Raw genomic sequence first — 57,671 nt, 5'->3', positions numbered from 1 at the left:
TTGTCCACCAGGTCAACGGGGTGGGCAGCGCCCACTGCCAGGGTGTGGTCACCCAGGCGATCGCCGGGGTCGACGGAGTGCTCTCGGTCGAGACCGAGATCGGCACCGGCCTGGTCACCGTCACCACCGGTGGCGTGGTCGAGGACGACCGGATCGCCAAGGCGCTCGACGAGGCCGGTTACGAGTACGCCGGCCGCGTGTGACATCAACAGCCTTCAGGACCGGTGTGGTTGGCGCCCCTGACGGCCGCGCGGGCTCGGCCGAACCGCCCCGGCCGGTGTGCCGCGCGGCCGGACGGGAGGCGGAGTCCGGCCGCGCGGCGGTGGGCTCGACGTGACCGGGTCGACGTGACCGGGTCGACGTGACCGGGTCGAGGCGGCCGCGTCGGGGCCGCTCAGCCGGCCACCGCGGCCGCCTGCTTGGCGCGTGCGGCCCTGATGGCGGCGCGCCGGTCCGTGAAGGCCGTCGCCTTGGTGTCCAACCGGCCGGTGAAGGCGGCGAGTTCCTCGCGGGCGGCCTCGCCCTCGGGGCCGAACCCCTCGCGTTCGAAGACCCGCAGGGTGCGCAGGATCGGCATCAGCACACTGTCGTGGTGGAGCCGCAGGTCGTAGATGCCCGCGAGGGCGATCTGCGCGGACTTCCGGCCGAAGTCCTTGATGGTGGAGCCGGGCATCTCGAAGCCGGTGACGACATCGGCGACGGCGCGCATCGTGGTGTCGGGGGCCAGTTCGAACGCGGCGTCGACGAGAGAGCGGTAGAAGACCATGTGCAGGTTCTCGTCGGCGGCGATCCGGGCCAGCAGCGTGTCGCACACCGGATCGGTGCTGACCCGGCCCGTGTTGCGGTGCGAGATCCGGGTGGCCAGTTCCTGGAACGCCGCGTAGGTGATGGCGTGGAGCGCGCTGAAGCCGTCGGGCCGGTCGTACCCGGCCGACATGTGGACCATCCTGGCCCGTTCGAGGGCGCGCGGGTCGACCGCCCTGGTGGCGAGGAGGTAGTCGCGCAGCGCGATGCCGTGGCGGGCCTCCTCGGCGGTCCAGCGGTTGACCCAGGTGCCCCAGGCGCCGTCCTTGCCGAACTGCGCGATGGCGAAGTGGTAGCCGGGCAGGTTGTCCTCGGTCAGCAGGTTGACGATGAGGGAGGTACGGGCCACCTCGGGGAGCGTCGCCTCCTCCTCGGTCCAGGCCTCGCCCCCCATCGGGCCCTCGAAGTCGCGCGCCCGGCTCCACGGCACGTACTCGTGCGGGAACCACTCCTTGGCCACCGCGAGATGCCGGTGGAGGTTGGCCTCCACCACGGGCTGGAGCTCGTACAGCAGTGCCGATTCGGCGCGCTCGGCGGATCGGTCGGACAGGCGTGGAGGCACAGGTCTCGCTACCCTTCATGTTCTTTCACTTGCGTGTCGGATCTGTCTGTTTCCGCGTCCCCCGCTCGCCGTCCCTGTGCGGGGCGGGGGACGCCGGAAGGCTGTTCAGGCGGCGCGGCCGCGGATGCCCACCGCCGCCACGGCGGCGACCGCGGAGCCCGCCGCGCAGGCCAGGAAGACCTGGAGGTAGCCGGTGTCCGCCAGCACGCTGTGCCGGGCCAGGATCGCGGCGAGCGCGGCGATGCCGAACGCCCCGCCGACCTGACGGGCCGTCATCAGCAGCCCCGTACCGGAGGCGAAGCGGTCCTCCGGCAGGGAGGCCGCCGCCGCGTTGGAGATTCCGGTGAGCGCCATGCCGATGCCCGCGCCCGCGACGATGCCGATCGGCAGCCACAGCGAGAGGTAGTGGCGCTCGCTGTCGAGCAGGAAGAACATCGCCGCGCAGGATCCGGCGAACAGTACGGCGCCGGCCAGCGCGGCCGCCCACTGCCTGGCCGGCCCGACGCGTCGCCCGACGACCACGGCGCCCGCCGCCGCGCTGAAGGCGCCGGGCGAGACCGCGAGTCCGGCCTTCAGCTCCGAGTAGCCCCAGACGGCGTTGAGGAACAGCAGGGTGCTGAGCAGATACGCGTACATCGCGGCGCCGAAGAACAGCACGGTCACATTGGTCGCCGCGAAGGGCCGGCTGCGCCAGAGCTGCCACTCGACCGCGGGCGAGGGGTGCCGCAGGGAGAGCAGCAGGGCCACGGCGCTCAGCACGGCGCCACCGATCAGCAGACCGAGTACCGACCCGCTGCCCCAGCCCCAGTCGCTGCCCTGGGTCACACCGAAGACGACGCCGCCCAGACCGAGGCCGAGGCACACCGTACCCACCGGGTCGGGCAGGGTGCGTCCGCTCGGAGGGTCGGTGGCCAGGCCGAGGGCACCGACCAGGACGATGGCGAGCCCGATGGGCAGGTTGATCAGGAACACACTGCGCCAGCCCCACACGTCGACGAGCAGTCCACCGAGGCTGGGACCCACGGCCGCGGCCATGCTGCCGATCGCGCCCCACACGCCCACCGCGACGGCCCGCCGTGCGGGCGGGGTGTGTGTCAGCACCAGCCCGAGGGCCGACGGTGTCATCCCGGCGGCGGCGACGCCCTGCAGGGCACGGGCGGCGATCAGTGTGTTCAGGTTGGGCGCGAGTCCGCTCACCACGGAGGCGAGGACGAACAGGGAGGTGGACCAGAGGAACAGCCGCCGCTGCCCGATGACGTCCGCGATCCGGCCGGCCACCGCGAGCAGCGCGGCGAAGACCACGGCGTACCCGGTGATGACCCAGGTCAGGTTGGGCAACGACGCGTCCGGGAAGCTCTCCTGCAGATCCGCGAAGGCGATGTTGACGATCGTGGTGTCGAGGATCGAGAGGAAGGCGGCACCGGACGCGGCCACCAGGGCGAGCCGTGCGGCCTTGCCCGCCGTGTCGCCGGGCGGAGCGCCCGCCGCCTCGTCGACGGGCGACGGGGATGGGGTGGCCGTCATCCGTGGATTCCTTCCGTGTGGGGACCGCGGCGGCCGGTGAGGTGCGCCGCGCTGGATGGACGAACGATCGTGCATGTTTATGCCCGCCCCATGAAACACCGCGCGCCTGGTGAGCGCAAGGGGCGCAAGGGAGGTATTCCGGACGGGTTTCGGTGGACTCGGAGATGTTATATAAACGACCGTGCGTTTAGTTTTATTCATCCGATCGCGAGGAGCCCGTTGACCGTGGAAGCCATTCCTGACGCCGGCGCCCCGGCGTACGAGGCCGTCGAGCCGACCGGTGCTGAGATCCAGCAGTTCTGGTGGCTGCACGACGCGCGCTGGTACCAGGGCGTGCTGAACCGCTTCGGGCAGGAGGCGGCGAACGAGATCAACGCCGAGGCCGTCCGGTTCGTGGGCCGCCGGGTCGCCTCCTGGTACAGCCGGTCGCGCCCTTCGAAGGAGGAACCGTCGGCCGCCGAACTGGCCGCGCAGGTGGCAGACCTGCTGGCGCTGATGGGGTCGAACGGCCGCTCGGAGGTCGCCCAGCAGGTGCTGGACGACGACGAGTGGGAGACCGTCGTCGGCAAGAGCTTCCCGCTGCTCATGCTGCGGGCCGCCGGGACGTTGGAGGGGTACGAGTGCCCCTGCCTCGAACTGCGGGCCGGATGGTTCGAGGGGCTGCGGGTCCCGGTGCGCGACAGCTGTGTCGAGTGCCAGCGCACCACGGGCTCCGTCTGCCGGTTCAAGGCGCGGATCCTGCGGGACGGTGAGGACGGCGGTGCCGTGAGCGAGGACGCGAAGGCCCGCGCGGACTGACCGGCGGGCCGGACGCCAACGGCGCGCCCCGGACACACTGGGTTGGGCGCGCCGGAAACACCGTACGGACGGGCCGGGGGCAACAGGCGTGCCCCGGACACACTGGGCGGGCCGGATGCGACAGGCGCGCCCCGACACTGGGCGGGCGCGCCGGAAACACCGTGCGCGCCGGGCTCGACGGGCGCGCGCCGGACACACCGGGCGCGCGGGCCGAACACACACCGCGTGCGCCGGAAACACGGGGCGCGCGGGCCGGACACACACCGCGGGCGCTGGAAACACCGGGCGTGCGGGCCGGATCCGACACCCGCCCGCTGAAACACCGGACGCGCGCCGGGACGCACCGCGGGGCGGGGCCCGGAGAGATCACCGACCGGTCATCTCTCCGGGCCCCGCCCCTGGTGCCCGGACGGCGTGTGTTCCCGGCCGTCCGGGGGGTCCGTCAGATACCGCCGCCCTTCAGGACCCGCTCCACCAGCATGGGCGCCGCGCCCGTGTAGCGGGCCGGGTCGAGGAGTTCGGCCAGCTCTCCGGGCGAGAAGTGACCGGCCAGTTCCGGTGTCTCGGCCACGACATCGGCCAACGGCCGGTGGGTGGCGGCGGCCCGCGCCGAGACCCGGCTCATCAGCTCCTTCGCCGCGGCCTTGCCGAGCGCCGGCGCCAGCACGGCCGCCAACCGCTCGGAGGCGATCATCCCCCCGGTGAGGGTGATATTGGTCCCCATCCGTTCCGGGAACACCTCCAGCCCCTCGACCAGTTCACGCGCCGAGTGCGCGGCGCCGCCCGTCAGCCGCAGACACTCCCGCAGCGGCTGCCACTCCGCGTGCCACGCTCCCGCCGACCGTTCGTCCTCCGAGAGCAACGCCCCCATCAGCACGCTCGCGTACGCGGGGAGCTGCAGGGCCGCCGACCTGATCAGCGTCGCCAGCGCCGGATTGCGCTTGTGCGGCATCGCCGAGGACACACCGCGGCCGGTGGCGGCGGGCTCGGCCACCTCCGCCGTCTCCGTACGGGAGAGCAACTGCACATCCACCGCGATCTTGCCCAGCACGCCTGTGGTCAGGGCGAGTTCGGAGGCCAGGGCAGCGACCGGCGCCCGGGTGCTGTGCCAGGGCGCCACCGGTTCCGCGAGCCCCACCTCCGCCGCGAACCGCCGCATCAGACGCGCCGCGTACCGCTGCGGATCGGCGCCCTCGCCCTCGCCCGCGTCCCGTTGCGCGTATTCGAGGTACCCCGCCAACGTCCCCGCCGCCCCGCCCAGTTGCGCGGGCAGCCCACCGTCGAGCAGCCCGCGCAGCCGGGCCGCGCAGCCGTCCACCGACAGCAGCCAGCCGGCCGCCTTCAGCCCGAAGGTGGTGGGTACGGCGTGCAGCCCCAGGGTGCGCCCGGCCATGAGCGTGTCCCGGTGCCGGTCGGTGAGCAGCCGCAGCGCCGCCGCGAGCGCGTCGAGGTCCCCGACCAGGATCTCCAGCGTCCGCCTGGCCACCAGCATCAGCGCGGTGTCCAGGATGTCCTGGCTGGTCGAGCCCCGGTGGACGTAGTCGGCGGCGGCCGGATCGTCGGCGGCGACCACGGCCGTGAACGCCTGGACCATCCCCACCACCGGATTGGCCGCACCCCGTCCGGCGCGCGCGACCGCCACCAGGTCCAGCCGCTCCGCCACCGCCGCCGCGGTGATCGTACGGGCGGCCGAGGCGGGCACCACGCCCAGCTCCGCCTGGGCCCTGACCAGCGCGGCCTCGGCGTCCAGCAGCGCCTGGAGACAGGCACTGTCGGAGGTCGCCGCCTCGGCCGGGGTGCCGGCCCGTACCGGGCTGAGGATCCCGGAGTCGAGGTCCGCCGCGGGGACCGGAGGTGAACTCATCGGTGAACTCCTCATCTCAGGGCCGCCTTCACCGTCGTGGCACCCACGGCCGGACTCTCCGCGAGGGCCAGCACCGCCCGCGCGAGCGCGTCGGAGTCCTGCAGCGTCACGGAGTCGACCCCGGGCCGGATCCCCGCGGCGGTCGCCCAGTGCACCGACTCGGTCGGCACACCGAAGACGAAGCGGCGCGGATGCGGCGTCCCCGACGCGTCCAGGAGGTGGAACGGCGACGCGGAGACGGCCATCCCGCCGGTCCGGTACGCGTAGCCGTCCGGGTCGGTGATGTCGTACGTGCGGCACTGCCCGTCGGCGAGCAGCTGGAGCAGCAGCGGATCCGCCGTCGCCGACACGTCGACCTCGGGCAGCCGTGCCTCGATCAGGGTCGTGGCACTCAGCCGGGACCCCGGCACGGCGGGGGACCGTACGGTGAACACCTGGGCGTTCTCGTCGGTGGCCACCTCGACCTCCGGGCCGAGCACCCGGAGCACCCCCGCCTCGATCAGGGCCACCGCCTCCTCGATCCGCCGGGCCGGCGGACCGATCGACAGGAACGCGTTGAGCGGGGTGTACCAGCCGTCGAGATCGTCCCTGCGGGACCGGCCGGTCAGCCCGCCGTGGTCGATCACCAGCCGTATCTCGTTGCGCAGATCGCGCAGCACATCGAGCGCGGCCTTCAGCGGCCCGTCCACATTGCCGGCCCTGGCCGCCGCCAGGTCCTCCCGCAGATGACCCAGCAGCCAGGACGTGAACTCCTCCGGCGAGGCGAAACTCCGTCCCAGGTACGGCCGGGCGACGCGCTCCCAGTCCCAGCGGTCCCGCGGCGCCACCCCGGCCAGGTCGAGGACGCGGCCCTCCTCGGCCCGGTCCCGGGCGCCGAGATACACGTCCCGCAGCGCCCGCGCCCCGGTGGTGTCACCGGTCGAGGCCAGCAGGGTGGTGTAGTAGACCGTCTCGACCTCCTTCGCGATCAGCGGCCACAGATCGGCCCGGAAATCGAGCCCGCCGCTCCGGGCCCGCTGCCGCAGTTCCTCCACCACCTCCGGGGTCAGCACCGCCGGCGTATGGCGGCCGTGCGCCCCCTTCTGGTTCTCGCCGCGCGAGTGGAAGGGCAGACCGCGGCGGGAACAGGCGACCATCACCGGCTCGCGCCCCGACGGCCGGTAGGCGAGCCCGCCGGGCCCCCGGACGAACTCCCCGCCCCGGCCCAGGGTGAACAGGGCCATGTAGTCGAAGAAGTTGAGACCGAGACCGAGCAGCGCCACCGTCTCCCCGGGACGCACCTCGGACAGGTCCACGTCCGCCGGGTTCGCGGGAGCCACGTAACGTAACTCGTTCCGCTTGGCGAAGTCCCCCCGGGCGAACTGCTCGGCCGAACCCCGTACCGGCACATGCCCCTGGGCCAGCACCACCGCGTGCAGCCCGCCGAGGACCGTGCCGTTCTCCAGCCGTACGCTCTGGGTGCCGCCCGGCACCTCGTCGCGCAGCGCGACCGCGCGGGACTTGTGCACCACGGTGCTGACCCGGCCACGCGCCGACGTGAGCACCCGCCGGAAGACCCACTCCAGATAGTGGCCGTTGAGGGAGCGGGACGGATACGAGTCGGGTCCGAGCGAACCCGCCTCGGCCAGCACCGCCTCGTCGTACGGACCGGCCTCGCCGAGGTCGTACGGCCCCTGCCCGGTGAGGGCGCGCGCCCACTCGTACAGGCTGGGACCCGGGGCCAGCGGGCCCCGCATCCGTACGCTCTCGTCGGTGAACATCGTGACCTGGGAGGCAACGGTGTTCATCAGCAGATGCGGTGACTGACCGGTCCGCCAGACGCGGCCGGCGCCCGGTGGGTACGGATCGACCACATGCACGGTGACGGAACCGCGGTGTCCCTCGGTGTTGGCACAGAGCCGTTCGAGGACCGAGAGGCCCCGTGGCCCCATGCCGACGAGACAGACGTCGAGCCGATCCGCGTCCATGGTCGCTCTCCTCTCAGGTATCCGGGCGTGTCCCCGCACTCCTCGCACGAGCGCCGCGGTCAGGCGCGCGGAGCCCGAGCGCCGGCGCTCCGCGTCCTGACCGCTGACATCGCGCAGGGCGTCCCGGACCGCGTCGAGATCCCGGGCCACCTCCTCCAGCACCTCCTCGACCGCGGGGGCGTTGGAGGCGAGGATCTCCGACCACAACGCCACGTCACCGGCGGCGATCCGGGTCATGTCGCGTACTCCCTGGCCCGCCAGCCGCAGCTGCGACTCGTCACCCTCCACCAGCCGGGCCGCGAGCAGACTCGACACCAGATGGGGGGTGTGCGAAGTCAGCGCGACGGCCCGGTCGTGGTCGGCGTGTGCCATCGTGAGCGGACTGGCCCCGCACAACTCGGCCAGCCGGGTGGCGTGTTCCAGAGCCTCGGGACGTGAATGGCGTGAGGGGGCCAGCACCCAGGGGCGGTTGTGGAAGAGATCCGCGCGCGCGGCGTGCGGTCCCGACTGCTCCCGGCCCGCCATCGGATGCCCGCCCACATAACGGGTGAGATCACATCGGAGTTCGGTCGCGGCCTGCTGGGGAATCGACTTCACACTGGCCACATCGGTGAAGTAGGTGGCAAGCTGACCCTGTTGCTGCTCCCTGAGCACAGCGGCCGTGCTCAGGGGCGGTACCGCGATCACCGCCAGGTCCACGGGGGTGCGCGGAGCGCCGGCGATGCCCGCGCCCAGCGACTCCGCGGCCCGTGCGGCCTCCGGATCCCGGTCCAGCAGATAGGTGGTCACGCCCTGGCCCCGCAGGGCCAGGGCGACGGAGGTCCCGATCAGGCCGGTGCCGACCACCGCGACCGTACGCATCAGCTGCTGCGCCACAGCACGGGGCAGTACCGCGGGTCGGCGTAGTCGGGCCGGCCCTGCGCGTCCCGGCGCACCAGCACGTCGTGGTTGTAGTGGACCTCGCTGCCGTCGGACCGGGTGAAGGGGCGGTAGCGGTTCTCGCCGTCCTGGAGGTGGAAGGAGATCGCGCGGCGCGGCCTGTCACTGCGGTTGGCACCACTGCCGTGGTAGGTCAGGCAGTGGTGGAAGCTGACATGGCCCTTGGGTATGTCCATCGCCACCTTGCGCACCTCGACACCGTTGAAGGCGGCGTTCTCCGTGAGCATGTCGTCCAGCTGATCGCGGTCCCGCTCGGCGAAGTGCAGCGAGGTCTGGTCGTTGGCGGAGGTCTCCTTCCAGCGGTGACTGCCGTCCACCATGGTGATGGTGCCCATCTCCTCACCGCAGTCGTGGAAGGGGATGAACGCGGTCAGCATCCGCTCCGAGGTGGAGTTGGCCCAGTAGTGCCGGTCGAAGTGCCAGGGCACGATGTTCGACGTCTCTTCCGGCCGCGGCGGCTTGAAGATCAGTGTGGACTGGAAGACCCGGATCTCCCGGGCGCCCGCCAGCAGCGCGGCCGTGGCGCCCAGCAGCGGCTTGCCGAGGATCCGGCCGATGGTGTCGTCCTCGTAATGGATGTAGTCGTTGTGCCGCTGTACGGGGCCGTCCTCGGGCTTCCAGGAGGCGAGCTTGGGCGGGCTCACCGGCAGCGTGCGGTCGCGGTGGCCGGCGTAGTAGCGCTCGCTGGCCGCCTCCAGGGTGTCGATCTCCTCGTCGGTGAAGATCTTCTTCGACAGGTACCAGCCGTGTTCCTGGTACGCGATGATGTCGTCGTCGGTGGGGAGCAGCTCACGCTCCGCGTCGGTCAGTGTGAACAGCGGGGAATCCTCGGAAGACACTGTCATCCTTTGCTCGTTCGTCGTGGTGCCGTCGTTCGTCCGGGGCCGGGCGCCGCGCGCCGGCACGGGTGTCGGAACGGGTGCCGGGCCGCCCGCGCGGCCGGCCCCGCGCATCCGCTCACGCGGTGACGCGCTCGCGGGCCTTGGCCTCGTAGAGGGCCTTGATGTTGCCGCTGCCGAAGGTGCGGGCGCCGTGCCGGTCGATGACCTCCCAGAAGAAGGTCCGGCGGATGTGCATGGACTGGGTGAAGATCTGGAAGACCTCGCCCCAGTGGTCCCGGTCCACCAGCACGTTCGTCTCGCGGAGCGCACCCAGGTCGAGCTCCGGGCGGCCGAGGCGCCCCTCCAGCTCGGTGTAGTAGGTGTCGGGGGTCTGCAGGAACGCCACCCCGCGCTGCTCCAGTGTCTTGACGGTGCCGACGATGTCATCGGTGAGCAGCGCGAGATGCTGCACACCGGCACCGCCGTGCCGGGCCAGGAATTCGTCGATCTGGCCGGGCTTGCGGCCGACGACCGGCTCGATCAGCGTGAAGGTGATCTTCCCGCTGGGGCTCTGCACCACCTTGGAGTCCATCGCCTGCTCGCCGACCTCGATGAACTCCTCGAAGATCTGCGAGAAACCGAAGACCTTCTGGTAGTACTCCACCGTCGGCGCCAGTTCCCCGGCGGGCAGACAGATCGCGGCGTGGTCGAGCACCGCCAGCAGCGGCGGCTCCTGCGCGGCGGGGCCGGACGGCACCATCTCCATCAGACCCGGCAGGAACTCCTCGGGGTCACCGGTCCGCTCGACGAAACGGTGTGTCACATCCCCGAAACCCGCCACGCTCGCGGTGACCACACGGGTCCCGCACCGCTCCAGCACCCTCGGCTCCTCGGCCACGGCCGCGCCCTGGGCGACGGCGGTCTCGAACGCGCCCCTGGTGTCCGCCACCGAGAAGGCGATCGTCGCCACGCCGTCGCCGTGCCGCGCGGTGTATACGGCCGCCGGGTCCTCGGGGTCGAGCGCGGAGGTCAGCAGGACCCGTACGTCCCCCTGCACGAGCAGCAGCGAACGCCGCCCCGGCAGTCCTGTTTCGGGACCCGCCTGGCCCTGGACGCGGAATCCGAAGGCGAAGCAGAGAAAGTGTGCCCATTGCTGGGCGTCGCCCACAAAGAATTCGACGTGGTCAATTCCGTCAATGTCCACGGACGTTCCTCACCTTTTCTTTTCTTTTGGTTTCTCTCGGACTCTCGTTCTGTTCACTTCGGTCAGGTCCGCTTTTTCCGGGTGGAGGCGGTGCCGAGCAGCACGCTGACGTTGTGACCGCCGAAAGCGAAGGAATTGCTCAGCGCGGCTTCGACCCGCTGCTTCCTGGCACCGCCCCGTACGTGGTCCAGCTCGCACTGGGGGTCCACCTCGTCCAGGTTGTGCGTGGGCGGCAGGGTGCCCCGGGCGATGGCCAGCGCGGACACGGCCGCCTCCACCGCGCCCGAACCGCCGAGCAGATGCCCGGTCATGGACTTGGTGCCGCTGACCGCGGGCGACCGTCCGCCGAAGACGGACCTGATGGCCCTGGCCTCCGCGATGTCGCCCAGCTTGGTCGCCGTCCCGTGCGCGTTGACATAGCCGACGTCGTCCGGCACGAGCCCGCCGGAGGCCAGCGCGTTCCGCATGCTGCCCGCCGCGCCCTCCCCGTCGGGCCGCGGCGTGGTGGGCCGGTGGGCGTCCGTCGTGACCCCCCACCCGAGCAGATCGGCGTATCCGGCCGCGCCGCGTCCGTCCGCGTGCGCGGCCCGCTCCACCACCAGGACACCGGCGCCCTCCGAGAGGACGAATCCGTTGCGGGCCCGGTCGAAGGGCCGACTGGCGCGCTCGGGGTCCTCCCAGCCGCGCGCCAGCGCCTTGGCGTGCGCGAAGGCCAGCGCGGACGTCGGGTTGAGCGGCGCCTCGGCGCCACCGCAGACCACGACGTCGGCCTCGCCGTACCGGATCAGCCGGGCCGCCTCCACCACCGCGTGGGCACCGGCGGAGCAGGCCGTGGCGATGGCCGCGCTCCAGCCCCTGATCCCGTACTTGATGGCGATCCGGGCCGCCGCCATGTTCGGCAGCATCCCGGGCAGCAGATAGGGGCTGATCGCGGTCGCGCCCCGCTCGGCGCGCGCCGCGGTCTGCGCCTCGTACGTGGTCAGTCCGCCGGCCCCGCTGGAGACCACGACCGCGACCCGGTGCGGGTCCACGTCCCGGCCCACGACGATGCCCGAGTCGGCGAGCGCGTCGTCGGCGGCGGCCAGCGCCATCAGGACGTAACGGTCCACCAGCCGCCCCTCGCTGGGCGGCAGTACCTCGGCGGCGGTGATGTCGGGGGCGAGCCCCGCCACGTCGACGGTCCCGTCCAGCAGGTGGCCGGCGGGCGGACGGCGCAGCCCCGACTTGGTGTGGCAGAGCGCGTCGAAGGTGTCGGACGCGCCCCGGCCGAGCGAGGTGAACGTACCGAGACCGGTGATGACGGCGCCGGCGCCCGGGGCGACGGATGTGCTCATGCCGCGCTCACCGCCTCCGCGCGCAGGTCCGTGCCGGACCCGACGGGCAGTTCGCCCTTGAGGTAGCGCTCCCGCAGCAGCACCTTGCGGACCTTGCCGGTGGGGCCGAGCGGGATGAGGTCGGGATCGACCACCACGACCCGCGCGACGGTCCGCGCGACATGCTCCTCCAGCGCCGCCAGCACCTCCTTGGCCCGGTCCTCCTCGGGAACCTTCCTGGCCTCGCCGGCCGCGGGGACCAGCAGGACCGAGGTGGTGACCTCGTCGCCGTCGCGGACCGCGACGACGGTGCATTCGAGGACCCCGGGACAGCGCGCGAGGATCCGCTCCTCCGACGCGGCGGTGAACAGCTTCTCGCCGCCGGGGAGTTCGACCGCGTCCACCGCGCGGTCCACATGGAAGTAGTAGCCCGCCTCGTCGCGGTACACCAGGTCGCCGGTGAGGAAGTATCCGTCCCTGCGGGTCCGGTAGGTGGTCACCGAGTCGTTCCAGTAACCCAGCGCGAGCGTCGGCGCGTTGACCCCGAGCTGACCGACCTGTCCCGGGCCGAGGTGCTCTCCCTCGTCGCTGATGACCGTCACGTCCGAGAAGGCGTGCGGCTTGCCGATGCAGCGGCCGTACCGGTTGGTCTCCGGGGTGTGGGTGATGAAGAACTGCGAGTGGCCCATCTCGGTGGAGCCGAGGCCGTCGATGAAGAACGAGCCCGGCCGCCGCACGATGCCCTGCGCGGTGGCGGTGCTCCGGTTGCCCACCGCGACCAGCCGCCGTACGTGCGCCTCGTGCGCGCAGTCCCCGGTGTTCCACCAGGCGCGCACGGAGTCGAGGTCGCGCGCCGCCAGGTCCTCGCCGGCCAGCTCCGACCAGGTCGCGGCGAAGCCGAGCACGGCCTCGGGCCGCCAGCTCTCGATGGCGTCGAGGACGACCGTGCCGTCCTGCCGGGACACCAGCGCCAGCTGGACGCGGTTGCACAGCGCCAGGTTGACGGCGATGACCGTCGCGGCGTGGGCGGCCGGCAGCGCGCCGAGCATCCGGTTCAGGCCCTGCCCCTTGGGCAGCGAGAGCCGGTGGCGGACGGAGGCGAAGAGGCTGTGGTGGGAGTGGGCGACCGCCTTGGGCAGCCCGGTGGTCCCGGACGAGTGGGTGATGACGACCGGTTCCGTGCCGTGGTGGCGGTACGGGGCCGGCGCGTCGGCCGGCTTCCCCGCGCCCAGTCCGGACACGTCGCCCAGCAGCGGTGTGTCCGTCTCGTGCCCCGCCAGCTCGGCGGCGTGGGCCGCGTCGGTGAGTACGCCCACGGCGCGGAGCCGCTGGATGTACTTGGCGGCGGTCACCCCGGGGACCCGCCCGTTGACCAGGGCGGGGATGGCGCCGATGTGGGCGAGCGCCAGATAGCTGAGCACCTGGTCGGCGGCGGCGGAGACATAGACCGCGACCGGGTCACGGGGCCTGATGCCCCAGGCGTGCAGGGTGGCCGCCCGTGCCGCCACCCGTTCCCCCAGCTCGGCCAGGGTGAAGGCTTCCCAGGCGGGGTGCCCGTCCACCTCGGTGTCGAAGGTCAGTGCCGGCGCGTCCAGGCCGATGCCCTTGGCGACGAGTGTGGTCAGCGCGTTGCCGACCCCGAGCGCCGGGTCGGCCGCGAGTTCCGCGCGGTCGTTCTTGGCATTCATGCCGTGTCTCCCCTCTGCGTTTCCTGCTCCCCAGCGGCTGGGGACTTTCTCGGTCGACCCGTGGTGCCGGACCGCGGCCCCCGGCCGGTGTCCCGGTGCCGCACAGCACACGGGGCACCGGCCGGGCGCGGCCCGGTGTTCACTCGGCGGCGGCGGAGACGGTCCTGGCGGCGGCCACCCGGTCCACGATCTCCTTGACCAGGCCGGCGACGGTGAGCAGCGCCACGGTCTCCATCTCGTCCTCGTCGAACTTGACGCCGTAGGCGTCCTCCACCTGGATCGCGATCTCGGCCACGGACAGCGACTCCAGATCCAGTCCGGCCGGGCCCAGCGGGGTGTCGCCGGTCACGTCCGTGACGTCGTAGTTCATGTTTTCGAGGGCGGTGACGATGAACTGGTGGACCTCTGCGGTCATTTGATTGACTTCCCTTCATGGATGGACGCCCGGGGCCGGCCCCGGACACGGTGACGGTGCTGTGGTGCACGACGGACGGCGACGAGCGCGGCAGGGCACGCGCCCTGCTGGTGCGGCAGGTTGCCGCGGTGCTCGAAGTGGATCCGTCCGCGATCTGGATGGAGCACGAACCCGGCGGCCGGCCGGTCATGGCCGGGGCGGCCGAGGGCGTGCGGGTGAGCATGAGTCACACCCGGGGCGCGCTGGCGGTGGCGTTCTCCGCCGGCGGTCATGTGGGCGTGGATGTGGAGGCGCTGCGGGTGCTGCCCGGTCAGGCGCTGGCCCGGCGGTGGCTCGACAAGGCCGAGGCCGCGTGGGTGGCCGCGCTGCCGGAGAGCGAACGGTCCGTGGGTTTCCTGTGGTTGTGGACCCAGAAGGAAGCGGTCGGCAAGGCGCTGGGGCTGGGGCTCAGGGCCGGCGGGATGAGCCGCCGGATGCCTTCGCCGGGCCGATGGCCGCTGATCGCGGGGGCCTCGCCCGTACCGCTGGAGCTACCGGACGATCCGGGGACAGCCGCGGACGCGGCGCTGGTCGTCGGTGGGAGTCATGTCGTCGGCGTGGCCGTCCGCGGCGCGGGCGGGCCCGCGCCGCGCGTCGAGGTCCGCCGGGTGACGACGTCCCGTACATCGGGTTGATCCGTAGCCGGGCGGGGTCTTCCTGAGCCGGTTCCCGCCGTCCGCCCGGGCGCTCATACCTCGGCTCCCGCTCTGGCCGCCGCGCGCAGGGCCGCCACGTGGCGCAGCGGCTTTCCGGTGGCGGTCCTGGGGAGTTCGGACAGGACGTGCAGGGTACGCGGCCGCTTGTACGGGGCGAGCCGCGCCGCGAGGGCCTGGGAGAGGCTGCCGGCCGAGACGGAACTCCGCACGATGACGAAGGCCTCGATGCCCGCCTCGTGGACGACGACGGCGTCGGCCACGTCGGGCAACGCGCAGAGGGCGGCCTCGACCTCGGTGAGATCGACCTTGAGCCCACCGATGGAGATCTGCGAGTCCAGCCGGCCGTTCACGGTCAACAGGCCCGTGTCCGGGTCGAGATGCCCCGCGTCGTTGGTGCGCAGCCAGCCGTCCACGTAGCGGGTCGGGTCGACCTCTCCCACGTACGGGGAGGCCGCGAGGCCGAGCAGGATCTGGTTGTCCTGGACGCGCACGGGGAGCCCCGGGACCGGGGTGAGGCCGGGCAGGGTGCCGCCGGTGATGTCGGTGGCGATCACTCCGGCCTCGGTCATGCCGTACATCGCCCCGAGTCCGGCGCCGTACCCCGTGGTGAACCGCTCCCTGACCGTCTCCTTGAGGATCTCCCCACCGGTCACCATCCGTACCAGCTGGGGTAGTTGGGGCGGCGACTGCACGGCGGCCAGTACGGACGCCTGGGAGGGCACACCCAGCAGGGTGGTCGGCTCGGGATCGAGCGCGACGGCCCGGAAGATGGAGTCGGCGGTGTGCCGGGTCGGCAGGACGATCCGGACGCCGGCGGCGAGGCCGTAGAGGAGGCCGCCCACCAGCCCGAGCACATGCACGATCGAGGCCAGCAGGACGATCCGCTCGCCCCGGCGGGGGAAACCGTCGAGCCGGCTGTACCGCTCCACCTCCGCCAGCAGGTCACCGACCGTGCGGCCGATCACCTTGGAGGGGCCGGTGGAGCCAGAGCTGAGCTGGAGCAGCGCGTGCGGGGTGCGGGCCGGCCGGCCGCCGCGCAGCGGTGTGACGCGCGTGGATATCTCGAAAAAACCGCGCAGGGTGCCCGGGACGTCACCGACCGGCTCCACCACCAGCTGTGGGCCGAGTCTCGCGATGGCCCGGCCCACCTCGTGGGTTGTCAGCCGGTAGTCGAGCAGGGCGACCTGGGCCCCGATCCGCCATCCGGCCAGCATCGCGGTGACGCAGTCGAGCGAGGGCGGCAGGCGCAGTGCCAGCGCCCCGCCCTTGGCCAGCCCCGCGGCGGCGAACCGCGTGTGCTGTTCGGCCACCAGTCGGCGTAACTGCCCCCGGCTCACGGGGCCGCCCAGATGGAGCACGATGTCTCCGTCCGAACCGCCGAGTAATATCTCGTCCACCCACGCGCCGTCCTCGCACACCGGGTGGCGCGGTTCCGTATCCCTCACGGATATCTCACCTATTCCAATTCCACGGCGATATCGCTCCGCCGCTACCGGTTCCCCTGCCGACAATCCAAAGTGTCTATCGTTACTGCCGGGTAGGCAAGTAAAGAAATTCTATTCGGTCTGGCGTGTCGTCGATTTGGAGGCGTCACAAATTTTGACGTGCGGGGAATGAATTCGGGCATGCGGAAAAACTCACCCCTAATAATCGGGTGAGAATAAAATCAACGGCACGCTTCGGTGTGAAAGGCCGTTCCGGGAATAACCTTTCCTATCGCCGTACGACGCCTGACCGGTTCAGCTCCTGGATTCCGGAAGCCCCCATCAGCGCCATCGTCTCGTCGAGTTCGCCGGTCAGCAGGCGCAGCACCGAGGCGGCGCCGTCCTCGCCGGAATGGGTCAGCCCCCACAGGACGGGCCGGCCGACGAATACGGCGCTGGCCCCCAGACAGAGAGCCTTGACGATGTCGGTGCCACTGCGGACGGCGCCGTCGAGGACGACGGGACATCGCCCGCCGACGGTGTCGACGATGTCCGGCAGGACGTCCACGGCGTCCACGGCGGAATCGAGTTGCCGGCCGCCGTGGTTGGAGACGATGATTCCGTCCACGCCGTGGCGCACGGCGAGATCCGCGTCCTCGGCGCTGAGGACGCCCTTCAGTATCAGCGGGAGCGAGGTCAGCTCCCGCAGCCGGCCGAGATCGGCCCAGGTGACCGACGCGTCGAACTGCTCCCGCGCGTGGCGGGCGACGGCGGATTCGCCGGCGTTCCCGCCGTGCGAGGCGGCCATGACCTCCGGGTCCACATTGACGGCGCGGATGCCGTCCGGGACCGAGAACCCGTTGCGGACGTCCCGGGGCCTGCGCGCGATGCTCGGCGCGTCCACCGTCAGGACCAGTGCCCGGTATCCGGCGGCCTCGGCCCTCTTGGCCAGCCGCTCGACGATGTCCCAGCGCTTCAGCCAGTACAGCTGGAGCCAGAGCGGCCCGCTCGCCGCGTCGGCGATGTCCTCCAGCGACCGGCTCGCGAACATGCTCACGGTGAGCAGGGTGCCGGTCTCGCCGGCCGCCCGCGCGGTCGCCACCTCGCCCTCGGGGTGTGCGAGCCGGTGGTAGGCCATCGGCGCGATGCCCAGCGGGGCGGCCAGCCGGGCGCCGAGCAGCGTGGTGCCCGGGTCGCGCTCGGAGACGTCCACCAGGCAGCGCGGCCGCAGCCGCAGCCGGTCCAGGGCCGTCCGGCCACTGGTCAGCATTGATTCGGTGCCGCTTCCGCCGGCCAGGAAGTCCCAGACCTCACGGGGTAATCGGCGTTCGGCTTCATCTTCGTACCCGCGCAGCGTCAGCTGTGGCGGTGTGTGTTGACTCCCCCTACCCATGGCGGCCACTCTACACAAGTAACCGCACGGGCGTACAGTAATAGGACGGTCGTTCACTTTGTATGATGGGAGCGGCCGGCGGACCACCGGCCGACGACGGGAGAAGGTGGCGACATGGCGGTGTCCAGGACGGACGGACGCATCGAGCGCGGCAACCAGACACGGCGGCTCATTCTGGGCCATGCCGTGGCGATCGCCTCGGTCGAAGGTCTCGACGGCCTGTCCCTGGGACGGCTCGCGGAGGAACTGAGCCTCAGCAAAAGCGGGGTCTTCGCTCTCTTCGGCTCCAAGGAGGAGCTCCAGCTCGCCACCGTCAGAGCGGCGGTCAAGATCTACATCGAGCGCGTGGTGCAGCCCGCGCGCGAGGTGCCGAGCGGCCTCGGCCGGGTCCGGCACATGTGCGAGCTGTGGCTCGCCTACTCCGAACAGCGGGTCTTCCCCGGCGGATGCTTCTTCTACTCGGTCTCCGCCGAGTACGACGCCCGCCGCGGACTGGTGCACGACACCGTCGCCCAGGCCCAGACCAACTGGGTCTCCTTCGTCGAGCAGTCCATCGAGGAGGCGCGCCAGGCCGGGGAGATCACGGAGGACACCGACGTCCCCCAGCTCGCCTTCGAGCTGATCGCCTTCCTGGAAGCGGCCAACGGCTCCTCGGTGCTCCACGACGACCCCGCCTCCTACACCAGGGCGGACCGCGCCATCATCGAGCGGCTCCGCTCCGTCGCCACCGACCCGTCGAAGCTGGTGGACGCCTCCGTATAGACACGCGTGTCTCCGACCGGACCACGCGGTTCACCGACCGGCCGGGCCGACCGGCCGGAGAGGGAGAGCATGGCACTCGACCCGCAATTACAGGCCCTGTACGACCGGAAGGCCGCCGAGGGCGGCCGTCCGCTCTACACCATGTCCCTCCAGGAGGCGCGCGAGGCCGACCTCGCCGCGGTCCTCGACGGAGCGGGCACACCGGAACCCGTCGAGGAGGTCACCGACACGACCTTCCCGGGACCCGAAGGACCGCTGCCCGTCCGGGTCTTCCGGCCCGCCGGCGAAGGGCCGCTGCCCGTCCTCGTCTACTACTTCGGCGGCGGCTGGACGCTGGGCACCATCGACACCTGCGACGCCATCTGCCGGAGCCTCGCCAACGCCGCGGGGTGCCTCACCCTCGCCGTCGGCTACCGCCTCGCACCCGAGAACCCGTTCCCCGCCGCCGTCGAGGACTGCTACGCGGGCCTGCGCTGGGCGGCCGAGCAGGCCGGCGCGCGCTTCGGCGCCGACACCTCCCGCATCTGCGTCGGCGGCGACAGCGCGGGCGGCAACCTCGCCGCGGCCGTCACCCTGATGGCACGCGACCGGAACGGCCCGGAGCTGGCCGGACAACTCCTCGTCTACCCCAACACCGACCATCTCGCCGACACCGAGTCGCGCCGCACCCACACCGACCCGCTGCTCTTCAACGACAAGTCCGTGCGGTGGTACTGGGACAACTACCTGGCCCACCAGGCCGACGGCAGCGACCCGCTCGCCTCCCCGCTGCGCGCCGAGAGCCACAAGGGGCTGCCGCCCGCGCTGGTCATCACCGCCGAGTACGACCCGCTGCGCGACGAGGGCGAAATGTACGCGGAGCGCCTGCGGGAGAGCGGCGTCCCGGTGGAACTGACCCGCTACCCGGGGGTCATCCACGGCTTCTTCGCGATGGCCGGAACGCTCGACGCGGGCCGCCGGGCGGTCGGACAGGCCGCCGCCCATCTCCGTACGGTCTTCGCCGGGGGCGGCCCCGCGGGAACGAAGGGCTGACACGATGTCGCACACCACCGGCACCACCGAGGCCGGAACCACCCTCAGTGCCACGGCCCCCACCGGCCCTGCCGCCGGTGGGCACGCGCTGGAACTCGGGGATCTGCACGGCTCGCTCGGGGACCCGCTGCTCGACTCGATGAACTTCCTCAACGAGGTCGTCACGCGCTTCCCCGACGCGATCTCCTTCGCCCCCGGCAGGCCCGCCCAGGGCGGGTTCGAACCCGAGGACCTGGTCCGCCATCTGCGCGCCTACACCACGTATCTGGAGCGCGACCGGGGCCTGAGCGCCGAGCGGATCCGCACCCAGCTCTTCCAGTACGGCAGGACCAACGGCCTCATCCACGACCTCGTCGCACAGACCCTGGCCAACGACGAGGACATCCACGTCCCCGCGGAATCCGTGGTGCTGACCACCGGCTGCCAGGAGGCGATGCTGCTCACGCTGCGCGCCCTGTTCGCCGCGCCCGAGGACACCCTGCTGGTCAGCTCCCCCTGCTACGTCGGGGTGACCGGTGCCGCCCGGCTGCTCGACCTGCGGGTGCGGCCCGTCCCGGAAGGCGCGGCGGGCCCCGACCCGGAGGCCGTGCTCGCCGCGGTCAAGGAGACCCGGGCCGAGGGCGGACGGCCGCGCGCCCTCTATGTCGTACCGGACTTCGCCAACCCGTCCGGTGCCAGCATGGACCTGCCCGAGCGCCGCCGGCTGCTGGAGATCGCGGAGCAGGAGGATCTGCTCATCCTGGAGGACAACCCGTACGGGTTCTTCGTGCGCACCGGCGGCGCGCGGCCCACCCTGAAGTCGATGGACCGCGAGCGCCGGGTGCTCTACCTGGGTTCCTTCGCCAAGACCGCGCTACCGGGCGCCCGGGTCGGGTACGTGGTCGCGGACCAGGAGGTCGTCGGCCCCGGCGGCCGGCGCACCCTCCTCGCGGACGAACTGTCGAAGATCAAGAGCATGACGACGGTCAACACCTCGTCCATCAGCCAGGCCGTCATCGGCGGGATGCTCGTGGAGTCCGGCTGCCGGCTCCGCCAGGCCAACGAGCAGGCGATCGCCTTCTACCGCAAGAACCTGGACACCCTCCTCGACGCGCTGGACCGGCACTTCCCGAGCGCGGCCCGGGAGGCGGCGGACATCAGCTGGAACATGCCGGACGGCGGCTTCTTCCTCGTCGTGCGGGTGCCCTTCGACGCCGACGCCGCCGCCCTGGAGCAGTCGGCGCGCGACTTCGGTGTCCTGTGGACGCCGATGCGCGACTTCCACCTCGACGGCGGGGGCACCGGCCAGATCCGGCTCTCGTGCAGCGCGCTGGACCCGGCCGGCATCGAGGAGGGCGTGCGCAGACTGGCCGCCTTCGTCGCCTTCATCGGCCGACGCGGCCCGGCCCGCTGAGAGGGCCGGGCAGCCGGGGAGCGTGTCACCGGTGACATGCTCCCCGGCCACCGGATCACGCGGGTCCGGGCCCGTTCACAGCGCCGCGGGGGACGGTGTCGCGCTGCCCCGGCCGAAGTCGGGGGAGGTGTACGTCATCGCCGTCCGGAAGGGGCGCATCAGCAGGGGCGTCGGCGCGTACCGCATCAGGGTGTTGCGCAGCGCGATCGCCAGCGGGCGCTCCTCCTGCTCGTTCCTGCTGAGGGAGTACGAGTTGTCGACCAGCCACCTGGTGCGGTCGCGCCGCGCCGCCTCGTAGGCCCGCAGCCCGCTCACCGGGTCGGCCGCGGCCGCGCAGCTGTGCGCCAGGACCACGGCGTCCTCGATCGCCGTGCTGCCGCCCTGGGCGAGGGCGGTCAGCATGGGGTGGGCGGCGTCCCCCAGCAGGGTCACCGGACCCTCGCCCCAGCGCTCCAGGAACGGCCGGTCCTGCGCGGGGACGGCGTGGACCGCCTCCTCGGGCGTGGCCCGGATCACCTCGGTGACCACATCGGCCCAGCCGCCGAAGGTACGGGCGATGTCCTCCGTGGTGCCCTTCCAGTCACGGGCGCTCTCGGCGGACATGTTCCGCGTACCCCACCAGTAGGCGTGCCCGTGGCCGATGTCGTGCAGCCCGAAGCGCTGCCCCCGGCCCCAGTAGTGGCCGTTGAAGCCCGGGGTCAGCGTGGGGTGGTCGAACGGGGTGACGGCGAGCCAGCAGAGGTAGCCGGCCTCCCGCAGTTGCTCCGGTCCCGCGAGCTGCCGGCGGACGGCGGAGTGGATGCCGTCGGCGCCCACCAGCAGGTCGGCGCGGGTCTCCCCGCCGTCGGCGAAGCGGACCCGTACGCCGTCCTGTCCGATGTCGTAGCCCGTGGCGGCCGATCCGAGACGGATCGGGCAGTCCCCGGCCGCCTCCAGCAGGGCCGCCTGGAGCTCGCTGCGGGAGATGCACACGCTGGGGGCGCCCAGGCTCTCGGCGAGGTCCCGGTACGGCATCGTCTTGATCCGGCCGCCCGTGCTCGTCATCAGCTCGGCCGTCTCGATGACCCGGCCGCGCTCCTCCAGCCGCAGATCGATGCCGAGGGAGGCCAGCGCCGTCATGGAGTTGCTCATGACGGACAGCGCGGTGCCCGCCGGGCGCAGTTCGGTCGCCCGCTCGTGGACCTCGACGTCGAAGCCGACGCGGCGCAGGGTGACGGCGGCCGCGAGGCCACCGATCCCGGCGCCCACGACGACCGCCGTTCCGCGACGCTTGCCGTCCGTTCCGTTGCTCCTGGTCATGTCTCTCGTCACCGCTTCCCTCGGATTCCGTCTCCGGCGTTCGGCAGGGCTGCCGCCACCAGCTGGGTGATCTGCTCCGCCACGTACTTCACATACGGCTCCTCCACGATCTGCAGATGGTCGCCGGGGACGTCGATGACCTCGATGCGTCCGGTCGTCCTGGTCCGCCAGCCGTTCGTGGGGTCGCCGTGCAGGGATCCCGCCCCCTCGTGCAGGGGCTTGAGGACGTCCGGCAGGGCGCCCCGCGCGTGGAGGAGCGTCAGGTCCAGATCGGTGACCCCGCCCGGCTCGTCCATCAGCGCCTGGTAGTTCGCCTGGAAGACGGCGTAGAGGCGGCGGGCCGCGCCGTGCGGGTCGCCGGCCGGGAGGATCCCGTTCCGCCCGGCGACCTCGGCGATGCGCCGGAACACCTCGTCCTCGGAACCGACTTCCCGGGTCAGCTCCTCGACGGGGGTGTCGCTCCCGCTGTCCGCCCAGAGCAGCTCCCAGAAGAAGAAGTGGAACAGGGACGCGTCGCTCACGTCCCGGGGGGCGTCCGGGCTCAGCGCGACCGTGTCGAGGAGGACCGGGGGCAGCACCTCCTGGCCCGCCTCCCGCAGCAGCCGCGCCATCTCGAAGGCGACGAAGCCGCCGAACGACCAGCCGCCGATGACATAGGGCCCCTCGGGACGCACCCGCCGGACGGCCTCGACATACGCGCGGGCCATCTCGGGGATCGAGCGGTGCGGCGCGGTCCCCGGTACGAAGCCGGCCGCCTGGATCCCGTAGAAGGGCTGGTCGGCGGGGAGGTGCCGGGCCAGCGCCAGATAGCAGAGCACGTTGCCGCCCAGCGGGTGGACGAGGAAGACCGGCGGCCGCTCGCCGTCCCGCCGGAAGGGCACCAGCACATCCCCGGGGGCGGGCACCGCCGAGGAGCGCAGGAGTTCCGCGATGGCGGCGGCGGTGGGGGCCGCGACGAAGCCGGACAGCGGCAGCCGGACACCGAGGCGCTGTTCGACCAGGACGACGAGGCGCATGGCGGTGATCGAGGTGCCGCCCAGCTCGAAGAGGCTGTCGTGGACGCCCGGTTCGGGGATGTCCAGCAGTTCGGCGAACATCTCCACGAGGGCCCGCTCGCGCCCGTCGCGCGGCGGCCGGCCCGCCCGGGGTGCCGCCGCGGTCAGTTCGGCCGCCCGCAGCGCGGCGTCGTCCCGCTTGCCGCTGGGGGTGAGCGGCATCCGGGCCAGCCACTGGAAGTGGGAGGGGACCAGGTGTTCCGGCAGGGCCGCCCGCAGGTGGTCCTTCAGCTCCCCGAGGTCGGTCAGGTCCTCGTCGCCCACGAGGAACGCGGCGAGGAAGGCGTCCGTGCCGCGCCGCCGGTCCACCACCGCGACCTCGCGGACGCCGGAGCCCCACGCGGCGTGCCGGGCGACGGCGAGCTCCACCTCGGCGGGCTCGACACGGAAGCCGCGTATCTTGACCTGGTTGTCGGCCCGCCCGGCGTAGACGAGGTCGCCGCCCGGCAGGACGTAGCCGAGGTCGCCGGTCCGGTAGAGCCGCCGGCCGCCGTCGTCCCCCGGATACGGGACGAACCGCTCCGCCGTCAGCTCGGGCGCCCCGGTGTAACCGTCGGCCAGGCAGACGCCGCCGAGGTGGATCTCGCCCCGGACGCCGACCGGGACCGGCCGCATCCGGTCGTCCAGCACCTGGACCTCCGCGCCGTCGACGGGGGTGCCGATCGGCGGCAGCGGCGGGAAGGCGGCCGGGTCGCCGGTCATGGTGAAGCTGGTGACGACATGCGATTCGGTCGGGCCGTACTGGTTCTCCAGGACGACGCCCGGCAGCAGGGCGCAGAGCCGGCGGATCTCGTCGCTCACACGCAGTTGCTCGCCCGAGGAGATCACTGTCCGCAGCCGGCGGGGTACCGGGCCGAGCGCGCACGCGGCTTCGGCGAACTGCTGGAGGGCGACGTAGGGCAGGAAGATCCGCTCGACGCCGTGCCGGTCGAGGAGGCGCAGCAGCGCGGGCATGTCGCGGCGTTCGGACTCGGTGACGAGGACGAGGGTGCCGCCCGAGCAGAGCGTGGAGAAGAGCTCCTGGAACGAGACGTCGAAGCTGAGCGGCGCGTACGCCACGGTGGTGCCCCCGGCCGCCCCGCTGGGCCTGCGGTTCTGCCAGGCCACCAGGTTGCCGAGGGAGCGGTGGGGCATCACCACGCCCTTGGGCCGGCCCGTGGAGCCGGAGGTGAACAGGACGTACGCCGCGCTGTCGGGGTCGGGCCCGGGGAGGTCCGTACCGGTGGCGTCACGCGTGGCGTCGCCGTCCGTCCCGGTGGCCGGCGCGGCGAGGTCCGTTCCGGTGTCCGGCGCCGGGAGGTCCGTTCCGGTCGCGTCACGGGTGGCGCGGCCGTCCGTTCCGGCCGTACCGTGCTCGCCGTCCGGCAGGAGATCGTCCGCCAGGAGCAGGACGGACCGGTCACCGACCAGGTCCGCGTGGGCCCGGTGCGCGACGACCCGCACCGGCCGCGCCTGCTCCAGCATCGCGGCGATCCGCTCCGCCGGGTAGCCGGTGTCCAGGGGCACGCAGGCGGCGCCCGCCCTGGCGACCGCCAGGATCACCGCCACCGTCTCCGGGGCACGGTCCATGGCGATGCCGACCCGGGTGCCGGCCCCCGCGCCGGCGTCGGCCAGCCGCCGGGCGATCCGGTCCGCGGCCCGGTCGAGCTGCCGGTAGGTCCACCGCCGCGGGCCCTGGACGACGGCGACGGAGTCCGGGGTACGAGCGGCCTGCGCGGCGAAGAGCCGTACGACGTCCGGAGCCGCCCCCGCCACCGCGCCGGCCGGAGTCCCCGGGGTGGTCAGACCGCCCGCGGCGGCGAGGAAGCCGAGGTCCGCCGGGTCGTGCGGGTGGTCCAGGACGCGCGTGAGGATCGCGGTGTAGGCGCGGGCGACCAGTTCGGCCTGGTCGGCGGTGAAGGTACGGCCGTCCCCGTCGACGCGCAGCCAGAGACCGCCGTCCCCCGGGTCGGTGACGGCGTTGACGAGGAGCTGGAAGTTGGTCTCCTCGAAGGTGCGCACCGACCGCAGTTCCACGGCGCGGTGGCCGAGGACCGGCGCGAGGATATGGAAGTTGACGTAGTTGAACGCGGTTCCCACGCTCGGCCCGTGCGGGGAGTCCTCCTGGATGGCGCTGAGCGGGTAGCGGCGGTGCGGATGGCTGCGCCGCTCCTCCCGGTGGGCCTCGCGCACGGTGTCGAGCCAGGTGCCGGCGGCGTTGCCCATCCGGACCGGGATGGTGTTGATGAACAGACCGGCGGTGCGGTCCCCGTCGGCGCGCTCCGGACGGCCGTGCGTGAGCAGCCCCGTGGTCAGGTCGTGCTGCCCGGAGAACAGCCGCAGTGTCAGGCAGTGTGCCGCGAAGAGCACGGACTTCACCGGAACGGCGTGCGCGCGGGAGAAGGCACCGACCCGCTGTTCCAGCCCCGCGGGCAGGGTGGCCCGGTGGCTGACGGAGCCGGCCGGCCCGGTGACCGGTGCGGCGGGCCGGAAGCCGTCGAGGTGGACGCCCCGCGCGCCGTCCAGCCGCTCCTTCCAGTACCGCCGGTCGTCCTCGGACTCCAGCGCCGCGCGCTCGGCGAGGACGTGGTGCACCGGTGAGGGCGGCGGGTCGGCCGGGAGCGACGGCGTGTCCTCGCCCAGGGTGTGCAGATACTCCTCCAGCAGTTCCCGCAGCAGGCTCGCCACACTGCCGCCGTCGAGCAGCACATGGTGGAAGCTGAGCACCAGCTCCGTGGTGTGCTCGCGGACATGGACCCGGAAGTGGCAGAGCGGGGCGGTCGCGAAGTCGTAGCGGTGGTACCGCCGTTGCTCGATGTGCTCGTTCAGGACCGCGTCGGCCGCCGCCTCCTCGGTGCCCCGCTGGTCGACGACGGAGAGTCCGCCCGTCACCCGCCGGTGGACGATCTGGAGCGGTTCACCGTGGCCGCCGAGGTCGATGGAGGAACGCAGCGCGGGGTGGCGGGCGACGAGCCGGTCGAACGCCTGCCGGAAGGCCGGCTCCTGCCAGGGCAGCCGGAAGGAGTAGTGGAAGACGTCGTGGTAGACGGCGGACCCTTCGCCGGCCGCGCTGTGATAGATCAGCCCCAACTGGAGGCGGGTCAGCGGGAAAGCGTCCTCGACGTCGCCCGTCCGGAGCAGCCGGTCCCGCGATGCCTCCGGGACCAGCGCGAAGGGCGCCGGCTCCGGGGACTGCTCGCGCGGCCCGTCGGTGCAGCGGGCGGCCAGCGCCGCCACGGTCGGGTGCTGGACGAGGTCGTTCGGGGCGAAGTGGACACCGAGCCGGGCGGCCCGCGCCTGGATCCGGATGGTGAGGAGGGAGTCGCCGCCGAGCGCGTAGTAGTCGTCGTGGACGCCGATGTTCTCCTGCCCCAGCACCTCGGACCATACGGAGACGAGCGTCGCCTCGGTCTCGTCGCGCGGTGCGGCGGGCCGCTCCCCGGACCCGGCGTTCCCGGGCTCGGGCAGGGCGCGGCGGTCGGTCTTGCCGTTGGGGGAGAGCGGAATGCCGTCCACGCGCACCAGATACGCCGGGATCATGAACTCCGGCAGGGCGCGGGCGAGATGGGCGCGCAGCGCGCCGTCCTCGGCCGGCTCGTCCGCCACGTAGTAGCCGACGAGATGGGTCCCCCGGGCGGGCGTCACGCGGTCGACGACGACGGCGTCGCGCACACCGGGAGCGGTCGACAGACGGTGTGCCACCTCGCCCGTCTCGATCCGGTTACCGCGGATCTTCACCTGCCCGTCGATCCTGCCGAGGTACTCGACGGTGCCGTCGGCGAGCACCCGGGCGAGGTCCCCCGTGCGGTAGACGCGCCCGCCGGGGGCCGAGGGGTACGGGGTGAACTTCTCCCGGGTCAGCTCCGGGCGGCCGAGATAGCCGCGGGCGACACCGGCCCCCGCGACGCACAGCTCGCCGGGCGCCCCGAACGGCTGCGGCTCGTCGTGGTGTTCCCCGAGCACGTACAGCTCGGTGTTGTCGATCGGCCTGCCGATGGGCACCCGCCGGACGGGGAGCGCCGGGTCCGCCGGGCACTCGTAGCAGGAGACGTCGACGGTCGCCTCGGTCGGCCCGTAGAGGTTCACCAGCTTCGGGGCGGGCCCGTCGCCGCCCGCCGGGTGGAAGATCCGGTTGAACTGGTCGACACGGGACGGGGGCAGCGCCTCGCCGCTGCAGAAGACGTACCGCAGCGAGCGCACGTCCGCGCGCAGCTCCGGTGACTCCTCCAGCAGGTCGAGGAAGGGGCCGAACATCGACGGCACGAAGTGGGTGACGGTCACCCGCCGTTCGGCGATGGTGCGCGCCAGCGCCCGCGGGTCCCGCTCGGCGCCGGCCGGGGCGAGCGCGACCGCGGCCCCTTCGACGGCCCACCAGAACAGCTCCCACACCGAGACGTCGAACGAGATCGGGGTCTTCTGCAGGATCACGTCGTCCGCGCCGATCGGGTAGGCGCGCTGCATCCAGGCCAGGCGGTTGACGACGGAGTGGTGCTCGACCATGACGCCCTTGGGCCGGCCGGTGGAGCCCGAGGTGTAGATGACATAGGCGAGATCACGCGAGGTGGCGGTAGGTCCGGGCGGTGCGGCCGGGGCTTCCGGTGGTCCGGGCGGGGCGTCCGGGGCGGTCGGCAGATCGCCGACGCGCAGCACCACGGCCCCGCCCGCCGCCGCGGCGGCTGCCTCGCCGCCCGGACCGGGGCCCACCAGGACGGCCTTGGCGCCGCTGTCCGCCAGGACGAACGTGATCCGCTCGGCCGGGTAGCCGGGATCGACCGGTACATAGGCGCCGCCGGACTTGAGCACGCCCAGCACGGCCGTGACCATCAGCGGACCGCGCTCCAGCAGGACGGCGACCCGGTCGCCGGGGCGGATCCCGGCCGCGCGCAGGGCGCCCGCGACCTCGTCGGCCGCCGCGTCGAGTGCGCCGAAGGTCAGCGGAGCGCCGCTGTCCCCGCCTGCGGGCAGCACCGCGATCCGGCCGGGGTCGCGCGCGGCCCGCTCCTCGAACAGGCCGTGCAGGGTGCGCCCGTCGGCGTACGGCACCACGGGACCGCGCGCGGCGCTCGCCAGGCTCCGGCGCTCGGCCGCCCCCAGCATGGGCAGCTCCCCGACCGGCCGGTCGGGCTCCTCGACCGCGCCCCGGATCAGGGCGGCCACATGGCCGGCCAGCGCCTCGACGGGAAAGTCCTCGTCGAAGACGTCGCGCCCGTAGGTGAGGGTGATCCGCACGTCGTCGGTGCCCCGGGTGTGCAGCACATGGACCGCCAGGGCGTCCTGCGCGTGCGCGGGGGCGGACCCCTTCGTCTCCCGGGTGAGACCGGCGACGGCGTGACCGGGGGGCATCGGCAGGTACGACAGCGTGACGTCGAACAGCTGCGGCGCGGCCCCGCTGCCGCGCGGCAGCGTCCGGAGCAGGTCGCCGAGGGCCAGACGCTCGTGGCCGCGCAGTTCCTCGCTGCCGCTCTCGACGGCCGCGCCGATCTCGCGCGGGGTCGCCGTGGCGGGTGTCCGCACCCGCAGGGGGAGGTTGTTGGCGAAGTGCCCGACGGTCGCCAGCTCCTCGCCGCCGCGGCGGTTGAGCAGGGGGATGCCGAGAACCACCTCCGGGGTGCGGTGGATCCGGCCGAGATACGTCGCGAACGCCGCGGCCACCACGGGGAACACCAGCCGCTGCTGCTCGCGGAGGCCACGGACGAGAGCCCGGTCGACGGTGAACGCGTGCCGCCCGGTCGGCCGGTCGGCCCGCGCGGTGGCGCGGGTGAACAGGGCGGGCTCCGTACCGCTGTGCGCCCGGCGGTGGAAGTCCTGGTCCCGCCGGAAATCCGGCGAGGCGGTGTAGCGGGCCTCCTCGGCGAGGAAGTCCACGTACGAGGGTACGGGCCCGTCCAGCGGGGCGGCGCCCGCCTTCACCCGCTCGTACTCCTCGAAGACCCGCTCGGTGAAGAGGAAGATGCCGTAGCCGTCGGTGATGATGTGGTGGGCTTTGACGACCAGGTGTACGGCGCCGGGCCCCTCCCGGAGCAGGGTGAGTTCGAACATCCGGCCGCGGCGCAGCGGGAAGGGGCGGGCCAGCGACCGCTCGACCCAGGCGGCGCATGCGGCGCGCGGGTCGGGCTCGTCGCCGAGGTCGACGAGGCCGACGAGGGCGTTGTCCGGGGCGGAGCCGACTTCGGGGTCCCGCCACTGGTGGGGGACCTCGTCCCGCGCGTCGAAGAAGAGCGACAATGCGTCGTGGCGCCGCGCCGCCCGGGCCAGGCAGGCCCGCAGGGCGGGAACGTCCACGCGTCCCGTGAGGCGTTCGTGCACGACACAGTTGAACTGCGGATGACTCTCGTCGATGGCGCTCGCGGCCCAGATGTCCCGCTGGTAGGCGGTCAGCGGCAGGTGCTGGGGATCGGACATGTCTCCTCCTCGGACAACGAGCCGGTGCTGTCGGCCGACAGCCGGGCGGTGCGGGGACGGCCGGGAGTGCCCCTCGGCCGGGAGTGCCTTCAGGCCGGAGTGCCCCTGGGCCGGGGGCGCCCCTCGGCCGATCCGGTGGGCGGTCCGGCCGAGGGGGCGGACTCCGGATCGGCCGAGGACGGACTCCGGCCGAGGGGCGGACTCCGTTCAGTCCGTGGCCGGGGGAGCGGCCACCAGGTCCTCGACCAGTGCCCCGGACAGGGCCCGTACGGTGCCGTGGGTCCACAGCAGGGTCGGGGAGAGCGCGGTGCCGAACGCGGCCTCCAGCCGGTTGCGCAGCTCCAGGCTCATCAGGGAGTCGAGGCCGAGCGTCTTGAACGGCGTCTCCAGGCCGACGCGTTCCGGAGGGAGCCGCAGCACCCGTCCGGCCAGTTCGCGCACCGCGGCCTCACCGATGCCCGCCCGGGCGTCCGGGGGCGCGGTGAGGAGCCGGTCGCGCAGCCCGTCGCCCGGCCGGGCGACCGCGCCGCCGTCGGCCGCCGCGCGCAGCAGCTCCCAGCTCGGCAGCGCGGCGGTGTCGGGGTAGGTCTCGAACCACTGCCGCGGATCGAGGGGTACGTAACCGACGACCGGCTCGTCGTGTTCCAGCATCCGGAGCAGCGCCGGCCAGGCCTCGTGCGCCGGGAAGCCGCCCATGCCCCGTTCCGTCAGCCGGGCGCCGCGCCGCTCGTCCGCGGCCGCCAGCCCGATGTCTTCGAACGGCCCCCACTGCACGCTCAGGGCGGGCAGGCCCCGGGCGCGGCGGTGCTCGGCGAGGGCGTCGAGGTGGGCGTTGGCGGCGGCGTACGCGGCCTGCCCGGCGTTGCCCACCAGCGCGGCGGCGGAGGAGAACAGCACGAACAGGTCGAGCGGGTCGTCCGCGGTCCCCGCGTCGAGGTTGCGGGCGCCCACGGCCTTGGGGGCCAGGACGGCGGCGGCCGACGCCGGGGTCATGGTGTCGATCGTGGCGTCGGCGAGGACGCCCGCCGCGTGGAAGACGCCCCGCAGCGGCGGCAGTTCCTCCCGTACCCGGCGCAGCGCCTCGCCCAGCGCCCGCTCGTCGGCGACGTCGCACCGTAGGGTCTCGACCCGGGTGCCGGCCGTCCGCAGCGCCGTGAGGCGCCGCTCGGCGTCGGCGGTGGGGGCCGACCGGCCCAGGAGGGCGAGCGCGCCGGCGCCCCGGGCGGCCAGGAACTCCGCGAGGGAGAGGCCGAGCGCGCCGAGGCCGCCGGTGACGAGATAGGTGGCGTCGGCCCGGAAGCGGCCGTCGGGCAGCGGTACGGGCGCCACCGCCGGGACGCTCCCCGGGTCGGTCAGGACGAACTTGCCGATGTGGTCGCCGTGCGACATCTCGCGCAGCGCGGTCGCCGCCTCGGCGAAGGGGAGGACGCGCAGCGGCAGCGGGGTCAGCCTGCCCTCGGTGACGTGCTCCCAGACCTCGGCGAGGATCCGGGCGAACCGCCGCGGCCTGCGCTCCATCAGCCCGGCCAGGTCCACGGCGGCGAAGCTGACGCCCTTGCGGAAGGCGTCCAGGGAGATCCGGTGGCCGCCGTGGATGTCCTTCTTGCCCAGTTCGACGAAGCGCCCGTCCTCGGCGAGCACATCGAGACCGGCCCCGATGGCCGCCCCGGTCAGCGAGTTGAGGACGACGTCCACGCCGCGTCCGCCGGTCGCCGCGCGGACCGCCGGCGCCCAGCCGGGATCCCGTGAGTCGAACACGTCGGTGACGCCGAGGCCGCTGAGGTACCGGCGCTTGGCCTCGCTCCCCGCGGTGGCGACGACCCGGGCGCCGAGGAGCCGGGCGACCTGGACGGCGGCGAGCCCGACGCCTCCGGCGGCCGAGTGGATCAGGACGGTCTCGTCCCGCTCCAGGCGGCCGAGTTCGGCGAGCCCGTACCAGGCGGTGGCCATCGCGAGCGGCAGCGCGGCGGCCTCCGGGTCGCCGAGCCCGTCCGGGACCGGGCGGGCATGGTCGGCTCGTACGGTCACCCGGTCGGCGAGGGAGCCGAACGCACAGGCCACCACGTGGTCCCCGGGGCGGTACCCGGTCACGTCCGGGCCGACGGAGACGACCCGGCCCGCGCACTCCCCGCCGAGGAGCCGGGCGCTGCCCGTGGGGTCGGGGTAGGTGCCGAGCGCCTTCATCACGTCGATGAAGTTGAGCGCGGCGGCGCCGACCTCGATCCCGATCTCACCGGGGCCGGGCGGCCGTCCGGCCAGCGGTACGCACTCCACGCCCTCCCAGAGGCCGGGGCGCACGGCGGCCACCCGGAACGGCTGGCGCACCGCGCGCAGCGGCGGGCGCGGGGTGTCCGGCTCCCCGAAGCCGCCGGTGCGGGTGAGCCGGGCGGCCAGCCGGGTCCGCCCGCGCAGGGCGATCTGGTCCTCGCGGTCCGCGCCGAGGATCTCCGCGGCGCACGCGCCGGCCCAGCCGTCGTCGGCCGGGTCCACATCGACGGCGCGCGGCTCCAGTTCCCCGTGTTCGCGCCGCAGCACCCGTGCGTAGCCCCAGTAGAGGGCGGCCCCCGGGTCGGGGCGGTCCCCGGCGGTGGCCGCCTGGCCCGTGGCCGTGACCACGGTCAGCCGGGGTGCGGCTGCGAGGGCGGCGCAGGCGCGGACGGTGTCGGTGAGCGCGTCCAGTCCCCGCTGCTGGGCGGCGAGGCCCGCGTCCGCCGCGGGCGCCGCGAAGACGACACCCGCCGCCCCGGTCACGCCGCCGAGCGCGCCCCGTTCCTCGGCCCCGGTCACCCGGATCACCTCGGCGCCCTCGGCCGCCAGCGCGGCGGCGAGCGGTTCCGCGAGGCCGCCCGGGGCTCCGCAGACCAGCCACGGTCCGGCGGGCACCGCGGCGCCGGACCGGGGCGCCGCGGCGGCCTCGATCCACCGGAGGCGGTGCAGCCGCGCCGCGTCCGTGCCGGCCGTGCCCGTGCCGGAGCCGGCCAGTTCCGCCAGCCGCAGCCCCTCCATGGCCAGCACCGGGCGGCGCTCACCGTCGAAGACCCGTACGTCCACGGTGCCGTCCCGGTGCCGGACGGCATGGGACCACACCCGGGTGACCGGCGGCCCGGCGGGGCGCTCCGCCACCCGGACGGCACGGATCGAGGTGGGCACCAGGGCCGTGCCCGCCGCGTCCCCTTCGAACAGCGCGAGCGAGACCTGGAGCGCGCCGTCCCACAGCGCCGGATGGAGCAGATACGGCCGCGCGCCCGCCCGCAGCGGCGCGGCGAGCTCCGCCTCGCCCACCGCCTCGTCCCCGTCCGGCCCCCGGTACAGGGCGCGTACGCAGTGGAAGGCGGGCCCGTAGTCGAGCCCCCGCGCGCCGCACGCCTCGTAGAACGGGCCGGCATCCGTGACCGGCGCCGTCTCCAGCCACCCGGGGAGGCCGGGTACGGGCGCGGTGTCGTCCCGGTAGTCGGCGCGGGCCGTGGCGTGCCCGGTCCAGGAGGTGCCGCCCTCCGGCAGCGACAGCAGCCGGAAGCTGCCGCCCTCGGCGATGTCGTCACGCCACTCGACGGCCAGGTGCCCGGGGCCCTCGCCGAAGGCGACGGCCGCGCTCAGCGTGATGTCGCGAAGCGCGCGCGGCGCCGAACCGGTGCGGGCGCGCGCGGTGTTCACGGCCAGCGCCAGGGTCGCGGCACCCGGCAGGACGGCCGTGTCGTGGACCCGGTGGTCGGTGAGCCACGGCAGGTCGGCGACCGCGAGTTCCATCGGCCCGTGCCAGACGTCCCGTTCGCCGGGGGAGGGGGTGAGGTGGACGTCGAGCCCGCGGGCCGCCCCGGAGCGCGGCGCCGCGCCGCCGTCCGGGAGCCAGTGGCGCTCGGGCCGCATCGGGTGCGCCGGCAGCGGGACCGGACGGCACCGGGGCAGGCCGCCGAAGGGTTCGAGCCCCGCGGCGTAGCCGCGCGCGAGCGCGCGGGCGAACGCGCCGGGGCCGCCCTCGCCCCGGCGCAGTGTGGTCAACGCCGCCGCGGACGCCCCGTGTTCGGCGATCAGTTGCTCGACGGCCGGGGTCAGGACCGGATGCGGACTGATCTCCACGACATGGCTGACATCGTTGTCCAGGGAGAGGGTCAGGGAGTCCGCGAAGAGCACCGTGCCGCAGAGGTTGTCCGCCCAGTAGGCCGCGTCCATCCGGACGCCGTCCAGCGGCTCGCCGTACACCGTGGAGAGCAGTTCGACGCTCCCCGGCCGGGGGACGGCCGGCGCGAGTCCGGCCAGCAACTCGTCGCGCAGCTCGGCCATCTGGGGGCTGTGCGAGGCGTAGTCGACGTTGACGAGCCGGCAGTACGTGCCGTCCGCGTCCAGCGACTCCTTGAGCGCGAGGACGGCGTCGGTGTCCCCGGACAGGACGCACGAGGTCGGTCCGTTGTGCGCGGCCAGCGCGACCCGGCCCCCGGAGGGGCGGACCGCCGCCAGGGCCGCCGCGCGGTCGAGGTCCACGGCGAGCATCAGCCCGCGTCCGCAGGTCCGGCGGACGACCGCGCTGCGCCGTGCCACCACGAGCGCGGCGTCCTCGTACGAGAGGATCCCGGCGAGCGTGGCGGCGGCGATCTCGCCCTGGCTGTGGCCGATGACCACATCGGGTTCGACACCGGAGGCCCGCCACAGTTCGGCGAGCCCCAGGGACATCGCCCACAGCACGGGCTGGAGGGTGTCGACCCGCTCCAGCCACCCGTCGCCGGACTTCCCCGCGAAGACGTCCAGCGGATCCCAGGTCAGGTGCGGACGCAGCGCCTCGGCGCAGCGCCCCACGACCTCGGCGAACAGCGGGCTCTCCCGGAACAGTTCCTGTCCCATGCCGCTCCACTGGGAGCCCTGCCCGGGGAAGACGAACGCGGTGCGCCCGCGGGCCACCGCCCGTCCCGTCACCACCGCGGGGTGTCCGTCGTCCTCGGGCCGCTCGGACACGGCGGTGAGCGCGGCCGACAGGTCGCCGGGCGTGGTGGCCAGCAGCGCCGCCCGCACCGGGAGATGGCCGCGGCGCCAGGCGAGCGTCCCGGCCAGCTCGGCGACGGCCGCCTCGGTCCCGGGCACCCGCTCCTGGAACTGCGCGGCCCGCTCGGCGAGTACGGAGGGATCCTGGGCCGACAGCGGTACGAAGGCGGGCAGTCCGGTGGGCGGGCGGCCGGACCGGCTCTCCGACAGGGCCGCGGCCGGCGCCGCGCCGGCGTTCGGCCGGAGAGCCGCGTCGGCGCCCGGACCGCCGTCCGCCCCGTCGGGCGGGGCGGCCACGACCACATGGGCGTTGGTGCCGCCCCAGCCGAAGGAGCTGACCCCGAGCCGGACCGGTCCGGTCCGCGGCAGTTCGAGCGGCTCGCGGAGGACCCGTACGTTCAGGTCGTCGAAGGGGATGTCCGGGTTGAGCACCTCGGCGTGGAGGCTCGGCGGGACGACCCGGTGCCGCAGCGCGAGGAGGACCTTGAACAGTCCGCCCATGCCCGCGGCGGCCTCCAGATGCCCGATGTTCGTCTTGACCGAGCCGATCGGCAGGGGGCCGCCCCGACGGTGCCTGGCCACGGCCCGGCCGATCGCGGCGGCCTCCGCGGGATCGCCGCGTCTCGTGCCCGTCCCGTGGGCCTCGATATAGGCGACGGAGTCGGCGTCCACGGCGCCGGGACCGGCCCCGTAGACGTCGCCGAGCAGCTCCTCCTGGGCGCGCGGGTCGGGCGTGACGAGGCTGTCGCCCCCGCCGTCGTTGTTCACCGCCGTCCGCAGGATGACGCCGTGGATCCGGTCCCCGTCCGCCAGCGCGCGCTCCACGGTCTTGAGGCAGAGGGCGGCCACGCCCTCGCCCCGGACGAATCCGTCGGCGGAGGCGGCGAAGGCGGCGCAGCGGCCGGCGGGGGAGAGGCCGCCGAAGTGGGTGAGGCCGACGGAGACGTCCGGGGTCAGGATCAGGTTGGCCGCGCCGACGATCGCGGTGCCGATCTCGCCCTGCCGCAGCGCCTGCGCGGCCAGGTGCAGGGCGACGAGCGAGGAGGAGCAGCCGGATTCGACCGTGAGACTCGGGCCGCGCAGCCGCAGGAGGTAGCTGATCCGGGCGGCGAGCACGTCCAGGGCGCCGCCGACGATGCTGTGCTGGGTGGGCGGGGTGCCGCGCTCCTTGCGGAGGATCTCGTAGTCGTGCCACGACGCCCCGATGTAGACCCCGGTCCTGGAGCCTTCGAGATCGGCGGGGCGCAGCCCCGCGTCCTCCACGGCGCGCCAGGCCGCTTCCAGGAGCAATCGCTGCTGGGGGTCGATGTCGGCGGCCTCCCGGGGGGAGATCCCGAAGAAGCCGGCGTCGAACCGGTCGACCCCGTCGAGGAAACCGCCGACGGCCTGCACGTCCTTGGCGGGGTCGAGCTGACGTTCGGCGTCCCAGCGGTCCGGGGGGACGGGGCGGATGGCCTCCCCGCGTTCCATCATGAGCGTCCAGAGGCTTTCGGCGTCGGGCGCGCCGGGGAACCGGCCCGCCATGCCGACGACGGCGAGGGAGTTCGCGTGATCGTCCATGGGTGATCGCATCCTTTGCCTACTGCCGTTCCGGTGCCTGTCGGCGCCCCGGAGGGGGAAATATGCGGAGGAGCTGGTGCGGGGCGCCACGGCATCGTGGGCCCGCGCGGGGAAGGGCGTGTCAGGCTCCGACGGCGTGGACGCCGCCGTCCACGTGGACGATCTCGCCGGTGGTACGCGGGAACCAGTCCGACAGCAGCGCCACCACACCGCGGGCGGCCGGCTCCGGATCGGAGAGGTCCCAGCCGAGGGGCGCGCGATCGGTCCAGACGTCGTGGAACGTCTCGAAGCCGGGGATCGAGCGGGCGGCCATGGTCTTGACCGGCCCCGCCGCGACGAGGTTGCACCGGATGCCGGAGGAGCCGAGGTCCCGCGCCAGGTACCGGGAGGTGGACTCCAGCGCCGCCTTGGCCACCCCCATCCAGTCGTACGAGGGCCAGGCGACCGTCGCGTCGAAGTCCAGCCCCACGACCGAGCCGCCGTGCTTCTCCATGAGCGGCAGGCAGGCCATGGTCAGCGACTTCAGGGAGTACGCCGAGACCTGCACGGCGGTGGCGACCGACTCCCAGCGGGTGTCCAGGAAGCCGCCGCCGAGCGCGTCGCCCGGCGCGAACGCGATGGAGTGGACGACCCCGTCCAGCCGGGCGTCCTCGCCCAGGTGTTCGCGGATCCGGTCCGCCAGCCCGTCCAGATGCCGCTGGTCGGTGACGTCCAGTTCGATGACGGGGGCGGGTTTCGGCAGCCGGCCCGCGATCCGCTCGACCAGACTCAGCCGTCCGTAGCCGGTGAGGACGACCCGGGCGCCCTCGTTCTGGGCCAGCCTGGCGGCGTGGAAGGCTATCGAGGAGTCCATCAGGACGCCGGTGATCAGAATGTTCTTGCCGGCCAGCAGTCCGCTCATCGGATCGTCTCCTGCGACTGCTCGCCGGCCGCCGGCGCGGTGCCGGGGGCCTCCTCCCGGCGTCCCTCGTCCACGAAGTCCAGAATGGTGCGCACCACGCCGGGGTCGCCCAGGATGCGGCGGTGCCCGAGTCCCTCGGTGACGGTCAGCCGTGCCCGGTCGCCGTAGGCGTCGGCGACCCGGCGGGCGTGGGCGACCCCGACCATCTCGTCGGCCTCGTCGTGCAGCAGCAGGATCGGCACCTGGATGTCCTCCGGCCGGTCCAGCACGGAGAAGCGGGTCCAGATGTCCGGCTCCCCGGGGAAGAGGTCCCGTTCGATCCGGCCCCGCAGCGCGGCCTTGAGCGGTGCGCGCAGTCCGAGCTGGGCGCAGAACTCGTCGACCAGGTAGTCGAAGTCGGGGACCCCGCTCAGCGCGGCGATCCGTCCCGTCCGTACCTGTGTGCGCAGCGTGAGGAAGGTCGCCAGGACACCGAGCGAGTGGGCCACCACCGCTTCGAAGTCCCCGTACTCACGGTGGAGTTCGCTGATGATGGCGCGGTACTCCACGATCGTGGTGCTGCGCCCGGTGGCCTCGCCGTGGCCCGGTGTGTCGAAGGTGATGACGCTGTATCCGCGGTCGAGCAGCCCGGGGACGAAGTCCGCGAACCGGGAGCCGCGCGACTGCCATCCGTGGACGCACAGCACCGGACGCTCCCCGGTGCCCCAGCGGTAGGTCACCGCTGTCTTGCCGTTGATCTCCACCTGTCCGGTCGTCGCCGTCTCCATCAGCCGCCGGTCGGCCGGACGCGCCTTGCCCCGCGCGAGCGGCAGCCGGAAGAGCGTGAAGGCCCCCGCGCCCGCCAGCCGTCCGGAGACGCGGGAGAGGGTGTTGAGGACGGTGCCGGCTACTGCCGCGGTGGGATCCATGCCCGGTCTCCTCCGTAGGCCACTAAGGAGGCAAAATGCTAGCACGAACGACCGTGCTCTTATATGGTGAAGCCGCGCCCTCGAAGTCCGGACACGCTCCGGCGGTCCGCCGAGCGCACCCTCTCCGGCCGGGCGCACCGCCCCGACCGGCCGTCACCCGGCCGCGCGCCGACCACCACCCGGCCGGCCCGGGTCCCTTCCGGTCCACCGGGAGGACCGGCATCGCACCGGCCACCCCACCGCCCTGATGGAGGACACATGGCACCGAACACACCGGGACTCGCCGCGCTTCCCCTCAAGGCGGGGCCGAACCAGCGGTTCAAGGACGAGCTGGACCGGATCATCGAGGAACAGCTCTTCCCGGACGAGCCGTCCGACGGCCCGGTCCCGCCCGGCGGGCCCGAGGCCGCCCGGCAGACCCGTACCCCCCGCTGAAAGGACACACCGTGGACACGACCGACATCGTCGCCCTCGACCGGAGCGCCGTGCTGGAGACGGTCCGGATCATCGACCTGGCCGCGCCCGGGGACTGGGACAGACCCACGCCCTGCGCGGACTGGACGCTGCGTCAACTGGTCGAGCACATGGCCGGGCAGCACCACGGATTCGCCGCGGCGGCGGGCGGGGGCGGCGGGGACCTCTCCGTGTGGAAGGAACTCCCGCTCGGTGACGACCCACGGGCCGGCTACCGGGCGGCGGAGCGGGCGCTCGACGCCTTCGCCGGACCCGGGATCACCGAGGCACCGTTCCTGCTGCCGGAGATCAGGCCCCAGGGGGCCTTCCCCGGCAAACTCGCCATCGGTTTCCACTTCCTGGACCACGTCGTGCACGGCTGGGACCTGGCGGCGGCCCTCGGTGTGCCGCTCACCCTGCCCGAGGACGTGGTGCGGGCCGCACTGCCTCTGGCCCGGCTGGTGCCCGACGACGAACGGCGGCGCGCGCCCGGGGCGCAGTTCCTGCCCGCCCGGACGCCGTCCGGACAGGCCGGGCCGCTGGAACACGTACTGACGGCGCTCGGCCGGCACCCCGACTGGACCCCGGTCCACCGGGACGCGACCCCTGCCGGCGAGGCCGATCGCCACCTACCGGAGGACACCCATGTTCGCTGAGCTCAGAACCCATGTCGCCCGACGCCTCGGGCTGCCCGAGGACGAGGTGTTCGGCGCGGACCGCCCGCTCTCCGCCGTCCTGGCCGCCTCCCCGACGGCCATCAACTCCATCGATCTCCTGGACGCCTTCGCGGGTGCCCTCGCCGACGCCGGACTCGGCGACGACGACGCGGAACTGCCCACGATGACCCTCAACCACACCGCGGACGAGGTCCTCGCGGTGCTCGGAGCGCAGCTCACCGCCGCCGAGCCCTCCTGACCCCACACAGGCCCTAGGCAACCGCACCACCGGATCCGTCGCGACAGCCACGCACCGCACCCTCCGACCGGAAGGCCGCAACCATGCTGATCATGACCGATATCGTCCAGGAGCTGAAGGCGGGGGCGACCATCACCGACGTCCTCCGCTCCCAGCAGAGCTACCACGAGCAGCGCCGCTGGGGCACCGACGCCCTCTTCGACGGACGTCGCCTCAGCCGGCCCTCCGCCGCCGACCGGGCCGCCCTCTGGCACGCCGCCCGCGCCGAACTCACCACCCAGCCCGCCGGCATCAGGCTCGCCGTCGACGGCGTCAAACTCGCCAACGAGATACGGGAGTCCAACCCGCTCGGCTCCGACGTCCTGCACATCGCCGCCGCCTGGTCCGCCCGCTACTGGCTGGAGGAGGAGGCCCACCACGAGATCGCCTTCGGCCGCCTCATGGAGATGGCCGGCATCGACCCCATCGAGGAGACCGAGGTGGTCGAGTGCCGCGGCGAACTGCCGCGCGACAACTACGCCCGGGTCTGCGTCCTCCAGGCGTGTGTGGAGATCGAGGCGTGTGTCTCCTACGGCTGGGCCGCCCGCGGCACCGAGGACGAACTGGTCCACGACGTCTTCCACACCGTGATGAAGGACGAGGTGCAGCACCGCCAGTACTTCGCCTCCTTCGCCAAGGCCCTGGTGGAGACCGGCGTCTACCCGGTCAAGGACGTGCTGTCGATGGCGTACAGCTGGGTGCGTCCGGACGGCGGCGAGACCTTCGGCTCCGCCCGCGAGGCCCAGACGGAGCGTCAGGGACATGTGAACTGGTGGGAGCGGGTCCGCACCGGCGACGAGGAGTACGGGCTCGCGGACGACTCGCTCCACGAGGGCCCCATCCACGCCAAGAAGCTGTCCAGCGTCTTCGCCCTCGTCCGCGAGGCGACCGGAATCCAGGCGGAGTCCTACGATGACCTCAAGCGCGCCTACTTCGCCAGCCTCCGCACCAACGATGTCGACCGGATTCGATCTGCAGTCCGTGCCGGAGCTGCGCGCGAAACGGCATCTGCTCACTAGCCGGGCCGTCTTCACCGCCGGCGAACTCGCCCACTGCCGCTCCCGCCCCGACCCCGCGGCCTCGCTGACCGGACTGTTCTCCGCGAAGGAGGCCTGCGTCAAGGCGCTGAGCACACTCGGCGGAGCACCGCCGTACACCTTTCCCGAGATCGAGATCACCCACGGGCCGGCCGGGCAGCCCCGGCTGCGCCCGCACGGGCGGCTGGCCGGCTGGTGGGCGGAGCGCCGGCTGGCCGCCGAGATCTCGATCAGCCACACGGGAGACCTGGCGGGATCCGTCGCCGTACTGCTGGAAGACAGGGGAACGGGAATGGGAGACAACACCACCACACTGCCACCACCGGCGCCGGCCCCGACGCCGGCGGACGAGTGGGACGTGACGGAACACCGTGGTGAGATCGAGCTGCGCCCGAACGACTTCGACTGGGCCGGACACCTCAACAACAGCGTCCATCCGCAGTTGCTGGAGACCGGACGCTGGCAGTGGGCGCTCGCCAACGACGTGGACCTGCGGGACAGCGAGCTGGTGGCCGTCGTGCTCCAACTGCACCTGGACTACGTCAAATCGGTGGAGTGGAACCCGGTCGGGAAGGTCGCCGTACGGACCTCGCTCGCCGAACGGTCCGCGTACAGCTTCACCCTCGCGCAGGACATCGAGGAACTCGACGGCACCGTCGTGGCCAGGGGACGGGTCCGCCTCGGCCTCGTCGAACGGGGCACCCAGCGGATTCACCGCGCCGACCTGGCCGCGCTGCGCCGGACCCCGGGACGGGCCGGCTGATGGCGGCCGGCACACTCCCCGAGGCCATCGCGAGCCAGGCGTACCGGCAGGACGCCACGGTCACCTTCGGCACCTCGCCCCGGCGGGACACACTGCACTACCCCCTGCTGGCCGAGCGGATCGCCGCCGCGGCCGGCGGCTTCGCCGCCCAGGGGGTCCGGCCGGGCGACCGGGTCCTGCTGCGGATCAGCAGTTCCCGGGACGGGGTGCTCGCGCTGCTCGGGCTGATGCACCTGGGGGCCGTGCCGGTCTCGGTCAAGCCCCGGGTGCCCGGCACGATCACCGGCCAGTACACCGCCCTCGTCGCGCGGCAGCAGGGCGCCCGGCACGCGTACCGCATCAGCGGCCCGGGGCTGCGGGAGATCACACTGATCGAGGACGCGCGGCCGGTGCGGGAGCCGGCCGAGGCGGACCCGGAGGACATCGCCTTCGTCCAGTACTCCAGCGGATCCACCGGGATGCCCCGGCCCATCCCGCTCAGCCACCGGGCCCTCGTCGGCAACACCGAGGCCATCCGCGCCGTCGCCGGCATGCGGCCGGGCCACTCCGGCCTGATCGCCCTGCCGCTCCATCACGACATGGGCCTGGTCGGGCTGCTCAGCGGACTCGCCGGAGCCCTGAACGTCGTGGTGGAGGAGCCCGGTACGTTCCTGCGCCGGCCCATGGCGGCGCTGCGGCTGCTCCGGGACGCCCCCGCCGTGCACAGCGCGCTCCCCGACTTCATGCTGCGCTACCTCGCGGCCAGGATCGGGGAGGCCGCGCGGGCGGACGGGCCGGACCCCGGCCTGCTGCGGCGGTGGCACACCGTGTTCAGCGGGGCCGAGCCGATCCGCCCGGACTCGGTGCGCGACTTCCTGGCCGCGACCGGCCCCTGGGGGTTCCCGCCGTCCGCGCTGGTGTTCTGCTACGGACTCGCGGAGGCCGGGCTGATGGCCACCTCCCACCGGTACACCGACGAGGCCCCGAACTTCGCCGAGGAGCCCGGCACCGGCGCCGCCCCGGGCGCCGCCTGCCTCGGCCCCCCGGTCCCCGGGCTCGACCTGGAGATCGTCGACGAGCACGGGGAACGCCGCCCGGAGGGCGAACTCGGCACCGTACGGCTGCGCGGACGCACCCTCTTCAACGGTTACGACGGGGCCACCGATCACCGCGTCCAGTGGTTCGACACCGGTGATCTGGGCCGGCTGCGGGCCGGCCGGCTCTATCTGCACGGGCGCAGGGGCGACCGCGTCTCCGTCAACGGGGTGAACGTGTTCGTCGTGGACATCGAGCACCGGGTGACGACGGAGCCGGGCGTCGCCGAGTGTGTCGCCCTGGCGCACCAGGACGGGTTCACCGTCCTGGTCGTGCCCGAGCGGACGGCGACCGTGGACACCGGCGCCGTCGCCGCCGGGATCGCCGCGGACTTCGGTGTGGCGCCCCGCGCCGTACTCCAGGTCAAGCGCGGCGGGATCGCCCGCACCGCGAGCGGAAAACCGGCGCGTACCCATATGACCGCCCAGTTGGAGAAGGGAATACCGTTCACGTGACGACCGACAGCGCCACCGGTCCCGGTGGCGGCACGGGCATCGCCGTGGCGTCCGGAATGCTCAAGGGTGTCTTCGGACACGGTGTGCTCGCCGCCTTCGAGGAACGCGGGCTGCGCGCCCGGGTGTACGGGACCGCCTCCTCGTCCGGCCTCTCCGGGGGCCTCGCCGCCATCGGCAGGGCGCGCGAGGTGGGGGTGGACTACTGGCTGCGGGCGGCGGCGGGAGCGGCACGCACCGGGATGAGCCAGGTGGCGCTGGAGAGCATCCGGGAGTACGGGCCGACGCTGCGCGCCGGGCTGTTCCGGGACGACGCGCCCGATCTGCTCCTCGCCACCAGCAAGGTCACGACGGAGGCGGGCGCCGAACTCACCCAGGGCCCCGGCGCGAAGCGGCTGGGCCGGCAACTGCTGCGCGACACACTCAGCGGCGACCGGAGCTGGGTCGAACGCCACCTGGCGCCGGTCGTCTTCGCCACCCGCCCCGAGCGCGCGGGGCCGGGCGCCGCCCGACTGACGGAGGCCAACTACGACGCCGTCGCCTATGCCTCGACCCGGATGCTGCACGCGTGGGCGGTACCGGCAGAGGTGGGCGGCGAGCCGTATGTGGACGCCTCGTACACCTGCGCCTGCCCCGCCCGTGAGGTGGCGGAGACCGGGGTGTCCTCGCTGATCGTGATCGGCTCCGACCCGTTCCCGCTGTACCGGGACCTCTACGGCTCCGAGGAGATCGTGGACGGTGCCCCGCTGGGCCGCGCCCGGGTCCTGATGGTGCGGCCCGCCGACGACCTCAAGACGCTGGGCGTCGACTACGCGTCGGCCACCGAGGAGGGGCTCGTCGGCGCCTACGCGGTGGGCCTGGAGACCGGCCACCGCTTCGCCGACGACCACGGAGAGCTACTGACCAACGGGAGTGGATCATGACCCATGTCGTCACCGAACAGTGTGTTCACTGCAAGTTCGCGGAGTGTGTCACCTACTGCCCGGTGGCCTGCTTCCGGGAGGCCGACAGCTTCCTCGTGATCGACCCCGACGAGTGCATCGACTGCAGCAACTGCGTCCAGGCCTGCCCCAGCGACGCGATCTACCCGGAGAACGAGGTGCCCGCCGAGCTGGCCCCCGCCCTGGAGTGGAACGCGCGGCTCGCGCCGCTGCTGCCGCTGGCCACCACCCGTGTCCAGCCCCTCGACGACGCCGAGAAGTGGAACGGCGCCCCGGACAAGTGGGCCTCGCTCGCACCCGATCTGGCACCGCGCGGCTCGGACAGGGCCTGAGAGCCCCGCCTTTTCCCGGCGATCCGTCACCCCGTGCCCGCCGCGGCAGCGAGCCGCCTTCCCCTGGAGAGTGCTCACGATGAACGTCGGCCTGTCAGAAAGCAGACCCTCCGAGAGCGAACTGATCGACCTGCACCGGAAACATCTGGGCAGGGGGCGCAGTCAACTGGCGGCACTCTTCGGCAGTCTCGTCGAGGACTCCGCCTCCGGCGCCCGCGTCACCACCACCGACGGGCAGGAATTCCTCAACTGCGGTGGTTACGGTGTGTTCTTCGCGGGCGCGGGCCACCCGCGGGTCGTCGAGGCGGTGCGACGGCAGGCCGAACGCCAGGCCCTCTCCACCCGCCTCTTCCTCGACCCCGCGGTGGGTCTCGCCGCCCAGGCGCTGACCTCCGTGGCACCGGCGGGGCTCGACCGGGTGCACTTCTCCGGATCCGGCGCCGAGGCCACCGAGACGGCCGTCAAACTGGCCAGGGCACACGGCAGACGACGGCTGATCTCGATGGAGAACGGGTACCACGGCAAGACCGTCGGAGCGCTCTCGCTGACGGCCAAGTCCTTCTACCAGGACCCGTTCCGGCCCCTCCTGCCCGGCGTCACCCACGTCCCCTTCGGTGACGTCCCGGCACTGGCCGAGGCGCTCCGTGATACCGGCGAGGGCGAGGCCTGCGTCGTGGTCGAACCGGTGCAGAGCGAGGCCGGGGTGATCATGCCGCCGCCCGGCTACCTCGCGGAGGTGGCGGCGCTGTGCCGGGAGCACCGGGCCCTCCTCGTGGTGGACGAGGTGATGACCGGGCTGGGCCGGCTCGGCGTCTGGTGGGGGAGTGAACTCGCCGGGGTACGGCCGGACATGCTGCTCGTCGGCAAGGCGCTGTCCGGCGGAGTCATGCCGGTGTCCGCCGTGCTGGCGACCCCGGAGGTGTTCGAGCCCTTCGACACCGATCCCTTCCTGCACACCTCCACCTACTCCGGCGCCCCGATCGCGATGGCGGCGGTACGCGCCACCGTCGAGGTGATCCGGGACGAGGAACTGGTGGACCGGGCCGCGGTGACCGGCGCGCGACTCCTCGGCGCCCTGCGCGCCATCGCCGCCGAGCGGGCACCGCGCCTGGTCCGCGAGGTGCGCGGCGCCGGTCTGCTGATCGGTGTCGAACTCGACAACGCCAGCATGGCCGGCGAACTGCTGCTGGAGATGGTCGACCGCCATGTCGTGGTCAACCACTCGCTCAACGCCCACCCGGTGGTCCGGCTCACTCCGCCCGCCACCCTCACCCCGGCCGAGGAGGCCGAGCTGCTCGCGGCGTTCGACGACTCCTTGACGGCCATGGCGAAGAACTTCTCCTGACGCCTTCGGCGACACACGAACCCCCGCAGCGACAGCACGCGACCCCCTTCAGCAACACGCGAACCCCTTCAGCGACAGCACGCGAACCCGTTCAGCGACAGCACGCGAAAGGCCGCGCACATGACTTCGCCAGCCAGAACTGTCCTGCTCACCGGTGGTGCCGGGGTGCTCGGCACGGCGCTCATCCCCCAACTGCGCGACTACCGCGTCATCGGCCTGGCACGCCGGCGGCCCCTCGCCGGCTGCGACGAGGTGGTGCGCGGTGACATCTCCCGGCCACGACTGGGGCTCGACCCGGCCCGCTACCGGACGCTGTGCGCCGACGTCGACGTGGTGGTCCACGCGGCGGGCATGGTGAAGTTCAGCGGCACCGCCGAGGAGATGCGGACCCACAACGTCGAAGGGGCCCGGCGGATCTCCCGCTTCGCGGTCGACGCGGGCGCGCCCATGATCCATGTCAGCAGCGCCTACGTGGCCCGGCGGGAGGAGATCCTCGCCGCGGGCGGCGACCGGACGGGGCGGGCGGGCAGCAGCCCCTCCCTGTACGTGTCGTCCAAGGTCGCCGGCGAGGAGATCGTCACCGGCAGCGGCGCGCAGGCCGTGATCGTACGCCCGTCGATCATCATCGGCGACTCCGTCACCGGTGAGATCTCCGAGGCACAGGGGCTGCACACCTTCGCCCACCAGGTGCTGCTCAACCGGCTGCCCTTCACACCGAGCGAGCCCACCGGCTACGTGGACTTCGTGCCGCGGGACGTCGTGGCGCGGGCGATCGTCTCCCTGCTGGACTCCGGCGCGCGGACCGGCGAGTACTGGCTCAGCGGCGGCGCGAACGCGCTCACCACCGAGCGGCTGGTCCAGCTGATCATCGAGGAGGCCGCCGCCGAGGGCATCCGGGTGAAGCCGCTGCGGATCCTCGCCCCCGACGTCATCGAGCGTCTGATCCGCCCGGCCTTCTTCGACGTGGTGCCGGGCTGGGCGAAGACCAGGCTCGACCGGCTGCTGGACCAGACCTCCGTGCTCTTCCACCGGCATCCGCTGCCCAGCTCGCTGGCGGAGATACCCGGCTGCGAGGCCGCTGCGGACCTCCGGGCGAACGAGGAGGCGTGGCGGGCGTCGGTGCGCCACCTGGTCAGGAAGCGGCACCACGTCTACGCCCGGGCGGGCTCTCGCGTACCGGCGCCGGACCCCGTGTGACGGACCCCGTGTGACGGACCCCGGGTGACGGACCCCGTGTGACGGGCCCCGGGTGATCCGGCCGGGTCCGCCGTCAGGTCAGGTCCTCAGCCATCACGAGCGAAGGAGATCCATGAGCGCGGAGCAGGCCTTCGGGCACCGGCAGAACTACCTGACGACCCGGGCCGAGTACCTGGGTGTCCTCGCGGTGGCCGCCGTCGCCTTCCTGTGGCACATCGACGAGGTGCGCTGGGGCCCGGCCATCCTGTTGTTCCTCTACATCGACCTCATCGGCTACATCCCGGGCCTGATCGCGTACACACTCTCCAGGGACGGCCGGATCCACCCGGTCTTCCACATCCTCTACAACGTGATGCACACCTGGCTCACGGCGGGAGCGGTGGTCCTCCTGTGGGCGTGGCTGGTGCGTCCCGAGTGGGCGCTGCTGGTGGTCCCGCTCCATCTGTTCGGTGACCGCGGTCTGCTGGGCAACTACGCCAAGCCGGTCGGCCTGCCCTTCGAGCACCTGGAGACCAAGCGGCAGAAGGCGCACCAGGCGCGGCGGGCGGGGGCGCACGCCCTATGACCGCCCCGTCGCCGGACGCGCTGGAGAGCATCACCGCGTACGCCGATCATCCCAGCGGGTTCATCGCGTACAACGACGGGGCCGAGCACTTCACCTCCGCCTCGATGCCGGGCGTCATCGCGTACCGGCGCCGTGGAGGCAGTGTGTTCGTCTTCGGCGGGCCGTTCGCACCGGCGGAGCACCGCAGCGCGCTGCTGGCCGAGTTCCAGGAGCGGGTGACCGGCCGCGGGCGCGGGCTGGTGGCGGCCCAGGTCCGCGCGACCGACGTGGAGTTGTTCGCCGGCCGGGGCTGGACGGTCAACCAGCTCGGCAGCTCGTACAGCATCGACCTGGGGCGCTTCTCGCTGAAGGGCAAGGCACTGGCGAAGATCCGGCAGAACCTGGCCCGGGCGCGGCGGGAGGGGGTCACGGTCCGGGAGGCACCGGCCGGCACCCACCTCCCGGTGCTCGACGAGATCGACCGGAAGTGGCTGCGGGACAAGGGCCGGCACGTCAAGCGGATGACGTTCCTGGTGGGCGAGCGCGAGGGCCGAGGGGCCCCGCACCGGCGGCTGTTCACCGCCCACCGCGACGGCGCGGTCATCGGGTACGTCTCCTACTCGCCCGCGTACGGCAGCCGGCCCGGCTGGCTGTACGACCTGACCCGGCGCACCCCGGAGGCCGCGGTCGGCACGATCGAGCTGATCAATCTCACGGCCCTGACGGCCTTCGCCGGGGAAGGCGCCGGGTGGCTGCACCTCGGGCTCACCCCGTTCGCCGGGCTGGGCCCCGAGCCGGCGAACGCGAGTCCGCTGATCAGCCGCGCGGTTCGGCTGATCGCCGAGCGGGGAGCGTCTCTCTACCCGGCCCGGTCGCAGCAGGCGTTCAAGCTCAAATGGGCGCCGCAGGTGATCGAGCCCGAATACGTGGCGTTCCGGGGCGGACCCCGGCCGTCCTCCCTCTGGCAGCTGCTCCGCATCACCAACACCATCTGATCCGACCGACCTTGAGGTGGCACGATGACGACGAACATCGCACCGGAAGCAGACTGGGACCGGGCCCCCGACGTGCTCGCGGGCGCCCGCGAGCTCAGGCTCACGCCGGAGCAGTGCGACCTGGACTACTGGCTTGTCAATGTCGCCCAGGGCACGCTCCGGGGCCTGGTCAACGGCCATCGCCCGGAGGCGGTGACGCCGGACCACATGCGGAGACCGGGCCCCCTGCGGGACGCGCTGCTCACCGAGTTCTCCTTCCGCTCCATCGCCGAGGACAAGGCCGCGCGGGCGATCACCTCCCTGGTGGCGAACGCGCCCGACGCGAAGTCCATGGAGTTCTACGCCACCCAGCTGCTGGACGAGGCCCGGCACGCCCAGGCGTTCCGGGCGCACATGACCGAGGTGGGCGTCCCGGAGGCGGAGATCGACGAGGTCGTCGAGCGGTACGCCGGCGAGCACCGCGCCCACGTGCTGGACCCGCTGGAGGAGTTCGGGCTGGACGTGATGAACGGGCCGCACCCCTTCCTCTCCGGGGTGCTGGTGCTGACCGTTCTGGTCGAGGGGGTGCTGGCGCCGACCGGCGAACTCAGCGAGCACAAGTGGAAGATCGTCGATCCCGCGGCGGCGAGTGTGGAGCGCGGGGCGGGCATCGACGAGATCCGGCACCTGACCGTCGGCAGCGAGATCGTCAAACGGCATCTGTCCCGGGACCCGGCGCTCACGGAGCATGTGGTGGGCCTCCTGAAGCGCGGCAACGAACTCTGGGCCTCCCTGCCGGTGTTCGAGGTCCTGCAACGCCGGGAGGAACTCTTCCAGGAAGGCGTCCAGCAGATCGCCGACGTCATCGGCGACCACGAGATCTGGCCCGGGCGCCGGCTGCTGGACACCACGCCGGACGAGCGGATCAAGGCCGCGCTGGAGTGGTCCGCCCAGACCCAGGCCGCCCGGCTGGCCTACATGGGCCTGGCCGGTGGGTGACCGGTCCGACGAGCCGCCGGCCGGGGCCGGTTCCGTACGGCTGACGGTGACACTGCCGGACGGAGCCGCCCTCGCGGTGCACCACTGGCCGGCGCCGGCGGGGCGGCCGCTCGTCGTCGTCTGGCCCGCGCTCGGTGTACGGGCCCGCTTCTACCGGCCGTTCGCCACCGCCCTGGCGGCGCACGGCCTCGGCGTCGCGGTGACCGATCTGCGCGGGTACGGCGACAGCCTGCCCCGGCCGGACGCCTCGGCCCGGTACGGCTACCACGAGCTGGCCACCGTGGACTGTCCGGCCGTCGTGGCCGCGCTGCGCGAACGGGCGCCCGGCAGCCCGGTGTTCCTGCTCGGGCACAGCATCGGCGGGCAGATCGGTCTGATGTACGCCGCCCGCCGTCCGGCCGATCTGGCCGGGATCCTGCTGGTCGCCGCGGGCACCCCGTACTTCCGCGCGTACCCGCCGCCGACCGGGCTCATCCCCCTGCTCGGCACCAACACCGTCGCGGCGGTCGCCCGGCTGCGCGGCTACTGGCCGGGTGACGTACTGGGCTTCGCCGGACGGCAGTCCCGGGTGCTGGTGGGCGACTGGGCCCGGATGGCCCGCACCGGGCGCTACCGGCCGGCCGGGGCGGACGTCCCGTACGAGGAGCTGATCGCGGCCCTGAGGCTGCCGGTGCTGGCGGTCTCGGTCGGCGGCGACCGGCTGGCGCCGCCCGGCGCGGTGGACGCCCTGTGCGCCCTGCTGCGCGGCGCGGACGTGACGCGCCGGCACCACGGCGAACGGCTCGGCCACACCGGCTGGGTCAGGCGGTCCGAGCCGATCGCCGCCGGGATCGGCCGGTGGATCGGCGACACGCTCACGGCACCACCCTGGAACGGACCCGGAGGAGACGGCGATGAGGTTTCTTGAACGCGAGCGCTCGGCACTGGAGAGATTCCTCCCCGGACTGGACGGCCGCCTCGCCGCCCTGCCCCAGGACGAGCTGGAACGCCCCGGTGGTCCCGCGCTCGGTCTCTTCAAGGAGGCGGGCGGCGCGGGGCTGCTGGTGCCGTCGGAGCACAAGGGGCTGGGCGCGAGCGCGGTGGAGGCGGTGCGGCTCCAGCGGGCGCTGGGGTCGCGCGCGCCCTCCCTGGCGGTGGCCACCACCATGCACCACTTCTCGGTCGCCGGGCTGATCCAGGCGTACGAGGTCACGAAGGGCCTGGAGTGGATGCTGCTCGAAGCGGTCGCCGAGCAGCGGCTGCTGATGGCCTCCGGGTTCGCCGAGGGCAGGTCCGGGCAGTCGATCCTCGCCTCCTCCATCACGGCCCGTCAGGACGGCGACGACCTCGTCCTCAACGGTGCCAAGAAGCCGTGCAGCCTGTCCGCGTCGATGGACCTGCTCACCGCCTCCGTCACGCTGGACACCGACGGCGGCCCGCGGCTCGCCGTGGCGGTGATCCCCGCCACCACGCCGGGCGTCTCGGTGCACCCGTTCTGGGGCAGCACCGTGCTGGCCGGTGCGGAGAGCGACGAGGTACGGCTGCGGGACGTCCGGGTCTCACCGGACATGGTGGTCCGTACGGAGCGGGGCGAGGACGGCTCCATGGACCCCGTCCAGACCGTGGGGTTCGTCTGGTTCGAGCTGCTGATGGCGGCCTCGTACCTGGGGATGGCGAGCGCGCTGGCGGAGCGGGTGCTCGACCGGAGGAAGGGGGACCCCGCCGAACGGGCCCGGATCCTGGTGGAGCTGGAAGCGGCCATGGGCGGCGTGACGGACGCCGCGTCGGTGCTGGACACGGGCGGGCCGGTCGGCCAGGCCGAGCTGGCGCAGTCGCTGGTGTGCCGGTTCGCGGCCCAGGCCACCGTCGACCGTGTGGTGCCGCGCTGTCTGGAGGCGCTCGGCGGCATGTCCTACATCTCCGGCGACGAGACGTCGTACCTGGCCGCCTGCGCCGGGGCGCTCAAGTTCCACCCGCCCTCCTTCGGCTGGGCCGCCGAGGCACTGTGCACGGCCTACGCCGGAGGCCCGCTCGTCCTGGGGTGACCGCGCCGGTCGTGCCTCGACCCCGTCGGCCGAGCGCCGGCGTTCCGCGTACCGACCTCTTGCCGACCCCCCTACCCACCGGAGGAATGCGATGGCCTGCCACATACACATCGAGGGACTGCTGACCAATGACGACGCTGATCGGGTGTTCGGCCTGATCCGCGATTTCGAACGGTACTCCGACCACACCGACGCGGTACGCGAGATCAAGGTGACCGCCGACGAGGCGGGCACCGTCGACTCGTCCTGGGCCGTGAACTTCCGCGGCGGCGTCCTGTACTGGACGGAACGGGACGTCGTCGACCCCGTCGCCCGGCACATCACCTTCGACCAGCTCACCGGGGACTTCGCCCGGTTCGCGGGCAGTTGGGACGTCCGGCAGGCCGACCGGGACGTGGTCGTGCTGTTCTCCTGCGAGTTCGACCTGGGCATCCCCAGCCTGGAACCGATCATCAACCCGGTCGCGATGCGCGCGCTGACCGACAGCATCGGGCTCATCCTGCGCGGGCTGCTGGGCGAGGGGATCCAGCTGACCAGCAGCGGAAGGGACACCGCGGCCGTCGGCGCATGACCCCGGCATTTTGGCATGGACATTGCCGTCGGTGTGGGGGTGCGCTATTCCTGGTACCAGCACACCGTCGTCGGACGTCCGGCGGAACAGGCGACGAAAAGAGGCGACGGTGACCGACGCACATCCCGCCCTGTCCCGCCGGGCCCTGCTCGGGGGCGCCGCCTCGTCCCTCGCCCTGCCGGCCGCGGTCGCCGCGCCACCGGCCGCCGCGCACCCCGCGGCGGCCGACGGCACGCCGCGCCGGCGCGGCACCGTCGTCCTGACCGACGACTTCCGACCCGTCCCCGGCTGGAGCCGGCAGGGCGTCGTGATGCGCACCGACCTCCCCTGGGAGAGTTCCCTGCTCCAGGACCCCTGCCTCGTCCACGACAGCGGCACGGGACCGGTGTTCAAGCTCTGGTACGGCTCCCTCCACGGCATCGGATACGCCACCAGCCAGGACGGCCGCCGGTGGGAGAAGGCGACCGAACCCGTCCTCGCCCCCACACTCGACTCCGAGACATCCGCGCTCAACCAGCCCAGCGTCGTCCCGCACGACGGCGTGTGGCACATGACGTACTTCGGCGTCGACGGCGCGGGCGCGGGCCGGATCCACCACGCCTCGGCGCGGAGCCCGGAAGGGCCATGGACCAAGCACGGGGTCGTCCTGACGTCGACCGCCCCCTGGGAGGACGACTTCCTCTACAACTCGTCCCTGATGTACGACACCGACGAGAAGCTCTGGAAGATGTGGTACACCGCCGGCAAGATCGCCTCGGCGGGCGGCGAACCGCGCTACGTCTGCTACGCCACCGCCGACCGGCCGGGCGGCCCGTGGCGCAAGCACCCCGCCAATCCGGTGCTGCGCCCCATGGACGACGGCGGCTGGGCGTCACTCGGGGTCGGCGGCCCCAACGTACGGAAGCTGGGCCCAGGCCGCTACGAGACGCGGCTCGTCGGCTGGCAGGCCGACTACCCGTCCCGGGGCGGCCGTCTCCTCTCCCCGGACGGCATCCACTGGGAGCTGGAGCGCACCGCGCTCGAACTCGACCTCGGCGTGGTCGACGGCGACGAGGACGGCATGGTCTACCGGCAGTTCGCGGTGGTCCACGAGGGGCGCGAGCACCTCTTCTACAACGTCAAGAACAACCGCCCCGGCTGGAACGAGACCATCCAGCTCGCCGTCCGGCAGGACGCGGTCGAGATCGTCGATCCGTCGAAGTGGACGATGACGCACGGCGTCGGGATACCCACCGGCGCCTCGTTCGAGGTGCGCGAACAGGGGGCGTGGTCGCTGGGGAACGCGCCCGCCGCCCGGCCGCAGACGTTGCAGGGCAATGTGGAGATCGACGCCCCGGACTACGAGGTGCGGGTCTCCGTCACACCGCACGGCGAGGCACCCGCCGGCCACGACCACGACCATGTGATCCTGGCCCGGATGACCGGGCGGGACAGCTACTACTACGCCGGCCTGGGGTCATGGGGCCATGCCTTCGGCATCGGTGTCATGGAGAAGGGCCGCAACCGGAAGCTGGTGGGGACCGGCTCGGCCGGCGCGATCGAACCCGGACGCCGCTACGACCTGCGGTTCGTGCTCGACGGCAAGGATCTCCAACTGCACGCCGACGGCCGGCTCGTGCTGCGCGTGGAGGACCCCACGCTCGTCCCCCAGCGCGGCTGCGTTGGACTGCAGACCTCCAACGGCGCGGCGCGGGCGAAGTTCTCCCGGCTGTCCGTCACCCTCCGCTGACGGCCTGCTCCCCGTACGGTCTCCCCGTACGACCTGCTTCCCGTACGGCGGGTGGACCGGGCCCGGTCCACCCGCCGTACGTACGGCCGCGGCCGGCACCGCACACCGGCGCGGCACACCGGCGCGTCAGCCGAGGGGAGCCGCGGCGCCGGTCGCGGGAGCGAGGACGGCGGTGGGCGCCTGCTCCGGGTCGGTGGCCAGTTCCTCGAACTCGGTGACGTTGTCGAGTTCGGTGCCCATGGAGACATTGGTGATCCGTTCGAGGATGATCTCCACGATCACCGGCACCCGGTACTCGGCCATGAGCTTCCTGGCCTCCTCCAGCGCCGGCCCGATGCGGTCCGGCTCGAAGACCCTGATGGCCTTGCAGCCCAGCCCCTCGGCGACCTTGACATGGTCGACCCCGTAACCGCCCAGCTCGGGCGCGTTGACGTTGTCGAACGACAACTGGACGCAGAAGTCCATGTCGAAGCCGCGCTGGGCCTGCCGGATCAGCCCGAGGTAGGCGTTGTTGACGACGACATGCAGGTACGGGATCTTGAACTGCGCGCCGACGGCCAGCTCTTCGATCAGGAACTGGAAGTCGTAGTCACCGGAGAGCGCGACGACGGTGGCGTCCGGATCGGCCGTCGCGACCCCCAGCGCCGCGGGCAGGGTCCAGCCCAGCGGCCCCGCCTGTCCCGCGTTGATCCAGTGCCGCGGCCGGTAGACGTGCAGCATCTGCGCGGCCTGGATCTGCGAGAGCCCGATCGTGCTGACGTACCGCGTGTCACGGCCGAACGCCTTGTTCATCTCCTCGTAGACCCGCTGCGGCTTCACCGGCACGTTGTCGAAGTGGGTCTTGCGCAGCATCGTCCGCCGGCGCTCCTGACAACTGTCCGACCAGGCGGAGCGGTCCTTGAGCGCCCCGGAGTCCCGGAGCTCCCGCGCGGCCTCGACGAACAGCTCCAGCGCGGCCCCGGCGTCCGAGACGATGCCGCGGTCCGGGGCGAACACCCGGCCGATCTGGGTCGGTTCGATGTCCACATGGACGAAGGTGCGTCCCCGGGTGTACGTGTCGAGGCCGCCGGTGTGCCGGTTGGCCCAGCGGTTCCCGATGCCCAGCACGAAGTCGGACGCGAGCATCGTGGCGTTGCCGTACCGCTGGGACGTCTGGAGCCCGACCATGCCCGCCATGAGCGGATGGTCGTCGGGGATGGCGCCCCAGCCCATCAGGGTGGGCACCACCGGAACGCCGGTGAGCTCCGCGAACTCGACCAGCAGCTCGCTCGCGTCCGCGTTGACGACACCGCCGCCGGCGACGAGCAGCGGCCGCTCGGCGGCCTGGAGCAGTTCCATCGCCTTGTCGATCTGCGCCCGGGTGGCGGCCGGCCGGTAGACAGGGAGAGGCGCGTAGGTTTCCGGGTCGAACTCGATCTCGGCCATCTGGACATCGATCGGCAGGTCGATCAGGACCGGTCCTGGGCGGCCCGAGCGCATCAGGTGGAAGGCCTGCTGGAAGGCGCCGGGCACCTGCGCGGGTTCGAGGACGGTCATCGCCATCTTGGTCAGCGGTCCCGCGATCGCGGCGATGTCGACCGCCTGGAAGTCCTCCTTGTGGAGCTTGGCCACCGGTGCCTGGCCGGTGATGCACAGGATCGGGATCGAGTCCGCGGCGGCCGAGTACAGGCCGGTGATCATGTCGGTGCCCGCGGGGCCGCTGGTGCCCACGCAGACGCCGATGTTGCCCGGCCTGGCCCGGGTGTAGCCCTCCGCCATGTGGGAGGCGCCCTCGACGTGCCGGGCGAGGATGTGGGTCAGGCCGCCGTCGCCGCGCATCGCGGCGTAGAAGGGGTTGATCGCCGCGCCGGGCAGACCGAAGACGTGGGTGGTGCCCTCACGCTTCAGGATCTCCACCGCGGCCTGGGCCGCAGTCATGCGAGCCATGGGGTTCTCCAACGGGTCGGGGTTCAGGGGTGGGTGCGGCCGGCGAGGCGTTCGACGCCCCGCAGCAGCGCGGAGTGGTCGAGACCGCCGTCGCCGCAGGCGCGCGCGGCGGCGACGAGCTGGGCGACGAGGGCGCCGACCGGCAGCGGGGCGCCCACCGCGCGGGCGGCGTCGGTGACGATGCCCATGTCCTTGTGGTGCAGGTCGATACGGAAGCCGGGTGTGAAGTCGCCGCTCACCATCGCCTCGCGCTTGCGGGCGAGGACGGTGGAGCCGGCCAGCCCGCCGCCCAGGACGTCGAGCGCCGCCGGGAGGTCCACCCCCGCGTTCCGCAGGAAGACCACGGCCTCGGCCAGGGCCTGCAGATGGACGGCGACGATGAGCTGGTTGGCGGCCTTGACCGTCTGGCCGGCGCCGTGCGGGCCGACGTGCACCACGGTGGTGCCCAGGGCCTCGAAGACCGGCCGGGCGTCGGCGAAGTCGTCGGCGTCACCGCCCGCCATGATGGACAGGACGGCCTCGACCGCGCCGGCCTCGCCGCCGGAGACGGGTGCGTCGAGGGTACGGACACCCTTCTCGCGCCCGGCGGCCGCCACCTCCAGCGCGGTCTCCGGGGTGACGCTGCTCATGTCGATCAGCAGGGTGCCGGGCGCCGCGTGCCGCAGGACACCGTCCTCGCCGAGGACGACCTCTCTGACCTGGGCGTCGGCCGGGACCATGGTGATCACGACCTCGGCGTCCCGGACCGCCTCGGCGACACTGCCGGCGCCCCGGCCACCGGCGGCGACGAGTGCGTCGACGGGGGAGCGGCCGCGGTTGTAACCGGTCACGGTGTGACCGGCCTTCACGAGGTTGGCGGCCATCGGGCCGCCCATGATGCCCAGACCGATGAAGGCGATCTTCCGAGGGGTTGCGCTCATCGTGCGTGTTCCTTCTGTCGTCGTCTCGCGGTGTGTTCGGGGTCAGGCATCGCGGCCGAGGCTCTTCAGATAGGCGCGCCAGCCGCCGAATGCGGTGATCTCCGTGTGGCCGCCCCGGTCCAGCTCCCCACGGCGCAGCACCATCGAGAAACACGAGGAGCCGTCCTGGAGCTCGATGATGCCGAACTCCAGCTCCGCCGGTTCGTTGGGCAGCAGCTCGTCGCGGAGCACCTCGTCGGGGACGTCGTAGACCTCGCCCTCCACGGTGGTGTCGACGCCGGCGTCCGGCAGCAGACCGGGGCAGGTGTCCCGGATCGAGAAGAAGCGGTGGCCGGGGGCGGTACGGGTCCTCGCGATCAGCGGGGCACCCCGCAGGTGGTGGTGGAAGGGGCCGCCCTCCATCGCCTGGCCGTTGAGGAACATGCGTGCCATGGAGTCTCCTTCGGGGGGGCATCGGGGTCATGGGGGGAGCGTGCAGGTTCTGCAATGTGGATAGTATTTTCTGCATTGTGGAATAACAACCCCTCGTGTCGCGTGACTGTCGGGGTGGTTGCCGGGGGGGTGCCGTCGGGGTGGTCGTCGGATGGGGGTGCGCGGCTGCCGGTGGGGCTCCCTCGGCCGCGCCGACCTGGGGTTCCGCCTCGACCTTCGGGGTGTTGGCGTATTTTCAACTAAAAGTTTGATTTATCCGTCTTGCGGGAGGCGTTGACAAGGTCATCGGGCGGGCCTATACATCTCCCAGGCCGGAAAATTGTTTCCGCACGATGAAACACACGAAGTCGCGGCGAACCGCCCTCGCTCAGTCCGGCGGGCCGAGCCGCCCGTGCCGACCGCCCCGGAGGCGCCGCTCCCGAAGGAGCCCCGCCCGCTCCAGGAGGTTCTTGACGTGAAACCCACCCACCTGCTCGGTGTGATCCCGTTCGTCGGGATCCTCGGCGGGATCTTCTTCGCGAACCGGGTGACGCCCTATGTCCTCGGTATGCCGTTCATTCTTTTCTGGCTGGTCATGTGGGTCGTCCTGATCTCGGCGACCATGGCCGTCGTCTACCGGTTGGACCCGGCCAACCGGAAGGACCACACCTCGTGACCGCCATCGCCGTCATCCTCGTCTTCCTCGCCGTCTCCCTGCTGCTCGGGCTGCGGGCCCGTCGCGGCAAGGACATGAACCTGGAGGAGTGGTCGGTCGGCGGCCGCGGCTTCGGGTCGGTGTTCGTCTTCCTGCTGCTGGCCGGCGAGATCTACACGACCTTCACCTTCCTGGGCGCCTCTGGCTGGGCGTACGGCAAGGGCGCTCCCGCCTACTACATCCTCTGTTACGCCTCGCTCGCGTACGTGCTGTCGTACTGGCTGCTGCCGGCGGTCTGGCGGTACGCGAAACAGCACCGGCTGATCTCCCAATCCGACTTCTTCGTCGCCAAGTTCGAGAGTCCGCTGCTCGGCGCGCTGGTGGCGCTGGTCGGCGTCGTCGCGATGGTGCCGTACCTCGTCCTGCAGCTGAAGGGTCTCGGGATCATCGTCTCGGTGGCGTCGTACGGACACATCTCGTCCCACTGGGCCGTCATCATCGGCACCGTCGCCCTGACCGTCTACGTGACCATCTCCGGCATCCACGGCTCGGCCTGGACGGCGGTGTTCAAGGACGTCGCGATCCTGGCCGTCGTGCTGGTGCTCGGCATCTATCTCCCGGTGCACTACTTCGGCGGCGTCGGGGACATGTTCCGGGCCGTCGACAAGGCCGACCCGGGCCTTCTCACCCTGCC

At 72.8% G+C, this 57,671-nt stretch carries 44 protein-coding genes (2 of these 44 cut by a window edge); 25 read left to right on the top strand and 19 right to left on the bottom strand.

Annotated elements, in window-relative coordinates; genetic code table 11:
- A protein-coding gene (locus tag ACFXKG_RS16855; protein ID WP_384838718.1) for a heavy-metal-associated domain-containing protein crosses the window boundary here: on the top strand, positions 1–203 show its 3' portion. The gene continues 94 nt to the left of window position 1, outside the view; only the last 203 of its 297 coding nucleotides appear in the window; its start codon lies beyond the left edge, outside the window; the stop codon is at positions 201–203.
- Between the two features lie 191 nt (positions 204–394).
- Here ACFXKG_RS16855 and ACFXKG_RS16850 read toward each other — a convergent pair whose 3' ends face one another.
- The gene (locus ACFXKG_RS16850; RefSeq protein ID WP_384838715.1) at positions 395–1,366 is read right to left on the bottom strand and encodes an acyl-ACP desaturase; all 972 of its coding nucleotides are present in this window, start codon (positions 1,364–1,366) and stop codon (positions 395–397) included.
- 105 nt (positions 1,367–1,471) lie between these two features.
- Entirely contained in the window at positions 1,472–2,890 is a 1,419-nt protein-coding gene (locus ACFXKG_RS16845) for a DHA2 family efflux MFS transporter permease subunit (protein WP_384838712.1), read from the bottom strand.
- Positions 2,891–3,115: 225 nt separating this feature from the next.
- Between ACFXKG_RS16845 and ACFXKG_RS16840 the strand changes: the two genes are divergently transcribed.
- Entirely contained in the window at positions 3,116–3,688 is a 573-nt protein-coding gene (locus ACFXKG_RS16840) for a hypothetical protein (protein WP_384838709.1), read from the top strand.
- Between the two features lie 442 nt (positions 3,689–4,130).
- On the opposite strand, the gene ACFXKG_RS16835 is transcribed toward ACFXKG_RS16840, so the two are convergent.
- The 7 genes from ACFXKG_RS16835 to ACFXKG_RS16805 all read right to left on the bottom strand — a co-directional run bounded on the left by ACFXKG_RS16835 (position 4,131) and on the right by ACFXKG_RS16805 (position 13,899).
- Positions 4,131–5,552, bottom strand: coding sequence for an adenylosuccinate lyase family protein (locus tag ACFXKG_RS16835; protein ID WP_384838706.1), 1,422 nt, complete (start codon positions 5,550–5,552; stop codon positions 4,131–4,133).
- 11 nt (positions 5,553–5,563) lie between these two features.
- Positions 5,564–8,395 (bottom strand): prephenate dehydrogenase, encoded by a 2,832-nt coding sequence (locus ACFXKG_RS16830; protein ID WP_384838703.1) that lies wholly within the window; start codon positions 8,393–8,395, stop codon positions 5,564–5,566.
- Positions 8,380–9,303, bottom strand: coding sequence for a phytanoyl-CoA dioxygenase family protein (locus tag ACFXKG_RS16825; RefSeq protein WP_384838700.1), 924 nt, complete (start codon positions 9,301–9,303; stop codon positions 8,380–8,382). The genes ACFXKG_RS16830 and ACFXKG_RS16825 overlap by 16 nt, the downstream gene beginning before the upstream one ends.
- Before the next feature lie 112 nt (positions 9,304–9,415).
- Positions 9,416–10,483: a 4-hydroxyphenylpyruvate dioxygenase gene (gene hppD / locus ACFXKG_RS16820; RefSeq protein ID WP_384838697.1), complete on the bottom strand. Its 1,068-nt coding sequence runs from the start codon at positions 10,481–10,483 to the stop codon at positions 9,416–9,418.
- A 62-nt stretch (positions 10,484–10,545) separates the two neighbouring features.
- On the bottom strand, positions 10,546–11,817 hold the full coding sequence (locus ACFXKG_RS16815; protein WP_384838694.1) for a beta-ketoacyl-[acyl-carrier-protein] synthase family protein: 1,272 nt from the start codon (positions 11,815–11,817) through the stop codon (positions 10,546–10,548).
- Entirely contained in the window at positions 11,814–13,484 is a 1,671-nt protein-coding gene (locus tag ACFXKG_RS16810; RefSeq protein ID WP_384838691.1) for a class I adenylate-forming enzyme family protein, read from the bottom strand. Before ACFXKG_RS16810 ends, ACFXKG_RS16815 begins: the two co-directional genes overlap by 4 nt.
- Positions 13,485–13,623: 139 nt before the next feature.
- Positions 13,624–13,899, bottom strand: coding sequence for a phosphopantetheine-binding protein (locus ACFXKG_RS16805; protein WP_365816467.1), 276 nt, complete (start codon positions 13,897–13,899; stop codon positions 13,624–13,626).
- A gap of 17 nt (positions 13,900–13,916) precedes the next feature.
- Between ACFXKG_RS16805 and ACFXKG_RS16800 the strand changes: the two genes are divergently transcribed.
- Positions 13,917–14,573, top strand: coding sequence for a 4'-phosphopantetheinyl transferase family protein (locus ACFXKG_RS16800; RefSeq protein ID WP_384838687.1), 657 nt, complete (start codon positions 13,917–13,919; stop codon positions 14,571–14,573).
- 53 nt (positions 14,574–14,626) lie between these two features.
- On the opposite strand, the gene ACFXKG_RS16795 is transcribed toward ACFXKG_RS16800, so the two are convergent.
- A complete protein-coding gene (locus ACFXKG_RS16795; protein WP_384838684.1) occupies positions 14,627–16,039 on the bottom strand; it encodes a class I adenylate-forming enzyme family protein in 1,413 nt (470 codons plus the stop codon).
- 268 nt (positions 16,040–16,307) lie between these two features.
- Positions 16,308–17,411: an alpha-hydroxy acid oxidase gene (locus tag ACFXKG_RS16790; protein WP_384838681.1), complete on the bottom strand. Its 1,104-nt coding sequence runs from the start codon at positions 17,409–17,411 to the stop codon at positions 16,308–16,310.
- A gap of 114 nt (positions 17,412–17,525) precedes the next feature.
- Between ACFXKG_RS16790 and ACFXKG_RS16785 the strand changes: the two genes are divergently transcribed.
- From ACFXKG_RS16785 to ACFXKG_RS16775, 3 genes are all read left to right on the top strand, one after another.
- Positions 17,526–18,173, top strand: a complete 648-nt coding sequence (locus tag ACFXKG_RS16785) for a TetR/AcrR family transcriptional regulator (RefSeq protein WP_384838678.1) — start codon at positions 17,526–17,528, stop codon at positions 18,171–18,173.
- A gap of 69 nt (positions 18,174–18,242) precedes the next feature.
- The gene (locus tag ACFXKG_RS16780) at positions 18,243–19,205 is read left to right on the top strand and encodes an alpha/beta hydrolase (protein WP_384838675.1); all 963 of its coding nucleotides are present in this window, start codon (positions 18,243–18,245) and stop codon (positions 19,203–19,205) included.
- A gap of 4 nt (positions 19,206–19,209) precedes the next feature.
- Positions 19,210–20,598, top strand: coding sequence for a PLP-dependent aminotransferase family protein (locus tag ACFXKG_RS16775; RefSeq protein WP_384838673.1), 1,389 nt, complete (start codon positions 19,210–19,212; stop codon positions 20,596–20,598).
- 75 nt (positions 20,599–20,673) lie between these two features.
- Here ACFXKG_RS16775 and ACFXKG_RS16770 read toward each other — a convergent pair whose 3' ends face one another.
- The 5 genes from ACFXKG_RS16770 to ACFXKG_RS16750 all read right to left on the bottom strand — a co-directional run bounded on the left by ACFXKG_RS16770 (position 20,674) and on the right by ACFXKG_RS16750 (position 37,676).
- Positions 20,674–21,897 carry an FAD-dependent monooxygenase gene (locus ACFXKG_RS16770; RefSeq protein ID WP_384838670.1) on the bottom strand — a complete coding sequence of 408 codons (1,224 nt, stop codon included), beginning with the start codon at positions 21,895–21,897 and terminating at the stop codon, positions 20,674–20,676.
- An 8-nt stretch (positions 21,898–21,905) separates the two neighbouring features.
- A complete protein-coding gene (locus tag ACFXKG_RS16765) occupies positions 21,906–29,333 on the bottom strand; it encodes an amino acid adenylation domain-containing protein (protein ID WP_384838667.1) in 7,428 nt (2,475 codons plus the stop codon).
- A gap of 207 nt (positions 29,334–29,540) precedes the next feature.
- Positions 29,541–35,867, bottom strand: coding sequence for an SDR family NAD(P)-dependent oxidoreductase (locus ACFXKG_RS16760; RefSeq protein WP_384838664.1), 6,327 nt, complete (start codon positions 35,865–35,867; stop codon positions 29,541–29,543).
- A gap of 121 nt (positions 35,868–35,988) precedes the next feature.
- On the bottom strand, positions 35,989–36,768 hold the full coding sequence (gene fabI, locus ACFXKG_RS16755) for an enoyl-ACP reductase FabI (RefSeq protein WP_384838661.1): 780 nt from the start codon (positions 36,766–36,768) through the stop codon (positions 35,989–35,991).
- Positions 36,765–37,676 carry an alpha/beta fold hydrolase gene (locus ACFXKG_RS16750; protein ID WP_384838658.1) on the bottom strand — a complete coding sequence of 304 codons (912 nt, stop codon included), beginning with the start codon at positions 37,674–37,676 and terminating at the stop codon, positions 36,765–36,767. Before ACFXKG_RS16750 ends, fabI begins: the two co-directional genes overlap by 4 nt.
- A 258-nt stretch (positions 37,677–37,934) precedes the next feature.
- Between ACFXKG_RS16750 and ACFXKG_RS16745 the strand changes: the two genes are divergently transcribed.
- The 17 genes from ACFXKG_RS16745 (at position 37,935) to ACFXKG_RS16665 (ending at position 53,065) form a co-directional block, all read left to right on the top strand.
- Complete coding sequence (locus ACFXKG_RS16745) at positions 37,935–38,111, top strand: hypothetical protein (protein ID WP_384838655.1); 177 nt, start codon at positions 37,935–37,937, stop codon at positions 38,109–38,111.
- 11 nt (positions 38,112–38,122) lie between these two features.
- Positions 38,123–38,785, top strand: coding sequence for a TIGR03086 family metal-binding protein (locus ACFXKG_RS16740; RefSeq protein WP_384838652.1), 663 nt, complete (start codon positions 38,123–38,125; stop codon positions 38,783–38,785).
- Complete coding sequence (locus ACFXKG_RS16735; protein WP_365811010.1) at positions 38,775–39,044, top strand: hypothetical protein; 270 nt, start codon at positions 38,775–38,777, stop codon at positions 39,042–39,044. Before ACFXKG_RS16740 ends, ACFXKG_RS16735 begins: the two co-directional genes overlap by 11 nt.
- Before the next feature lie 92 nt (positions 39,045–39,136).
- Positions 39,137–40,102: a hypothetical protein gene (locus ACFXKG_RS16730; protein ID WP_382893341.1), complete on the top strand. Its 966-nt coding sequence runs from the start codon at positions 39,137–39,139 to the stop codon at positions 40,100–40,102.
- The gene (locus ACFXKG_RS16725; protein ID WP_384838647.1) at positions 40,038–40,883 is read left to right on the top strand and encodes a thioesterase family protein; all 846 of its coding nucleotides are present in this window, start codon (positions 40,038–40,040) and stop codon (positions 40,881–40,883) included. The genes ACFXKG_RS16730 and ACFXKG_RS16725 overlap by 65 nt, the downstream gene beginning before the upstream one ends.
- Complete coding sequence (locus ACFXKG_RS16720) at positions 40,883–42,412, top strand: AMP-binding protein (RefSeq protein WP_384838644.1); 1,530 nt, start codon at positions 40,883–40,885, stop codon at positions 42,410–42,412. The genes ACFXKG_RS16725 and ACFXKG_RS16720 overlap by 1 nt, the downstream gene beginning before the upstream one ends.
- Entirely contained in the window at positions 42,409–43,332 is a 924-nt protein-coding gene (locus ACFXKG_RS16715; protein ID WP_384838641.1) for a hypothetical protein, read from the top strand. Before ACFXKG_RS16720 ends, ACFXKG_RS16715 begins: the two co-directional genes overlap by 4 nt.
- The gene (locus ACFXKG_RS16710; RefSeq protein ID WP_384838638.1) at positions 43,329–43,682 is read left to right on the top strand and encodes a 4Fe-4S dicluster domain-containing protein; all 354 of its coding nucleotides are present in this window, start codon (positions 43,329–43,331) and stop codon (positions 43,680–43,682) included. The genes ACFXKG_RS16715 and ACFXKG_RS16710 overlap by 4 nt, the downstream gene beginning before the upstream one ends.
- A gap of 79 nt (positions 43,683–43,761) precedes the next feature.
- Positions 43,762–45,027 carry an aspartate aminotransferase family protein gene (locus ACFXKG_RS16705; RefSeq protein WP_384838636.1) on the top strand — a complete coding sequence of 422 codons (1,266 nt, stop codon included), beginning with the start codon at positions 43,762–43,764 and terminating at the stop codon, positions 45,025–45,027.
- A gap of 120 nt (positions 45,028–45,147) precedes the next feature.
- Complete coding sequence (locus ACFXKG_RS16700) at positions 45,148–46,224, top strand: SDR family oxidoreductase (RefSeq protein WP_384838633.1); 1,077 nt, start codon at positions 45,148–45,150, stop codon at positions 46,222–46,224.
- Positions 46,225–46,336: 112 nt separating this feature from the next.
- The gene (locus tag ACFXKG_RS16695; RefSeq protein WP_384838630.1) at positions 46,337–46,789 is read left to right on the top strand and encodes a hypothetical protein; all 453 of its coding nucleotides are present in this window, start codon (positions 46,337–46,339) and stop codon (positions 46,787–46,789) included.
- Complete coding sequence (locus ACFXKG_RS16690) at positions 46,786–47,763, top strand: bifunctional lysylphosphatidylglycerol flippase/synthetase MprF (RefSeq protein WP_384838627.1); 978 nt, start codon at positions 46,786–46,788, stop codon at positions 47,761–47,763. The genes ACFXKG_RS16695 and ACFXKG_RS16690 overlap by 4 nt, the downstream gene beginning before the upstream one ends.
- A gap of 24 nt (positions 47,764–47,787) precedes the next feature.
- On the top strand, positions 47,788–48,741 hold the full coding sequence (locus tag ACFXKG_RS16685; protein WP_384838624.1) for a VlmB-like protein: 954 nt from the start codon (positions 47,788–47,790) through the stop codon (positions 48,739–48,741).
- The gene (locus ACFXKG_RS16680) at positions 48,734–49,648 is read left to right on the top strand and encodes an alpha/beta fold hydrolase (protein WP_384838621.1); all 915 of its coding nucleotides are present in this window, start codon (positions 48,734–48,736) and stop codon (positions 49,646–49,648) included. Before ACFXKG_RS16685 ends, ACFXKG_RS16680 begins: the two co-directional genes overlap by 8 nt.
- On the top strand, positions 49,635–50,765 hold the full coding sequence (locus ACFXKG_RS16675; RefSeq protein ID WP_384838618.1) for an acyl-CoA dehydrogenase: 1,131 nt from the start codon (positions 49,635–49,637) through the stop codon (positions 50,763–50,765). Before ACFXKG_RS16680 ends, ACFXKG_RS16675 begins: the two co-directional genes overlap by 14 nt.
- A gap of 91 nt (positions 50,766–50,856) precedes the next feature.
- Positions 50,857–51,336, top strand: a complete 480-nt coding sequence (locus tag ACFXKG_RS16670) for an SRPBCC family protein (RefSeq protein WP_384838615.1) — start codon at positions 50,857–50,859, stop codon at positions 51,334–51,336.
- 109 nt (positions 51,337–51,445) lie between these two features.
- Entirely contained in the window at positions 51,446–53,065 is a 1,620-nt protein-coding gene (locus ACFXKG_RS16665; RefSeq protein WP_384838612.1) for a hypothetical protein, read from the top strand.
- Positions 53,066–53,191: 126 nt separating this feature from the next.
- Here ACFXKG_RS16665 and gcl read toward each other — a convergent pair whose 3' ends face one another.
- The 3 genes from gcl to ACFXKG_RS16650 are packed head-to-tail and all read right to left on the bottom strand — an operon-like array spanning position 53,192 to position 56,343.
- The gene (gene gcl, locus ACFXKG_RS16660; protein ID WP_384838608.1) at positions 53,192–54,991 is read right to left on the bottom strand and encodes a glyoxylate carboligase; all 1,800 of its coding nucleotides are present in this window, start codon (positions 54,989–54,991) and stop codon (positions 53,192–53,194) included.
- Positions 54,992–55,014: 23 nt separating this feature from the next.
- A complete protein-coding gene (locus tag ACFXKG_RS16655; protein WP_384838605.1) occupies positions 55,015–55,911 on the bottom strand; it encodes a 2-hydroxy-3-oxopropionate reductase in 897 nt (298 codons plus the stop codon).
- Between the two features lie 42 nt (positions 55,912–55,953).
- Entirely contained in the window at positions 55,954–56,343 is a 390-nt protein-coding gene (locus ACFXKG_RS16650) for a gamma-glutamylcyclotransferase (protein WP_384838602.1), read from the bottom strand.
- Between the two features lie 454 nt (positions 56,344–56,797).
- On the opposite strand from ACFXKG_RS16650, the gene ACFXKG_RS16645 reads away from it, so the two are divergent.
- Together ACFXKG_RS16645 and ACFXKG_RS16640 are read left to right on the top strand one after the other, a co-directional pair.
- The gene (locus ACFXKG_RS16645; protein ID WP_384838599.1) at positions 56,798–56,998 is read left to right on the top strand and encodes a DUF3311 domain-containing protein; all 201 of its coding nucleotides are present in this window, start codon (positions 56,798–56,800) and stop codon (positions 56,996–56,998) included.
- Positions 56,995–57,671 carry the start of a sodium:solute symporter gene (locus tag ACFXKG_RS16640; protein ID WP_384838596.1) on the top strand. 814 nt of this gene lie beyond the right edge of the window, so the window shows 677 of its 1,491 coding nt (coding positions 1–677); it begins with the start codon at positions 56,995–56,997; its stop codon lies beyond the right edge, outside the window. Before ACFXKG_RS16645 ends, ACFXKG_RS16640 begins: the two co-directional genes overlap by 4 nt.

This window comes from Streptomyces sp. NPDC059255, from assembly GCF_042752355.1.
GTDB lineage: Bacteria > Actinomycetota > Actinomycetes > Streptomycetales > Streptomycetaceae > Streptomyces.
The sequence above is the reverse complement of the archived record's forward strand: the minus strand, read 5'-3'. Positions and strand labels throughout refer to the sequence as shown.

Coding starts and splice junctions, on each gene's coding strand:
- ACFXKG_RS16685 (WP_384838624.1), top strand. CDS start 47,788: ATGACGACGAACATCGCACCGGAAGCAGACTGGGACCGGGCCCCCGAC.
- ACFXKG_RS16725 (WP_384838647.1), top strand. CDS start 40,038: ATGTCGACCGGATTCGATCTGCAGTCCGTGCCGGAGCTGCGCGCGAAA.
- ACFXKG_RS16675 (WP_384838618.1), top strand. CDS start 49,635: ATGAGGTTTCTTGAACGCGAGCGCTCGGCACTGGAGAGATTCCTCCCC.
- ACFXKG_RS16785 (WP_384838678.1), top strand. CDS start 17,526: ATGGCGGTGTCCAGGACGGACGGACGCATCGAGCGCGGCAACCAGACA.
- ACFXKG_RS16810 (WP_384838691.1), bottom strand. CDS start 13,484: ATGAATGCCAAGAACGACCGCGCGGAACTCGCGGCCGACCCGGCGCTC.
- ACFXKG_RS16845 (WP_384838712.1), bottom strand. CDS start 2,890: ATGACGGCCACCCCATCCCCGTCGCCCGTCGACGAGGCGGCGGGCGCT.
- ACFXKG_RS16710 (WP_384838638.1), top strand. CDS start 43,329: ATGACCCATGTCGTCACCGAACAGTGTGTTCACTGCAAGTTCGCGGAG.
- fabI (WP_384838661.1), bottom strand. CDS start 36,768: ATGAGCGGACTGCTGGCCGGCAAGAACATTCTGATCACCGGCGTCCTG.
- ACFXKG_RS16690 (WP_384838627.1), top strand. CDS start 46,786: ATGACCGCCCCGTCGCCGGACGCGCTGGAGAGCATCACCGCGTACGCC.
- ACFXKG_RS16745 (WP_384838655.1), top strand. CDS start 37,935: ATGGCACCGAACACACCGGGACTCGCCGCGCTTCCCCTCAAGGCGGGG.
- ACFXKG_RS16700 (WP_384838633.1), top strand. CDS start 45,148: ATGACTTCGCCAGCCAGAACTGTCCTGCTCACCGGTGGTGCCGGGGTG.
- gcl (WP_384838608.1), bottom strand. CDS start 54,991: ATGGCTCGCATGACTGCGGCCCAGGCCGCGGTGGAGATCCTGAAGCGT.
- ACFXKG_RS16655 (WP_384838605.1), bottom strand. CDS start 55,911: ATGAGCGCAACCCCTCGGAAGATCGCCTTCATCGGTCTGGGCATCATG.
- ACFXKG_RS16750 (WP_384838658.1), bottom strand. CDS start 37,676: ATGGATCCCACCGCGGCAGTAGCCGGCACCGTCCTCAACACCCTCTCC.
- ACFXKG_RS16670 (WP_384838615.1), top strand. CDS start 50,857: ATGGCCTGCCACATACACATCGAGGGACTGCTGACCAATGACGACGCT.
- ACFXKG_RS16735 (WP_365811010.1), top strand. CDS start 38,775: ATGTTCGCTGAGCTCAGAACCCATGTCGCCCGACGCCTCGGGCTGCCC.
- ACFXKG_RS16695 (WP_384838630.1), top strand. CDS start 46,337: ATGAGCGCGGAGCAGGCCTTCGGGCACCGGCAGAACTACCTGACGACC.
- ACFXKG_RS16775 (WP_384838673.1), top strand. CDS start 19,210: ATGTCGCACACCACCGGCACCACCGAGGCCGGAACCACCCTCAGTGCC.
- ACFXKG_RS16730 (WP_382893341.1), top strand. CDS start 39,137: ATGACCGATATCGTCCAGGAGCTGAAGGCGGGGGCGACCATCACCGAC.
- ACFXKG_RS16825 (WP_384838700.1), bottom strand. CDS start 9,303: ATGACAGTGTCTTCCGAGGATTCCCCGCTGTTCACACTGACCGACGCG.
- ACFXKG_RS16790 (WP_384838681.1), bottom strand. CDS start 17,411: ATGGGTAGGGGGAGTCAACACACACCGCCACAGCTGACGCTGCGCGGG.
- ACFXKG_RS16705 (WP_384838636.1), top strand. CDS start 43,762: ATGAACGTCGGCCTGTCAGAAAGCAGACCCTCCGAGAGCGAACTGATC.
- ACFXKG_RS16800 (WP_384838687.1), top strand. CDS start 13,917: ATGGATGGACGCCCGGGGCCGGCCCCGGACACGGTGACGGTGCTGTGG.
- ACFXKG_RS16760 (WP_384838664.1), bottom strand. CDS start 35,867: ATGGACGATCACGCGAACTCCCTCGCCGTCGTCGGCATGGCGGGCCGG.
- ACFXKG_RS16805 (WP_365816467.1), bottom strand. CDS start 13,899: ATGACCGCAGAGGTCCACCAGTTCATCGTCACCGCCCTCGAAAACATG.
- ACFXKG_RS16815 (WP_384838694.1), bottom strand. CDS start 11,817: ATGAGCACATCCGTCGCCCCGGGCGCCGGCGCCGTCATCACCGGTCTC.
- ACFXKG_RS16765 (WP_384838667.1), bottom strand. CDS start 29,333: ATGTCCGATCCCCAGCACCTGCCGCTGACCGCCTACCAGCGGGACATC.
- ACFXKG_RS16650 (WP_384838602.1), bottom strand. CDS start 56,343: ATGGCACGCATGTTCCTCAACGGCCAGGCGATGGAGGGCGGCCCCTTC.
- ACFXKG_RS16835 (WP_384838706.1), bottom strand. CDS start 5,552: ATGAGTTCACCTCCGGTCCCCGCGGCGGACCTCGACTCCGGGATCCTC.
- ACFXKG_RS16770 (WP_384838670.1), bottom strand. CDS start 21,897: ATGACCAGGAGCAACGGAACGGACGGCAAGCGTCGCGGAACGGCGGTC.
- ACFXKG_RS16720 (WP_384838644.1), top strand. CDS start 40,883: ATGGCGGCCGGCACACTCCCCGAGGCCATCGCGAGCCAGGCGTACCGG.
- ACFXKG_RS16780 (WP_384838675.1), top strand. CDS start 18,243: ATGGCACTCGACCCGCAATTACAGGCCCTGTACGACCGGAAGGCCGCC.